Origin of the sequence: Streptomyces sp. T028 (assembly GCF_048159505.1) — a bacterium.
In the GTDB taxonomy this organism is placed as follows: Bacteria; Actinomycetota; Actinomycetes; order Streptomycetales; family Streptomycetaceae; genus Streptomyces.
In genome coordinates, this window is record NZ_JBLRVZ010000047.1 from 1 (window position 1) to 56,806 (window position 56,806).

At 71.6% G+C, this 56,806-nt stretch carries 48 protein-coding genes, 1 tRNA gene and 1 pseudogene (1 of these 50 cut by a window edge); 27 read left to right on the forward strand and 23 right to left on the reverse strand.

Features of this window, described 5'->3' with window-relative positions:
• Nucleotides 1–74 precede the first annotated feature (74 nt).
• On the reverse strand, nt 75–977 hold the full coding sequence (locus tag ACLZN2_RS38100) for a tRNA (adenine-N1)-methyltransferase (RefSeq protein WP_416984170.1): 903 nt from the start codon (nt 975–977) through the stop codon (nt 75–77).
• Nucleotides 978–1,140: 163 nt separating this feature from the next.
• On the reverse strand, nt 1,141–2,676 hold the full coding sequence (locus tag ACLZN2_RS38105) for a site-2 protease family protein (protein ID WP_416984171.1): 1,536 nt from the start codon (nt 2,674–2,676) through the stop codon (nt 1,141–1,143).
• Between the two features lie 175 nt (nt 2,677–2,851).
• Between ACLZN2_RS38105 and ACLZN2_RS38110 the strand changes: the two genes are divergently transcribed.
• Both ACLZN2_RS38110 and ACLZN2_RS38115 read left to right on the forward strand, forming a co-directional pair.
• Complete coding sequence (locus ACLZN2_RS38110) at nt 2,852–3,901, forward strand: PD-(D/E)XK nuclease family protein (RefSeq protein WP_416984172.1); 1,050 nt, start codon at nt 2,852–2,854, stop codon at nt 3,899–3,901.
• A 14-nt stretch (nt 3,902–3,915) separates the two neighbouring features.
• A complete protein-coding gene (locus tag ACLZN2_RS38115; RefSeq protein ID WP_416984173.1) occupies nt 3,916–4,590 on the forward strand; it encodes a response regulator in 675 nt (224 codons plus the stop codon).
• 83 nt (nt 4,591–4,673) lie between these two features.
• Here the strand turns inward: ACLZN2_RS38115 and ACLZN2_RS38120 are convergent, their stop codons facing one another.
• The 4 genes from ACLZN2_RS38120 to metH form a co-directional block, all read right to left on the reverse strand.
• Entirely contained in the window at nt 4,674–6,257 is a 1,584-nt protein-coding gene (locus tag ACLZN2_RS38120) for an ABC transporter substrate-binding protein (RefSeq protein ID WP_416984174.1), read from the reverse strand.
• Between the two features lie 91 nt (nt 6,258–6,348).
• Entirely contained in the window at nt 6,349–7,956 is a 1,608-nt protein-coding gene (locus tag ACLZN2_RS38125; protein WP_416984175.1) for an ABC transporter substrate-binding protein, read from the reverse strand.
• A 505-nt stretch (nt 7,957–8,461) separates the two neighbouring features.
• Nucleotides 8,462–9,157 (reverse strand): HAD family hydrolase, encoded by a 696-nt coding sequence (locus tag ACLZN2_RS38130; protein ID WP_416984176.1) that lies wholly within the window; start codon nt 9,155–9,157, stop codon nt 8,462–8,464.
• Between the two features lie 116 nt (nt 9,158–9,273).
• On the reverse strand, nt 9,274–12,801 hold the full coding sequence (gene metH / locus ACLZN2_RS38135) for a methionine synthase (RefSeq protein WP_416984177.1): 3,528 nt from the start codon (nt 12,799–12,801) through the stop codon (nt 9,274–9,276).
• Nucleotides 12,802–13,144: 343 nt separating this feature from the next.
• On the opposite strand from metH, the gene ACLZN2_RS38140 reads away from it, so the two are divergent.
• From ACLZN2_RS38140 to ACLZN2_RS38175, 8 genes and pseudogenes are all read left to right on the forward strand, one after another.
• A complete protein-coding gene (locus ACLZN2_RS38140; RefSeq protein WP_416984178.1) occupies nt 13,145–13,909 on the forward strand; it encodes an IclR family transcriptional regulator in 765 nt (254 codons plus the stop codon).
• 309 nt (nt 13,910–14,218) lie between these two features.
• On the forward strand, nt 14,219–15,013 hold the full coding sequence (locus ACLZN2_RS38145) for an MIP/aquaporin family protein (protein ID WP_416984179.1): 795 nt from the start codon (nt 14,219–14,221) through the stop codon (nt 15,011–15,013).
• Between the two features lie 111 nt (nt 15,014–15,124).
• Nucleotides 15,125–16,684, forward strand: a complete 1,560-nt coding sequence (gene glpK / locus ACLZN2_RS38150; protein WP_416984180.1) for a glycerol kinase GlpK — start codon at nt 15,125–15,127, stop codon at nt 16,682–16,684.
• Nucleotides 16,685–16,735: 51 nt separating this feature from the next.
• Nucleotides 16,736–18,352, forward strand: coding sequence for an FAD-dependent oxidoreductase (locus ACLZN2_RS38155; RefSeq protein WP_416984181.1), 1,617 nt, complete (start codon nt 16,736–16,738; stop codon nt 18,350–18,352).
• A gap of 50 nt (nt 18,353–18,402) precedes the next feature.
• Nucleotides 18,403–18,689, forward strand: a pseudogene (locus tag ACLZN2_RS38160) (SMI1/KNR4 family protein); the annotation flags it as partial.
• Nucleotides 18,690–18,911: 222 nt separating this feature from the next.
• Nucleotides 18,912–19,664 (forward strand): nucleoside phosphorylase, encoded by a 753-nt coding sequence (locus ACLZN2_RS38165; protein WP_416984182.1) that lies wholly within the window; start codon nt 18,912–18,914, stop codon nt 19,662–19,664.
• A 175-nt stretch (nt 19,665–19,839) separates the two neighbouring features.
• Nucleotides 19,840–20,511 (forward strand): FadR/GntR family transcriptional regulator, encoded by a 672-nt coding sequence (locus ACLZN2_RS38170; RefSeq protein ID WP_416984183.1) that lies wholly within the window; start codon nt 19,840–19,842, stop codon nt 20,509–20,511.
• Nucleotides 20,512–20,645: 134 nt separating this feature from the next.
• A complete protein-coding gene (locus tag ACLZN2_RS38175; protein ID WP_416984184.1) occupies nt 20,646–21,632 on the forward strand; it encodes a PAC2 family protein in 987 nt (328 codons plus the stop codon).
• A 54-nt stretch (nt 21,633–21,686) separates the two neighbouring features.
• Here the strand turns inward: ACLZN2_RS38175 and ACLZN2_RS38180 are convergent, their stop codons facing one another.
• The 5 genes from ACLZN2_RS38180 to ACLZN2_RS38200 all read right to left on the reverse strand — a co-directional run bounded on the left by ACLZN2_RS38180 (nt 21,687) and on the right by ACLZN2_RS38200 (nt 26,332).
• Nucleotides 21,687–22,649: an SMP-30/gluconolactonase/LRE family protein gene (locus ACLZN2_RS38180; protein ID WP_416984185.1), complete on the reverse strand. Its 963-nt coding sequence runs from the start codon at nt 22,647–22,649 to the stop codon at nt 21,687–21,689.
• Between the two features lie 176 nt (nt 22,650–22,825).
• The gene (mshC, locus tag ACLZN2_RS38185) at nt 22,826–24,055 is read right to left on the reverse strand and encodes a cysteine--1-D-myo-inosityl 2-amino-2-deoxy-alpha-D-glucopyranoside ligase (RefSeq protein ID WP_416984186.1); all 1,230 of its coding nucleotides are present in this window, start codon (nt 24,053–24,055) and stop codon (nt 22,826–22,828) included.
• 114 nt (nt 24,056–24,169) lie between these two features.
• Nucleotides 24,170–25,003 (reverse strand): SCO1664 family protein, encoded by an 834-nt coding sequence (locus ACLZN2_RS38190; RefSeq protein WP_416984187.1) that lies wholly within the window; start codon nt 25,001–25,003, stop codon nt 24,170–24,172.
• A complete protein-coding gene (locus ACLZN2_RS38195) occupies nt 24,967–25,557 on the reverse strand; it encodes a DUF3090 domain-containing protein (RefSeq protein ID WP_416984188.1) in 591 nt (196 codons plus the stop codon). The genes ACLZN2_RS38190 and ACLZN2_RS38195 overlap by 37 nt, the downstream gene beginning before the upstream one ends.
• Before the next feature lie 88 nt (nt 25,558–25,645).
• Nucleotides 25,646–26,332 carry a histidine phosphatase family protein gene (locus tag ACLZN2_RS38200; RefSeq protein ID WP_416984189.1) on the reverse strand — a complete coding sequence of 229 codons (687 nt, stop codon included), beginning with the start codon at nt 26,330–26,332 and terminating at the stop codon, nt 25,646–25,648.
• Between the two features lie 62 nt (nt 26,333–26,394).
• On the opposite strand from ACLZN2_RS38200, the gene corA reads away from it, so the two are divergent.
• Nucleotides 26,395–27,390, forward strand: a complete 996-nt coding sequence (gene corA, locus ACLZN2_RS38205) for a magnesium/cobalt transporter CorA (protein ID WP_416984190.1) — start codon at nt 26,395–26,397, stop codon at nt 27,388–27,390.
• A 34-nt stretch (nt 27,391–27,424) separates the two neighbouring features.
• Here the strand turns inward: corA and ACLZN2_RS38210 are convergent, their stop codons facing one another.
• Both ACLZN2_RS38210 and ACLZN2_RS38215 read right to left on the reverse strand, forming a co-directional pair.
• Entirely contained in the window at nt 27,425–28,213 is a 789-nt protein-coding gene (locus tag ACLZN2_RS38210) for a ferritin-like domain-containing protein (protein WP_416984191.1), read from the reverse strand.
• A 197-nt stretch (nt 28,214–28,410) separates the two neighbouring features.
• On the reverse strand, nt 28,411–29,466 hold the full coding sequence (locus ACLZN2_RS38215; RefSeq protein ID WP_416984192.1) for an LLM class F420-dependent oxidoreductase: 1,056 nt from the start codon (nt 29,464–29,466) through the stop codon (nt 28,411–28,413).
• A gap of 162 nt (nt 29,467–29,628) precedes the next feature.
• Here ACLZN2_RS38215 and ACLZN2_RS38220 point away from each other — a divergent pair, with 162 nt between their 5' ends.
• Both ACLZN2_RS38220 and ACLZN2_RS38225 read left to right on the forward strand, forming a co-directional pair.
• Entirely contained in the window at nt 29,629–30,615 is a 987-nt protein-coding gene (locus tag ACLZN2_RS38220; protein WP_416984193.1) for an aldo/keto reductase, read from the forward strand.
• Nucleotides 30,612–32,843, forward strand: a complete 2,232-nt coding sequence (locus ACLZN2_RS38225) for a helix-hairpin-helix domain-containing protein (protein WP_416984194.1) — start codon at nt 30,612–30,614, stop codon at nt 32,841–32,843. Before ACLZN2_RS38220 ends, ACLZN2_RS38225 begins: the two co-directional genes overlap by 4 nt.
• Nucleotides 32,844–32,975: 132 nt before the next feature.
• Here ACLZN2_RS38225 and ACLZN2_RS38230 read toward each other — a convergent pair whose 3' ends face one another.
• Entirely contained in the window at nt 32,976–33,683 is a 708-nt protein-coding gene (locus tag ACLZN2_RS38230; RefSeq protein ID WP_416984195.1) for a hypothetical protein, read from the reverse strand.
• Between the two features lie 47 nt (nt 33,684–33,730).
• Between ACLZN2_RS38230 and ACLZN2_RS38235 the strand changes: the two genes are divergently transcribed.
• On the forward strand, nt 33,731–33,919 hold the full coding sequence (locus ACLZN2_RS38235; protein ID WP_416984196.1) for a DUF5703 family protein: 189 nt from the start codon (nt 33,731–33,733) through the stop codon (nt 33,917–33,919).
• A gap of 99 nt (nt 33,920–34,018) precedes the next feature.
• Here ACLZN2_RS38235 and ACLZN2_RS38240 read toward each other — a convergent pair whose 3' ends face one another.
• The 3 genes from ACLZN2_RS38240 to ACLZN2_RS38250 form a co-directional block, all read right to left on the reverse strand.
• On the reverse strand, nt 34,019–34,951 hold the full coding sequence (locus tag ACLZN2_RS38240; protein WP_416984197.1) for a chaplin family protein: 933 nt from the start codon (nt 34,949–34,951) through the stop codon (nt 34,019–34,021).
• A gap of 190 nt (nt 34,952–35,141) precedes the next feature.
• Nucleotides 35,142–35,375, reverse strand: coding sequence for a chaplin ChpH (chpH, locus tag ACLZN2_RS38245; RefSeq protein WP_340381935.1), 234 nt, complete (start codon nt 35,373–35,375; stop codon nt 35,142–35,144).
• 154 nt (nt 35,376–35,529) lie between these two features.
• Nucleotides 35,530–36,849, reverse strand: coding sequence for a M20/M25/M40 family metallo-hydrolase (locus ACLZN2_RS38250; RefSeq protein ID WP_416984198.1), 1,320 nt, complete (start codon nt 36,847–36,849; stop codon nt 35,530–35,532).
• A 202-nt stretch (nt 36,850–37,051) separates the two neighbouring features.
• On the opposite strand from ACLZN2_RS38250, the gene ACLZN2_RS38255 reads away from it, so the two are divergent.
• The 4 genes from ACLZN2_RS38255 to ACLZN2_RS38270 all read left to right on the forward strand — a co-directional run bounded on the left by ACLZN2_RS38255 (nt 37,052) and on the right by ACLZN2_RS38270 (nt 43,126).
• Nucleotides 37,052–37,136: transfer RNA gene (locus tag ACLZN2_RS38255), tRNA-Leu, on the forward strand.
• 270 nt (nt 37,137–37,406) lie between these two features.
• Nucleotides 37,407–41,285, forward strand: coding sequence for a Pls/PosA family non-ribosomal peptide synthetase (locus ACLZN2_RS38260; RefSeq protein WP_416984199.1), 3,879 nt, complete (start codon nt 37,407–37,409; stop codon nt 41,283–41,285).
• A gap of 73 nt (nt 41,286–41,358) precedes the next feature.
• Nucleotides 41,359–42,702 (forward strand): M1 family metallopeptidase, encoded by a 1,344-nt coding sequence (locus ACLZN2_RS38265; protein ID WP_416984200.1) that lies wholly within the window; start codon nt 41,359–41,361, stop codon nt 42,700–42,702.
• 13 nt (nt 42,703–42,715) lie between these two features.
• The gene (locus ACLZN2_RS38270) at nt 42,716–43,126 is read left to right on the forward strand and encodes a YchJ family protein (protein ID WP_416984201.1); all 411 of its coding nucleotides are present in this window, start codon (nt 42,716–42,718) and stop codon (nt 43,124–43,126) included.
• A 9-nt stretch (nt 43,127–43,135) separates the two neighbouring features.
• Here the strand turns inward: ACLZN2_RS38270 and ACLZN2_RS38275 are convergent, their stop codons facing one another.
• On the reverse strand, nt 43,136–43,837 hold the full coding sequence (locus ACLZN2_RS38275; protein ID WP_416984202.1) for a FadR/GntR family transcriptional regulator: 702 nt from the start codon (nt 43,835–43,837) through the stop codon (nt 43,136–43,138).
• Between the two features lie 143 nt (nt 43,838–43,980).
• On the opposite strand from ACLZN2_RS38275, the gene ACLZN2_RS38280 reads away from it, so the two are divergent.
• The 3 genes from ACLZN2_RS38280 to ACLZN2_RS38290 all read left to right on the forward strand — a co-directional run bounded on the left by ACLZN2_RS38280 (nt 43,981) and on the right by ACLZN2_RS38290 (nt 47,375).
• A complete protein-coding gene (locus ACLZN2_RS38280) occupies nt 43,981–44,502 on the forward strand; it encodes a gluconokinase (protein ID WP_416984203.1) in 522 nt (173 codons plus the stop codon).
• 101 nt (nt 44,503–44,603) lie between these two features.
• On the forward strand, nt 44,604–46,001 hold the full coding sequence (locus ACLZN2_RS38285; RefSeq protein WP_416984204.1) for a GntP family permease: 1,398 nt from the start codon (nt 44,604–44,606) through the stop codon (nt 45,999–46,001).
• A gap of 69 nt (nt 46,002–46,070) precedes the next feature.
• Nucleotides 46,071–47,375 carry a hypothetical protein gene (locus ACLZN2_RS38290; protein WP_416984205.1) on the forward strand — a complete coding sequence of 435 codons (1,305 nt, stop codon included), beginning with the start codon at nt 46,071–46,073 and terminating at the stop codon, nt 47,373–47,375.
• Nucleotides 47,376–47,667: 292 nt separating this feature from the next.
• Here ACLZN2_RS38290 and ACLZN2_RS38295 read toward each other — a convergent pair whose 3' ends face one another.
• The 3 genes from ACLZN2_RS38295 to ACLZN2_RS38305 all read right to left on the reverse strand — a co-directional run bounded on the left by ACLZN2_RS38295 (nt 47,668) and on the right by ACLZN2_RS38305 (nt 50,021).
• Entirely contained in the window at nt 47,668–48,288 is a 621-nt protein-coding gene (locus ACLZN2_RS38295; RefSeq protein WP_416984206.1) for a cytochrome b/b6 domain-containing protein, read from the reverse strand.
• Complete coding sequence (locus ACLZN2_RS38300; RefSeq protein WP_416984207.1) at nt 48,272–48,997, reverse strand: molybdopterin-dependent oxidoreductase; 726 nt, start codon at nt 48,995–48,997, stop codon at nt 48,272–48,274. Before ACLZN2_RS38300 ends, ACLZN2_RS38295 begins: the two co-directional genes overlap by 17 nt.
• 73 nt (nt 48,998–49,070) lie before the next feature.
• On the reverse strand, nt 49,071–50,021 hold the full coding sequence (locus tag ACLZN2_RS38305; protein ID WP_416984208.1) for a hypothetical protein: 951 nt from the start codon (nt 50,019–50,021) through the stop codon (nt 49,071–49,073).
• Between the two features lie 450 nt (nt 50,022–50,471).
• Between ACLZN2_RS38305 and ACLZN2_RS38310 the strand changes: the two genes are divergently transcribed.
• Nucleotides 50,472–51,365, forward strand: a complete 894-nt coding sequence (locus tag ACLZN2_RS38310) for a DMT family transporter (protein WP_416984209.1) — start codon at nt 50,472–50,474, stop codon at nt 51,363–51,365.
• 45 nt (nt 51,366–51,410) lie between these two features.
• Entirely contained in the window at nt 51,411–51,926 is a 516-nt protein-coding gene (locus ACLZN2_RS38315; protein WP_416984210.1) for an NUDIX domain-containing protein, read from the forward strand.
• On the opposite strand, the gene ACLZN2_RS38320 is transcribed toward ACLZN2_RS38315, so the two are convergent.
• Entirely contained in the window at nt 51,901–52,596 is a 696-nt protein-coding gene (locus tag ACLZN2_RS38320; RefSeq protein ID WP_416984211.1) for a hypothetical protein, read from the reverse strand. The two genes, ACLZN2_RS38315 and ACLZN2_RS38320, sit on opposite strands and share 26 nt — an antisense overlap.
• 65 nt (nt 52,597–52,661) lie before the next feature.
• Between ACLZN2_RS38320 and ACLZN2_RS38325 the strand changes: the two genes are divergently transcribed.
• Nucleotides 52,662–53,054, forward strand: coding sequence for a YidH family protein (locus ACLZN2_RS38325; RefSeq protein ID WP_416984212.1), 393 nt, complete (start codon nt 52,662–52,664; stop codon nt 53,052–53,054).
• Nucleotides 53,051–53,398 carry a DUF202 domain-containing protein gene (locus ACLZN2_RS38330; protein WP_416984213.1) on the forward strand — a complete coding sequence of 116 codons (348 nt, stop codon included), beginning with the start codon at nt 53,051–53,053 and terminating at the stop codon, nt 53,396–53,398. Before ACLZN2_RS38325 ends, ACLZN2_RS38330 begins: the two co-directional genes overlap by 4 nt.
• Nucleotides 53,399–53,405: 7 nt before the next feature.
• On the opposite strand, the gene ACLZN2_RS38335 is transcribed toward ACLZN2_RS38330, so the two are convergent.
• Nucleotides 53,406–54,383 (reverse strand): NADP-dependent oxidoreductase, encoded by a 978-nt coding sequence (locus ACLZN2_RS38335; RefSeq protein WP_416984214.1) that lies wholly within the window; start codon nt 54,381–54,383, stop codon nt 53,406–53,408.
• Nucleotides 54,384–54,618: 235 nt separating this feature from the next.
• On the opposite strand from ACLZN2_RS38335, the gene ACLZN2_RS38340 reads away from it, so the two are divergent.
• Together ACLZN2_RS38340 and ACLZN2_RS38345 are read left to right on the forward strand one after the other, a co-directional pair.
• Nucleotides 54,619–55,647: a phosphotransferase family protein gene (locus ACLZN2_RS38340; RefSeq protein WP_416984215.1), complete on the forward strand. Its 1,029-nt coding sequence runs from the start codon at nt 54,619–54,621 to the stop codon at nt 55,645–55,647.
• Nucleotides 55,648–55,652: 5 nt separating this feature from the next.
• On the forward strand, nt 55,653–56,806 hold the 5' portion of the coding sequence (locus ACLZN2_RS38345) for an acyl-CoA dehydrogenase family protein (RefSeq protein ID WP_416984216.1). The gene runs 61 nt beyond the window's last position; only the first 1,154 of its 1,215 coding nucleotides appear in the window; the start codon lies at nt 55,653–55,655; its stop codon lies beyond the right edge, outside the window.

The window sequence follows — 56,806 nt, forward strand, 5'->3', positions numbered from 1 at the left end:
CGTGGCCGAGTTCCGGATTGGTTGTGGGAACTCGGCCACGGCGCCCTGTCGTTGTCCGTGGTGTGGGGGCCGGGTCAGCGGCCGTTGCCTCCGTCGGCGTTGGGGCCGGCGTAGTCCTCGCCGTAGGCGCCCTTGGCGGGGCGGCGGCGGCGCATGGGCGGTTCGACGCCGTCGGCGAGGCGGCGGGCGGTGAGGAGGAAGCCGGTGTGGCCGATCATGCGGTGGTCGGGGCGGACGGCGAGGCCTTCGATGTGCCAGTTGCGGATCATCGTCTCCCAGGCGGTCGGTTCGTTGAAGGAGCCGATCTCGCGGATGGATTCGACGGTGCGGGCGAGCTGGGTGGTGGTGGCGACGTAGCAGCAGAGGATGCCGCCGGGGACGAGGGCCTTGGAGACGGCTTCGAGGCATTCCCAGGGGGCGAGCATGTCGAGGATGACGCGGTCGACGTCGGTGTCGCTGAGGTTGTCCTGGAGGTCGCCGACGGTGAGCTGCCAGGCGGGGTGGGGGCCGCCGAAGTAGCGTTCGACGTTCTGCCGGGCGATGTCGGCGAAGTCCTCGCGGCGCTCGTAGGAGTGCAGCATGCCCTGGTCGCCGATGGCGCGGAGCAGGAAGCTGCTGAGTGAGCCGGAGCCGACGCCGGCTTCGACGACGCGTGCGCCGGGGAAGATGTCGGCGAAGGCGAGGATCTGGCCGGCGTCCTTGGGGTAGACGACGGCTGCGCCGCGGGGCATGGACAGGACGTAGTCGGGGAGCAGGGGGCGCAGCGCGAGGTAGGCGACGTTCCCGGTGGTGCGGACAACGCTGCCCTCGGGTGCGCCGATCAGTTCGTCGTGGGGGAAGGAACCCTTGTGGGTGTGGAAGTTCTTCCCGTCCTCGAGCGTGAACGTGTAGTGGCGGCCCTTGGGGTCGGTCAGCTGAACCTGGTCCCCGACCTTGAAGGGCCCGCGCCTGCGGGCGGCACCGGTCGGTTCGGACATGTGAACAGCCTACCGGTTCCCTGCCGGGGGCTGGACCGACCAGGGGGCCTACGGTGCGTGTGAACAGTCCGGGCTGTCTGTGGTTGCTCGCGCCCACGCGGCGGTAGCCGCACATCGATACAGCCCCGCGCCCCTTTGGGGCGCGCTTGGCCTCGGGGCGTTGTCAGGCGGGCCTTGCCATTGCCTTGACGAAGGCTCGTTCGACGTCTGCTGCTGACAGGACGCCGTAGATCTCGCCTGTCTCCTCCACCACCAGGTATTCCGTTGCCGGGGTGGCCCGGAGTACGTCCAGGAGGTCTTCTCCCGCCAGTTCTGCCGAGACGCGCATGCCGTCGGTGAGGTCCTGGGCTAGGCCGCTGACGGCGACCCAGGGGCGGCGGTGTTCGGGTACGCCGACGATGGCGGCCTCGCGGACGAGGGAGAGGGGTTCGCCGTGGGCGTCGACGACGACGAGGGCGCGGGCGCCGGCGGCGTTGGCGCGGCGGAGGGCTTCGGAGAGGGGGGTGTCGCTTTCGACGGGTACGGCGCGGCGGGTGAGGGTGCGGGCGCGTAGTTCGGGCAGGTGTTCGCGCAGGCGGGCCATGCGGAGGCTGTTGCCTGCGCCGGTCCAGATGATCGCGGCGAGGATGGCGGCGAGGAGGGCGTCGGTGACGGTGTCCATGCCGACGCTGTCCTCGGCGCTGGACCCGAGGGCGCCGGACTGGGTGAGCAGGGGGAGGCCGATGAGGACGGAGACGGCGAGGGCGCGGCCGACCCAGGCGGCGGCGATGGTACCGGTCATGGGTTTGCCGGTGAGCTTCCAGACGACGGCGCGGAGCATGCGGCCGCCGTCGAGGGGGAGGCCGGGGAGGAGGTTGAAGATGGCGACGATGAGGTTGGAGATCATCAGGCCGGCGAGGAGGACGCCGGGGACGGTGCCGGGTTCGACGGGTTGCATGGCGGCGTAGAAGACGCCGGCGAGGAGGAGGGAGAGCAGGGGGCCGACGAAGGCGAGCCAGAATTCGCGGCCGGGGGTCTCGGCTTCTTTCTCGATTTCGGAGACGCCGCCGAAGAACTGGAGCTGGATGCGGCGTACGGGGAGTTTGAAGCGGAGGGCGGCGAGGGTGTGGGCGAGTTCGTGGATGAGGACGGAGGCGTAGAAGGCGACGGCGAAGAAGAGGGAGACGAGGTAGCGGGCGGCGCCGAGTTCGGGCAGGACGCGGTCGAGTTGTCCGCCGAACACCCAGGTGATCAGCGCGGCGACGAGGAACCAGCTGGGCGCGACGTAGACGGGTACGCCGAAGGGGCGTCCCATGAGCAGTCCGCCGCGGGGCTGCTCGGGGGGCCGCTGGGGCGGGGGGCCCTTGATGCCGGTGGGGGTGGTGTCGTGGGTGGCGCCGGGTTCGTGGTGGTCCGAGTGTGCGCGGGCGCGGTCGCCGCTCGGGGCGGCGTCGGGGGTGGGGGGTGTGGTCTCGTCGCCGGGGTCCGTGTCTTCCGGTCGCTCGCTGGAGGGCTTGGCTCCTTGTGTCTGCCCGTGGGAGGACTCCGCTCCCGGGGTCTGCCCTTCGGACGGGGCCCGGTCCGGCTCTGTGGTGGGCGTGGACGGGGTCGGGTCCTCGGGCTCCGCGGGGGCGGTGGCCTGGGGAGCTGGTGTGGCGGGGTGCTCGGCCGACTCTTCGTTGTCCGGCCGCGGCCGCCCGCTCCCGCCGCTTTCCACCACGATGTCCCCTCGTTCGAAGCGTCTCCCGCTCCTGCCGGGCGGAAGGGTCTGTGACCGATGGTATGCGGCCGTCGGGATGCGTTCCGCCCCGGCACCCCCGTGTTTCCCGGCTCGTCGTCGGACGGGCCGGGCAGGGGGTGGGTGACTGTCAGTGGCGGGCCGTATGGTCTGGGGTATGGAGAGCAGCAGCGAGGGCGTCGGCGGGGCGGCGGGCGTCGAGGGTGGGGACGTGGAGGAGTCGGCGCGGGTGGAGGTGGCCGGGTCGGAGGCGGTGGCAGCGGTGGGGGCGGGGGCGATCCTGCCCGAGGGGGCGGAGGGCGTCGTCCTGCCCGGGCCGGTGGGGGCCGTTGTGGCCGGGGCTGCCGGGTCTGTGGCTGTGGCGCCGTCCTCGTTGTCGCCGTCGCGGGCCGGGGATTTCATGCAGTGTCCGTTGTTGTACCGGTTCCGGGTGATCGACCGGTTGCCGGAGAAGCCGAGTGCTGCGGCGACCAGGGGGACTCTGGTGCACGCGGTGCTGGAGCGGTTGTTCGACGCGCCGGCGGTGGAGCGGACGGCGCCGAGGGCGAAGGCGTTGATTCCGGGGCAGTGGGACCGGTTGCGTCGGACGCGGCCGGAGGTGGTGGAGCTGTTCGCCGACGATCCGGACGGTGTGCGGATGGCGGGCTGGCTGGCGGAGGCGGAGGCGCTGGTGGAGCGCTGGTTCACGCTGGAGGATCCGACGCGTCTGGAGCCGGCTGAGCGGGAGCTGTTCGTGGAGGCGGAGCTGGAGTCGGGGCTCAGGCTGCGGGGGATCATCGACCGGGTCGATGTGGCGCCCACCGGTGAGGTGCGGATCGTGGACTACAAGACGGGCAAGGCGCCTCGCGCGGAGTACGCCGACGGGGCGTTGTTCCAGATGAAGTTCTACGCGCTGGTGGTGTGGCGGCTGAAGAACGTGGTGCCGCGGCGGCTGCAGCTGGTGTATCTCGGCAGTGGGGATGTGCTGACGTACGACCCGGTGCTCGCCGATCTGGAGCGGGTGGAGCGCAAGCTGCTGGCGCTGTGGGAGGCGATCCGGCTGGCGACGGAGACGGGTGAGTGGCGGCCGCGGCCGACGAAGCTGTGCGGCTGGTGCGATCACCAGGCGCACTGTCCGGAGTTCGGTGGTACTCCCCCGCCGTATCCGTTGCCGGTGAGGGCGGCGGCGTCCGGTGACGTCGAGCAGGGCAGAATGGGGCCGGACTAGCGAAGGAGACTCACGTGGCCATCCGCGTCCTACTGGTCGACGACCAGCCGCTGCTGCGTACCGGCTTCCGGATGATTCTGGAGGCGGAGCAGGACATCGCGGTCGTCGGTGAGGCCGGAGACGGTCTTCAGGCCCTGGACCAGGTGCGGGCGCTGCAGCCCGATGTGGTGCTGATGGACATCCGTATGCCGCGGATGGACGGGGTGGAGGCGACCCGGCAGATCACCGGGCCGGGGCGGGACGGTCCGGCGAAGGTGTTGGTGCTGACGACGTTCGATCTCGACGAGTATGTGGTGGAGGCGTTGCGGGCGGGGGCGAGTGGGTTTCTGTTGAAGGACGCGCCCGCGCATGAGCTGGTGCAGGCGATCCGGGTGGTGGCGGCGGGTGAGGCGATGCTGGCGCCGAGCATCACGCGTCGGTTGCTGGACAAGTACGCGACGCATCTGCCGTCGGGTGACGAGCCGGTGCCGGACACGCTGCATACGCTGACGGACCGTGAGGTGGAGGTGTTGAAGCTGGTGGCGCGGGGGTTGTCGAACGCGGAGATCGCGGCGGATCTGTTCGTGAGTGAGACGACGGTGAAGACGCATGTGGGGCATGTGCTGACGAAGCTGGGGCTGCGTGACCGGGTGCAGGCCGCGGTGTACGCGTACGAGAGTGGTCTGGTGCGGCCGGGCGCGCAGCCGTAGGGCGTTCGGGTACGACGTGAAGGGCGCCCCTGTTGTGCGGGGGCGCCCTTTGTCGTGTCTGCCTTGGTCGTGTCTGCCGGTGGTCAGTCCTTGCTGAGTTCCCAGAAGCGGAACACGGTGGAGGCGTCGAGGCAGTTCTCGAGGCCGTAGACGTTCTCGCCGACGACGGCGTACTGCTTGGCCTGCCAGACGGGGAGGACGGGGAGTTCCTCGGCGACGATGTCCTGGAGGGTGGCGTAGTCGGCGTCGGTGGCGGTGCGGTCGCTCTGGGCGGCGGTGCGTGGGATGAGTGTGCCGGTGATGGTCTTGTTGGTGTAGTTGTTGGCGAGGACGTTGCCGTCGCCGAAGAAGGGGGCGGTGAAGTTGTCGGCGTCGGGGTAGTCGGGGACCCAGCCCTTGACGTAGACGCCGTACTTGCCGTCGGCGATGTCCTTCTCGTACTGGTCGAAGGGGACGGACTTGACGTCGGCGTCGAACAGGCCGCTGGCGTTGAGCTGTGCGGCGACGGTCTTGAGTTCCTGGTCGGTGGCGGGGCCGTAGCGGGAGGGGGTGGACCAGAGGGTGAGTTTCACCTTGCCGGTGAGGCCTTCGTCCTGGAGCGCGGCGGCGGCCTTGGCCTGGTCGGGGCGGGCGCCGTAGCGGTCGAAGAAGGCGGTGTTGTGGCCCGCTATGCCGGCCGGGATGATCGAGTACAGCGGGTCGGCGGTGCCTTCGTAGACGTCGCTGATGAGGGCTTCGCGGTCGATGAGGTAGGCGATGGCCCGGCGGACGCCGAGTTTTCCGGTGACGGGGTCGTCGGTGTTGAAGACCAGGTGCTGGACCTCGGCGCTGCTGCCTTCGACGACTTCGGCGCCTTCGTTGTCGGCGTCGGCGTCGATGTCGGCGATGTCGGTGGCGGTGAGGCCGCGGTAGGCGATGTCGATGTCGCCGTCGAGGAGTGCCTTTTTGAGGGCCTTCTGGTCGCCGCCGAAGAACTTGAGGGTGACGCCCTGGTTCTGGGTGTCGCCGGCGGTGCCCTGGTAGTTGTCGTTGACGGTGAAGACGGCCCGGTCGTCGTCGAAGGAGTCGAGTTTGTAGGGGCCGGAGCCGACGGCGCCGCCGTCCTCGCGCAGGCTGTCGGCGTCGTACTCCTGGTGGTCGACGATGGAGCCTGCGCCGGAGGCGAGTTTGCTGGGGAAGGTGGCGTCGGGGACCTTCAGGGTGAAGACGACGGTCTTGGCGTCCGGTGTCGCGATCTTGTCGAGCATGGGGAACATGACCGCGGGGCCGTTGTCGTCGTTGATCTTCAGCATGCGGTCGAAGGAGAACTTGACGTCCTCGGAGGTGAGGTCGTCACCGTTGGAGAACTTCAGGCCGTCCTTGAGGGTGCAGCGGTAGATCTTGGTCTGCCGGTCCGTGAAGGAGCATTCCTTCGCCGCGTCGGGCTCGGGTTCGGTGCCGCCCTTGGGGAAGCTGAGCAGCGACTGGAAGACGTTGTTGAACAACATCCAGGATCCGGGGTCGTAGCCGGAGGCCGGATCCGTGGCGAGGACGTCGTCTGACATCCCGAGCACCACGGTGGAGCTGTCGCCGTCCGAGCCCCCGGTCTGGGTGCCGCAGCCGGTCAACAAGCCGGAGGCCAGTCCCGCCACGATAGGCAGGACCGGCCACTGGTTGCGCATGTTCACGAAGTACCTTGTCGTCGGGTCCCGTCACACCGGGGCCACCATCCCCCGGGCCCCGGCCGCGAAAAACGTATCACCCGACGGATGGAGCCTCTCAGTTGCTCACCCCGCGGCCGAGTTCCCACAGCTGGAGGGTGGCGGAGGAGTTGAGAACGTACGCGGTGCCGGTGATGTCGGTGCCGGCGGCGATGTACTGCTTGCCCTGCCACAGCGGGAGGATCGGGACGTCGTCGGCGACGATGTCCTGGATCTCGGTGAGGCTCTTGTCGGCGCTGATGCGGTCGGCTTCGCGGCGGGACTGCGGGATCAGGGTGTTGATGATGTCGCTGTTGCTGTACGGGGAGTTGAGGGTGTTGTCCTTGTCGAGGAACGGCGCGAGGAAGTTGTCGGCGTCGGGGAAGTCGGGGAACCAGCCCATGCCGTAGACGGCGTAGCGGCCCTTGCGTTCGGCGGGGATGAAGGTGTCCCAGACGGCGCCCTTGATGGTGACGTCGAACAGGCCGCTGTCGTTGAGCTGCTTCTTCAGCAGCTCGAACTCCTTCTTGGTGGCCGGGCCGTAGTGGTCGGTCGTGTAGTTCAGCGTGAGCTCGACCGGGGTGGTGATGTCCGCCTGGGCCAGCAGGGCCTTGGCCTTGGTGACGCTCGGGTCGCTGTACTTGTTGAAGAAGGCGTTGGAGTGGCCGGTGACGGAGGCCGGGACGAGCGAGTAGAGGGCTTCGGCCTGGGAGCCGTAGACCTGGGAGACCAGCTCGGCCCGGTTGATGACCTGGGCCATCGCCTGGCGCACGGCCTTGGTCTTGACGGCGGGGGCGTCGGTGTTGAAGGCCAGGTAGCGGATCTCGAGGCCGGCGAGTTCGACGAGGTCGATGTCGCTGTCGGCGGAGGCCTCGGAGAGTTTCTTGATCTGCTCCGGGGACATGGTGCGGGTCATCACGTCGATGTCGCCCTTTTCGAGGGCGGTGCCCATGGCGTCGGCATCGTCGTAGGACACCATGTCGACCTCGTCGTTGTTCACCTTCAGTGTCCCCTTGTAGTTGGGGTTCTTGGTGAACACGGCCTTGGTGACGGCGTCGCCGTCGGTCTCGGCCTTGAGGGTGTAGGGGCCGGAGCCGTCGACCTCGAAGCCGTCGCGGAGCTTGTCCTTCTCGTAGTCGTCGGGGTTGACGATGCCGGCGACCGGGGTCGACAGCTTGTACGGGAAGGTGGCGTCGGCGGTCTTGAGGTGGAAGATGACTTCGTTGTCACCCTGCGTCTCGACGGTGTCGACGGTGGACAGCAGGGCGAAGACGCCGGAGTCGGCCTTGAGGGCGCGGGCGCGGTCGATGGAGAACTTGACGTCCTCGGCGGTGACGGCGTCGCCGTTCGCGAACTTCAGGCCGTCACGGAGCTTGCAGGCGTAGCGTTCGTTGCCGCTATCGGTGAATTCGCAGGACTCCGCCGCCTCGGGGACGGGGTCGCCGTCGCCCTTGGGCACGATCATCAGGGTCTGCACGGTCTGGCGCAGGATGTTCCAGGTGCCGACGTCGTAGGCGTAGGCGGGGTCGAGCGGTGCGGGGGCGGCCTTCGTGGCGGTGAACCGGTCGGTGGTGCCCACGACGATGGCGTCGCCGCTGCCGCTGCCGCTGTCGGCCCCGCCGCAGGCGGCGAGTACGGGCGCGAGCAGACCGGCCACGGCCGGCAGCACCAAAGTCTTGCGGTTCATGCTCGAGTTTCTCCACAGCTGTCGGTCCGTGTACCCGGCATGCAAGGTTGTCGCGGCGGATCACGGGGATTGGGGTGATGTTCCGCGACGAGATTAGTCCGGACCGGCAGGAGGGTTCGCCGCGACCGGAGTTGAAAGCCCATCACGGAGCGAAACCGCATGTGAACGCATTGAAGAATTATCGGTGGAACGATCCGTGCAGCTGTCCATCAATCAGGACACAAGGGCACGGTCGAACGCCCAAAACGCGGCGTGTGCGCACCCGGTCGCCCCCCTGTCGACCCCGTCTGACGTGTGGAACGTCACACCGTCAACAGTCTGCGCCCGTCCGTAATTCAACCGTTATTGAAGATTGGAATTTCCCCGTGCGCACACCCGCCGAATTACGTTGCTATCGGTGGTGCACGCTCGGTGAACGCCCGCGGTGAATTCCGTCATCGGGCGGATCACCAATGATCGGAGTGGTGATCATAGGAGCGGACTCGGGTGCGGACTCGTCGTGGAGTCACAGGGGCATCAGACCGCGCAGAAAAGGGAGGTCGACCTGTTCCAGCGAGGGCACCACGGTGCGCCGGGCGGCGGCGGCGATAGGGGCCACGGAGGGCACCGCGACGACATGGCAGCCCGCCGCCTCCGCCGAGGCGACGCCGGTCGCGGTGTCCTCGACGACGGCGCACCGGGCCGGGTCCACGCCGAGGCCGGCGGCCGCGAGGAGGTAGGGGTCGGGGTGCGGCTTGGTGCGCGCGACCTCGTCGCCGGCGACGGTCAGGTGGAAGTGCTGGGGGCCGAGCGAGGTCAGGACGCGGTCGATGATGCGCCGGTGGGAGGCGGAGACGAGGGCGGTGGGGACCTCGTGCTCGGCGAGCTCGGCGAGCAGCCGGGCGGCTCCCGGCATCAGGGGCAGGGCGCGGGTGATGCGGTCCTCGAACCCCTCGTTGAGCAGGACGGACAGTTCGGCGAGGGTGATGCCGGCCCCGGTGGCCTCGATCAGGAACCCGGCGCTGCGGCTCATCGGGCCGCCGACGACGACATGGCGCCAGGAGTCGTCGAGGGTGTGGCCGAGACCGGCGAAGACCTCCACCTCGACGTCCCACCAGAAGCCCTCGGTGTCCACCAGGGTGCCGTCCATGTCGAGGAGCACCGCCTGGAGGGCGGAGCCTTCGGCCGTTCGGGTCAGGGGCGCGGGAACCGTGCTGGTCATCCACGTACCTCCTTTGAGGGACGAGCAGGCCGGTTCCCGCTGGGGAACCGGCCTGCAGTGGACCGACCAGTGTACGACTTATCGGATCAGTGTGCTCAGTGACACGGGAGGGGGTGTCACCGTGCGTTGAAGTACTTCGCCTCGGGGTGGTGGATCACGATGGCGTCGGTGGACTGCTCGGGGTGGAGCTGGAACTCCTCGGAGAGGTGGACGCCGATCCGCTCGGGCTGGAGGAGGTCGGCGATCTTGGCGCGGTCCTCCAGGTCGGGGCAGGCGCCGTAGCCGAGGGAGAAGCGGGCGCCGCGGTACTTCAGGGAGAACATGTCCTCGATGTCGGCGGGGTCCTCTCCGGCGAAGCCGAGTTCGGAGCGCACGCGCGCGTGCCAGTACTCGGCGAGGGCCTCGGCGAGCTGGACGGACAGGCCGTGCAGTTCGAGGTAGTCGCGGTAGGAGTTGGACTCGAACAGCTTGGCGGTCTCCTCGCCGATGCGGGAGCCGACGGTGACGACCTGGAGGCCGACGACGTCGGTCTCGCCCGACTCCTGGGGGCGGAAGAAGTCCGCGAGGCACAGTCGGCGGCCGCGGCGCTGGCGCGGGAAGGTGAAGCGGGTGCGTTCGTTGCCGTGCTCGTCCAGGATGATCAGGTCGTCGTCCTTGGACACGCAGGGGAAGTAGCCGTACACGACGGCGGCTTCGAGGAGGTTCTCCGTCTGGAGCCGGTCGAGGAGGCCGCGCAGACGCGGGCGGCCCTCGGTCTCGACGAGTTCCTCGTAGGTCGGTCCGTCGCCGGTGCGGGCCTGCTTGAGGCCCCACTGGCCCTTGTAGAGGGCGCCCTCGTCCAGCCAGGTGGCGTACTCCTTGAGCTGGATGCCCTTGATGACGCGGGTGCCCCAGAACGGCGGTTCGGGGACGCGGTTGTCGGTGGCGACGTCGGAGCGGACGTTGCCCTCTTCCGGGCGCTCCTCGACGGCCACGGCGGCGCCGGCGCGCACGCGGCGCTGCTTGAGCTCGGGGAGTTTGGCGCCGGGCAGGCCGCGCTTGACGCCGACGAGGGCGTCCATCAGGTGCAGGCCCTCGAAGGCGTCGCGGGCGTAGCGGACCTCGCCCTGGTAGATCTCGTGCAGGTCCTGCTCGACGTAGGCGCGGGTGAGGGCGGCGCCGCCGAGGATGACCGGGTAGGTGGCCGAGAGGCCCCGGCTGTTGAGCTCCTCCAGGTTCTCCTTCATGATCACCGTGGACTTGACCAGGAGGCCGGACATGCCGATGACGTCGGCGCGGTGCTCCTCGGCGGCGTCGAGGATCGCGGAGACGGGCTGCTTGATGCCGAGGTTGACGACGTTGTAGCCGTTGTTGGACAGGATGATGTCGACGAGGTTCTTGCCGATGTCGTGGACGTCTCCGCGTACGGTCGCCAGCACGATGGTGCCCTTGCCCGCCCCTCCTTCGCCGTCGGCGGTTTTCTCCATGTGCGGTTCGAGGTGGGCGACGGCGGCCTTCATGACCTCGGCGGACTGCAGGACGAACGGCAGCTGCATCTGGCCGGAGCCGAACAGCTCGCCGACGACCTTCATGCCGTCCAGGAGGGTCTCGTTGACGATGTCCAGGGCCGGGCGGTCCTGGAGGGCCTCGTCCAGGTCGGCTTCGAGGCCGTTGCGCTCGCCGTCGATGATGCGGCGCTTGAGGCGTTCCTCCAGCGGCAGGGCGGCCAGTTCCTCGGCCTTGCCGGCCTTGAGGGACTTCGCGGTGGCGCCCTCGAAGAGCTGCATGAGCTTCTGGAGGGGGTCGTAGCCCTCTGCGCGGCGGTCGTGGATCAGGTCGAGGGCGGTCTGCACCTCTTCCTCGCTGAAGCGGGCGATGGGGAGGATCTTGGAGGCGTGGACGATGGCGGAGTCCAGGCCCGCCTTGACGCACTCGTCGAGGAAGACGGAGTTCAGCAGGATGCGGGCGGCCGGGTTGAGGCCGAAGGAGATGTTGGACAGGCCGAGGGTGGTCTGGACGTCGGGGTGGCGGCGCTTGAGCTCGCGGATCGCCTCGATGGTGGCGATGCCGTCCCCCCGGGACTCCTCCTGACCGGTGCAGATGGTGAAGGTCAGGGTGTCGATGAGGATGTCCGACTCCTGGATGCCCCAGTTCCCGGTGAGGTCGTCGATGAGCCGTTCGGCGATCTCGACCTTCTTCTCGGGGGTGCGGGCCTGGCCCTCCTCGTCGATGGTGAGGGCGATCAGGGCGGCGCCGTGCTCCTGGGCCAGCCGGGTGACCTTGGCGAAGCGGGACCCGGGTCCGTCGCCGTCCTCGTAGTTCACGGAGTTGATCACCGCGCGGCCGCCGAGCTTCTCCAGGCCGGCCTGGATGACGTCGACCTCGGTGGAGTCCAGGACGATCGGCAGGGTGGAGGCGGTGGCGAAGCGGCCGGCGAGTTCCTCCATGTCGGCGACGCCGTCGCGGCCCACGTAGTCCACGCACAGGTCGAGCATGTGCGCGCCCTCGCGGATCTGCTCGCGTGCCATCTCGACGCAGTCGTCCCAGCGGGCCTCCAGCATGGCCTCGCGGAACTTCTTCGAACCGTTGGCGTTGGTGCGCTCACCGATCGCCAGGTACGAGGTGTCCTGGCGGAAGGGGACCGTCTGGTAGAGGGAGGCGGCGCCCGGCTCGGGGCGGGGGGCGCGTTCGACGGGGGTGGCGCCCTGGACGCGCTCCACGAGCTGCCTGAGGTGCTCGGGGGTGGTGCCGCAGCAGCCGCCGATGAGGTTGAGGCCGTAGTCGCGGACGAAGCGCTCCTGGGCGTCGGCGAGGCCCTCGGGGTCGAGCGGGAAGTGGGCGCCGTCCTTGGTGAGGATCGGCAGGCCGGCGTTCGGCATGCACAGCAGCGGGGTGCGCGAGTGCCGGGCGAGGTAGCGCAGGTGTTCGCTCATCTCGGCGGGGCCGGTGGAACAGTTCAGGCCGATCATGTCGATGCCGAGGGGTTCCAGCGCGGTGAGCGCGGCGCCGATCTCGGAGCCGAGCAGCATGGTGCCGGTGGTCTCGAAGGCCATGGAGACCAGCAGGGGGACGTCGGCTCCGGTGGCCTCCATGGCGCGCTTGGCGCCGAGGACGGAGGACTTGGTCTGCAGGAGGTCCTGGGTGGTCTCGACGATCAGGGCGTCGGCGCCGCCGGCGAGGAGGCCCTCGGCGTTGGCCTGGAAACCGTCGCGCAGGGTGCCGTAGCCGATGTGGCCGAGGGTGGGCAGCTTGGTGCCGGGGCCGATGGAGCCGAGGACCCAGCGCTGCCGTCCGTCGCGGGCGCCGAAGGCGTCGGCGGTCTCGCGGGCGATGCGGGCGCCCGCCTCGGACAGCTCGTACACGCGGCCGGCGATGTCGTACTCGGCCATGGCGGAGTGGTTTGCGCCGAACGTGTTGGTCTCGACGCAGTCGACGCCCGCGTCGAAGTAGGCCTCATGGACCGAACGGACGATGTCGGGCCGGGTGAGGTTGAGGATCTCGTTGCAGCCCTCGAGGTTCTCGAAGTCCTCGAGGGTGGGCTCCTGGGCCTGGAGCATGGTGCCCATGGCCCCGTCGGCCACCACCACGCGGGTGGCCAGGGCCTGGCGGAGCTCGGACACACGGGTCCGGCTGTCGGCGGAAGGGGTCGGCGGCACAGAGGCCATGGAAGGGCTCCCTCGGATGCGACGGCTGTCGGCTTTGCGTGACCTCAGGATGCGTGCGGTACGGCTTCCCGAGGAGTGCGCACGCCGTCAGGGTAGCCGGGACCGGGGCCGTATGGTCAGGGCGTCCACGGGGCGGACGGGCAGGACGGTCGTGCCGGTGCTCGCGTGCGGGGCCGGTCACCGCCACACTGCCGCCACGTCACCGCGGGGGGTCGAGTGGCGTAACAGGTGTTGACCGACCATTAGCGGGAGGTCGACATGGACCGGTAGTGTTCGACATTGCCGAACGACGGTACTTGCGTACCGCTCGTGGACGGCGATGGGGACGGAGGCAGGAGGGCGGATGGCACGGAACATCCAGTCGGTCGAACGGGCGGCCGCGATGCTGCGGCTGCTCGCGGGCGGGGAGCGGCGGCTGGGCCTGTCGGACATCGCCTCGTCGCTGGGCCTGGCCAAGGGCACCGCCCACGGCATCCTGCGCACGCTGCAGCAGGAGGGGTTCGTCGAACAGGACGACGGTTCCGGGCGCTATCAGCTGGGGGCGGAGCTGCTGCGGCTGGGCACCACCTATCTGGACGTGCACGAGCTGCGCGCGCGGGCGCTGGTATGGACGGACGACCTGGCGCGGTCCAGCGGCGAGAGTGTGCACCTGGGCGTGCTGCACCAGCAGGGCGTGCTGATCGTGCACCATGTCTTCCGGCCGGACGACAGCCGGCAGGTGCTGGAGATCGGGGCGATGCAGCCGCTGCACTCCACGGCGCTGGGCAAGGTGCTGTCGGCGTACGACCCGGTGGCGCACAGCGAGGCCCTGGAGGCCGACCGCAAGCCCTTCACGGACCGCACGGTGTGCGAGCCGGACGCCTTCGAGCACATCCTCGACGTCACACGCGCGCGTGGGTACGCGGCCGATGTGGAGGAGACCTGGGAGGGTGTGGCCTCCATCGCCGCACCCATCCACGACCGGCGTCGCATGCCCGTCGGGGCGGTCGGCATCACGGGGGCCGTGGAGCGGCTGTGCCGGGACGGTGAGCTGCGGCCGGAGCTGATCGCGGCGGTACGGGACTGCGCCCGCGCGGTGTCGCGGGACCTGGGCGCCGGGCGCTTCTGAGCAGCGGGTTCGGGCCGGGACGCCATGGGGCGTCCCGGCCTTCGTCATGCCCTCGGGCGCCCCTCGGACCACCCGGTGGGCCTCAGGGATCAGTAACGATCGCGTTTTCGATAACCGAACTCTTGACGCACACGTGACGCCGGAGCAAGACTCCCGTCCATCGGTCGGCATTGTCGAACACCTACCGGCAATACACGTTAGAGTGTGACAACGCCAAGGACCGGCATCGCTCTCACCCCCGAGGGCGCCAGACCCCCGGAGGGACCCGGGGAGAACGGCTTCCCTGGACGAAGGACAAAGGAGTCGCGGGTGTCCAGCTCCGACATCTTCATCGGCGAGACCATCGGTACCGCCATACTCATCCTGCTCGGCGGCGGCGTCTGCGCCGCCGTGACGCTGAAGGCCTCCAAGGCACGCAACGCCGGCTGGCTCGCCATCACCTTCGGGTGGGGCTTCGCCGTGCTCACCGCGGTCTACACCTCGGCGCCGCTGTCCGGCGCCCACCTGAACCCGGCCGTGACGCTCGCGCTCGCGATCAAGGACGGCGACTGGAGCGACGTCCCGGTCTACTGGGCGGGCCAGCTGCTCGGTGCCGCGATCGGCGCGGCCCTGGTGTGGGTCGCCTACTACGGCCAGTTCCACGCGCACCTCACCGACCGGGAGATCGTCGGCGGTCCGGGTGCGCAGGCCACCGCGGCCAAGGCGGTCGAGGCCCAGGAGAAGGGGGCGGGTCCGGTCCTCGGCATCTTCTCCACCGGCCCGGAGATCCGGGTCCCCTGGCAGAACCTCGCCACGGAGATCGTCGGCACGATCGTGCTGGTCCTCGCCGTCCTCACCCAGGGTCTGAACGACCAGGGCAACGGCCTCGGCACCATCGGTGCCCTCGTCACCTCGCTGGTGGTCGTCTCCATCGGTCTGTCCCTCGGCGGCCCGACCGGCTACGCGATCAACCCGGCCCGTGACCTCGGTCCGCGCATCGTGCACGCCCTCCTGCCCCTGCCCAACAAGGGCGGCTCCGACTGGGGCTACGCCTGGATCCCGGTGGTCGGTCCGCTGATCGGCGCCGCCATCGCTGCAGGCATCTACAACGTCGCCTTTGCTTAAGAGCACGAAGAGCACGAAGAGCACGCTGAGCTTCACCTCGGCCTTCATCGCACTTAAACAGCACCGCGCCGTACAGACAGCCCCTTACCCACGGAACCCCAGGAGCACTCAGTGACCGACGCCCACACCGCCGGCATCGCCTCCCACGGCCAAGGGCCGTTCATTGCCGCGATCGACCAGGGCACCACGTCCAGCCGCTGCATCGTCTTCGACAAGGACGGCCGTATCGTCTCGGTCGACCAGAAGGAGCACGAGCAGATCTTCCCCAAGCCGGGCTGGGTCGAGCACGACGCCAACGAGATCTGGACCAACGTCCAGGAGGTCGTCGCCGGAGCCATCCAGAAGGCCGGCATCACCCGTGACGACATCAAGGCCATCGGTATCACCAACCAGCGCGAGACCACCGTGCTGTGGGACAAGAACACCGGTGAGCCCGTCCACAACGCCATCGTCTGGCAGGACACCCGCACCGACGCCCTGTGCAAGGAACTCGGCCGCAACGTCGGCCAGGACCGCTTCCGCCGTGAGACCGGCCTGCCGCTGGCCTCGTACTTCGCCGGCCCCAAGGCCCGCTGGCTGCTCGACAACGTCGAGGGTCTGCGCGAGCGCGCCGAGGCGGGCGACATCCTCTTCGGCACCATGGACACCTGGGTCATCTGGAACCTGACGGGCGGTGTCGACGGAGGCAAGCACTACACCGACGTCACCAACGCCTCCCGCACCATGCTGATGAACCTCCACACCCTGGAGTGGGACGACAAGATCGCCGAGTCCATCGGCGTACCGCTGGCGATGCTGCCCGAGATCCGCTCCTCCGCCGAGGTCTACGGCGAGGTCACCGGCGGCAAGCTCGGCGACCTGCTCGGCGGCATCCCGGTCGCCTCCGCGCTCGGCGACCAGCAGGCGGCCCTGTTCGGCCAGACCTGCTTCTCCGAGGGCGAGGCCAAGTCGACGTACGGCACCGGCACGTTCATGCTGATGAACACCGGCGAGAAGATCATCAACTCGTACTCGGGTCTGCTGACCACCGTCGGCTACCGCATCGGCGACGAGGCGCCGGTCTACGCCCTGGAGGGCTCGATCGCCGTCACCGGCTCGCTGGTGCAGTGGATGCGCGACCAGATGGGCCTGATCTCCACCGCCGCCGAGATCGAGACGCTCGCGCTCTCCGTCGAGGACAACGGCGGCGCCTACTTCGTGCCGGCCTTCTCCGGTCTGTTCGCCCCGCACTGGCGCTCCGACGCCCGCGGTGTGATCGCAGGCCTCACCCGGTACGTCACCAAGGCGCACCTCGCGCGCGCCGTCCTGGAGGCCACCGCCTGGCAGACGCGTGAGATCACGGACGCCATGACCAAGGACTCGGGCGTCGAGCTCGCGGCCCTCAAGGTCGACGGCGGCATGACCTCCAACAACCTGCTGATGCAGACGCTCTCGGACTTCCTGGACGCCCCCGTGGTGCGCCCGATGGTCGCCGAGACCACCTGCCTCGGTGCCGCCTACGCCGCCGGCCTCGCCGTCGGCTTCTGGACCAGCACCGACGACCTGCGCGCCAACTGGCGGCGGGCCGCCGAGTGGACCCCCCGCATGGACGCGGAGACCCGCGACCGTGAGTACAAGACCTGGCTCAAGGCCGTCGAGCGGACCATGGGCTGGCTCGAAGACGAAAGCTGACGAGAGCTGACGCCCCACGCGCACAGCTCTGATGAGGAGTAAGAACCCGACATGACCAGTCAGTCCACCCTGAGTTCCGTGCCTGCCCTGGGGACGCACCCGGCCTCCGGCTCCAACCCGAGCCGCGCCGAGACCCGGGAGCAGCTCTCCAAGGCGTCGTACGACCTTCTCGTGATCGGCGGCGGCATCCTGGGCATCTCCACCGCCTGGCACGCCGCGCAGTCCGGCCTCAGGGTGGCCCTGGTCGACGCCGGCGACTTCGCCGGCGCCACCTCCTCCGCCTCCTCCAAGCTCCTCCACGGCGGTCTGCGCTACCTGCAGACCGGCGCGGTGAAGCTGGTGGCGGAGAACCACTTCGAGCGCCGTGCGGTCTCCCGCCAGGTGGCCCCCCACCTGGCGAACCCGCTCACGTTCTACCTCCCCGTGTACAAGGGCGGGCCGCACGGCGCGGCGAAGCTCGGGGCGGGCGTGTTCGCCTACTCCGCCCTGTCGGCCTTCGGTGACGGGGTCGGGCATCTGCTCTCGCCGGCCAAGGCCGCGCAGGACGTGCCCGAGCTGCGCACCGAGAACCTCAAGGCCGTGGCCGTGTACGGCGACGACCAGATGAACGACGCGCGCATGGCGCTGATGACGGTCCGCGCGGCCGTCGAGGCGGGCGCGGCCGTCCTCAACCACGCCGAGGTCACGGGCCTGCGCTTCACCCGGGGCCGGGTCACGGGCGCGGACCTGAGGGACCGGGTCTCCGGTGACGAGTTCGGCGTCAACGCCCGGCTGGTGCTCAACGCGACCGGCCCGTGGGTCGACCACCTGCGGAAGATGGAGGACCCGAACGCGGCCCCCTCCATCCGGCTGTCCAAGGGCGCGCATCTCGTCCTGAAGCGGACCTCCCCGTGGAAGGCCGCGCTCGCGACCCCCATCGACAAGTACCGCATCACCTTCGCCCTCCCCTGGGAGGACATGCTCCTGCTGGGCACCACCGACGAGGAGTTCGAGGGCGACCCGGCGGACGTCGCGGTCAACGACAAGGACGTCGCCCAGATCCTCGACGAGGCCGCGTTCTCCGTCCGCGACCAGCAGCTCTCCCGTGACAACATCACGTACGCCTTCGCGGGTCTGCGGGTGCTGCCGGGCGGTCCCGGCGACACCGCCAAGGCCAAGCGCGAGACCGTGGTGACCGAGGGCAGGGGCGGGATGCTGTCCGTCGCGGGCGGCAAGTGGACCACCTTCCGCCACATCGGCCGTACGGTGATGCAGAAGCTGGAGGCGCTGCCGGGCCACCCGCTCGGCGACGACTTCGAGCCGGTCTCCTCCCTGCCGAAGAAGCTGCCGCTGCCCGGCGTCGCCAACCCGCGCGCGGTCGCCCACCGGCTCCTGGTGGACAACCCGGCGCCCGGCCCGCGCATGGCCGCCGACACCGCCAGGCACCTGGCCACCCATTACGGCTCGCTGGCCTTCGACATCGCCCGCCTGGCGAACGACAACCCCGAGCTGCGCGAGCGCGTCCACCCCGACGCCCCCGAGATCTGGGCGCAGGTCGTCTACGCCCGTGACCACGAGTGGGCCGAGACCGCGGACGACGTGCTGCGCCGCCGCACCACGCTGACGATCCGCGGCCTGGCCACGGACGAGGTGCGCGGCAAGGTGCAGGACCTGCTCGACAAGAAGTAGGGGGTACGACGGGAAAGGGGCGGCACGTCACGAAGGTGCCGCCCCTCTCCCCGCTCACCGAGATGTGGGCGTGGGAGGACGACGACGGGCCGTACGAGGACCCGGAGGCCGCCATCGACCAGGTGCACAACCACGGCTCGATCGTCCTCGGGACGGACGGGTGCGCCGTGAACTGGCACCTCGTCGTCACCGGGCCCCATCGCGGCAGATCTGGCTCATGACCGACGTGGGCGCCCTGCCCTTCGGCGCGGAGTTCGGTGGGACCACCTCCGCGCCGGGTTTCGCCGGCTGGGTCGCGCACTGGGCGGCCGGGAAGGAGTGGTTCGACACGGAGTGAGCCGCGCTCAGTCGAGCGGTCCAGGCGACAGCGCAGTTCCTGGGACATGCAGTTCCTGGGACATATCGGGGCGCTCCTGATGATCCGGTGGCCTCCGGCATCGTGCATGACCTGGGAGAACCGTAGTTCGAGTGGTTGGATCGCTGTCGCCTCGGCCTGCCGCGGCACGCGACCGACGCCGCGCCGTATGTCGTCACTCCCCCGTCCCTCTGGAGCATGTTCATGACGCAGGACCTCCTGCCCATCACCCGCATACCCCGCACCGGTCTGCCCGCGCACGCGGTGGTCGTCGGCGACCCGGCGCGCGCGGCCGCCGTCGCCGAATTCCTCGACGGCGCGGAGGAGGTGTCGTACCACCGCGAGTACCGGGTGTTCAGCGGCAGTTGGAAGGGCGTGCCAGTGGTCGTCGCCTCGCATGGGGTGGGCGCGCCGGGCGCGATCCTGTTGTTCCAGGAGCTGGCGGACGCGGGAGTGCGGGTCTTCCTGCGGTTCGGTACGGCGGGCGCGATGAGGCCGGGCATCGGTGACGGCGACCTGGTCATCGCGGAGGCGGCCGTCCGCGACGACGGCGTCACCCACCAGCTGCTGCCGCCGGAGTACCCGGCGGTCTCCAGCCCCGAGGCGGTGTTCGCACTCCAGCGGGCCGCCCACGAGAACGGCGCCCCGCACCACCGGGGCGTCGTCTGGACCCGGGCGGCCTTCCAGCCGGGGCTCCTTCCCCTCTTCTCCTACGACGGTGCCGGGCTCGCGGCGATCGAGATGGAGCTGTCGGCGCTGCTGGTCACGGCCTCGTTGCGCGGACTGGTGGCCGGTGGGGTGCTGGTCGTGGACGGGGCGAACGCCGACGAGCTGGTCGACGCGGAAGCCACCGGTGGCTACAACCCGCACCGCGAGGTCGTCGCGGCGGGTGTCGAACGGGGTGCGGTGGTGTCGCTGGAGGCACTGCGGCTGCTGGCGGAGGGTGAGCCGACGTGAGTATCGACAAGCGCCACGAGGTCCTGCCGGCCTGATCAGGTGCTGGAGGTTCTCGTCCGATCACTCCCCAGCGACGCGATCCCGGGCTCATAATGGCCCGAGACATCCGATGTCTGGGCAGATGATGGGCGGATGGGTGGAAACCGGTGGTCGGGGAGTGAGAGGGAGGCCGGTCATGGCAGTCACCGACGAGGCGATCGAGAAGATCAAGGGCATGATCGTCTCGGGTGCGCTGCGCCCCGGCGACCGGCTCCCCAAGGAGAGCGAGCTGGCCGCAGAACTGGGTCTGTCCCGCAACTCCCTGCGGGAGGCGGTGCGGGCCCTGTCGCTGATCCGGATCCTGGACGTGCGCCAGGGCGACGGCACCTATGTGACCAGCCTCGATCCCCAACTGCTCCTGGAAGCGCTCTCGTTCGTCGTCGACTTCCACCGCGACGACACGGTCCTGGAGTTCCTGGCGGTGCGCCGCATCCTGGAGCCGGCGGCGACCGCGATGGCCGCCCTGCGGATCAGCGAGCAGCAACTGGACGCGCTGGACGCCCAGTTGGACAAGCTGGGCGACGCGCCGTCGGTGGAGGAACTCGTCCGCTGCGACCTGGAGTTCCACCGGGGCATCGTGCAGAGCGCGGGGAACTCGGTGCTGTGCTCGCTGCTCGACGGGCTGTCGGGGCCGACCACCCGGGCGCGGATCTGGCGGGGGCTGACCCAGGAGGACGCGGTCGCCGGGACCCTGCGTGAGCACCGGGCGATCCTGGCGGCGCTGCGCGACCGGGACACGGAGGCGGCGCGGTCCTGGGCGACGGTGCACATCGCGAGCGTGGAGCAGTGGCTGCGGTCGACCCTGTGAGGCGGGAGGGTGTTCGAGGGGGGCGAACGGGGCAGTGATCCGTTCACTCCCCCGTGCAAGGGGGCTGCGGGCGCCCCCGCGGAACGCCGTAAGGTTGGGTGGTCAGGCGAGGGCACGTCGGAAGGAGGCGCTGGGTGATCGAGCTCGAGGGGGTTCCCGAGCTGATCGACCCGGTCATGGTGGCCGCGTTCGAGGGCTGGAACGATGCCGGCGACGCCGCCTCCACCGCGGTCGCGCATCTGGAGCGGGAGTGGAAGGGCGAGGTGTTCGCGGCGCTGGACGCCGAGGACTACTACGACTTCCAGGTGAACCGCCCCACGGTGTTCATGGACGGCGGCGTGCGCAAGATCACGTGGCCCACGACAAGGTTGTCGGTGGTGCGGGTCGGCGGCGAGAAGCCGCGGGACCTGGTGCTCGTCCGGGGTATCGAACCGTCCATGCGCTGGCGCTCGTTCTGCAACGAGCTGCTCGGCTTCGCGCACGAGCTGGGCGTGGAGCTGGTGGTCATCCTGGGCGCCCTGCTCGGGGACACGCCGCACACGCGTCCGGTGCCGATCAGCGGGACGACGTCCGACGCCGATCTGGCGCGGCGGATGGACCTGGAGGAGACCAAGTACGAGGGTCCGACGGGGATCGTCGGCGTGCTGCAGGAGGCGTGCACGCACGCGGGTGTGCCGGCGGTGTCGCTGTGGGCGGCGGTTCCGCACTATGTGTCGCAGCCGCCGAACCCGAAGGCGACGCTGTCGCTGCTGAACCGGCTCGAGGACCTGATCGACGTACGCATTCCCCTGGGCGAGCTGCCCGAGGACGCGCGGGCGTGGCAGGTGGGCGTGGACCAGCTGGCGGCGGAGGACAGCGAGGTCGCGGAGTACGTGCAGACGCTGGAGGAGGCCCGCGACACGGCGGAGCTGCCGGAGGCGTCGGGCGAGGCGATCGCCCGTGAGTTCGAGCGCTATCTGCGGCGCCGGGACGGCGGCGGCCCGCCGGACCCCGGGGAGCGGACCCGGCCGCCGAGGCCGCCGAAGCCGAGCGGCGAGACCGGAGAGGCCGGGGAGGCCGGGGAGCCCGGAGCCGGGGACAGTGGGGATTCGTCAGGCGGCGAGGATTCGTCGGAGGACTGATCGGGACGGCACTGATCGGGGCGGCGCGTTTCCTGGAACGCGCCGCCCCTTTCGTCATGCCGTGACGGCGACGACGGAGTACGTCGTCGTGGGCGTCGGCGTGGTCGTGAAGCGGGCGTTGGGCAGATAGAGCCGGTTCCCGAAGGCGGCGACCGTGGTCGGCACGTCGAAGCCGGATTCGGTGATCCGGCGCTGGAAGACACCGCTGCGGCCGTCGGCGGCCAGGGTGAACACGTCGATCGCGTTCTGCCGGTTCTGTACGACGTACAGCGTGCGCCCGGTGCGCAGCAGTCCGTCGCCGTTCGTGAGGGGGGCCGCGTCACCGAGGTCGACCAGGGTGGTGACGCCGGTGCGCGGGTCGACGCGGTGCAGTCCGCCGGCGCCGCTCTGGACGACCAGCAGTGCCGAGCCGTCGGGGGTGCGGGTGATGCCGTTGGCGTTCACGGTCCCGTCGGCGCCCTGGGTCCAGTCGCCGCTCAGCGGCAGGCGTACGACGTCGGCGGCGTCCGGGAGTTCACCGCGCCGGCCGAGCGGCAGGGCGTACAGCACCGGCTGGTAGGAGTCGGTGAACCAGGCCGCGCGCGGGGTGAGGTACACGTCGTTGGTGAAGGTCGGGGTGGTGGTGGCGAGCGGGTAGGAGGCGAGGATCTCACCGCTGCGCACGTCCACGACCCGGGCGCCGTAGTCGCGTCCGGCGACGAACAGCCGTCCCCGTTCGTCGAGTTTGAGGCCGACCGAGGGGGTGCCGGGGCCCGTCGAGATGACGGCGCCCTCGCCGGTGCGCAGGTCGGCGCGGTAGAGGGAGCCGTCGCCGAGGGAGCCGAAGTAGGCGTAGGGGGTGTGGCCTATGGCGATGCCCTCGGGGCGGAAGCCGTCGGGCAGCGCGATCACGTCCGGCCAGGAGGCGGTGGCGTGGGCGGACGTGCCGAGGGAGGCGGCGCCCAATGTCCCGGCGCCGATCGCGAGCAGTCGGCGGCGGGAGAGGGGATGTGCGAAGGAACCGTGTGTGGGTGCCACGGGGCGTCCTTCCGCGAAGGGGACCGGCAGTTGGCCGGTCCAGCGGTCAACTACCGCCCCACCTCACCACATGGACCCCGTCGGCCACAGCTTCTCGTGGCCGGTCCACAGCATTTCGACAGTATGCGAGGGAAGTGAGGGGCCCTTCGGCGAGCGGAGGGCCCGTCACACGTGTTCTACAGCGCTACGCCGAGCAACGCGTCGACGGCTCGGGAGACCACGCCGGGCGCGCTGATGTCCGTGCCGCCCCGCTCCTCCTGGAGCGCGGCCCAGCGATCGACGGCGGCGAGCGCGGCCGGGGCGTCGAGGTCGTGGGAGAGGGCCTCGCGGATCTCCTCGACCAGGGCTTCGGCGGGCGGTCCGTCGGGGCGGGAGACGGCGGCGCGCCAGCGGCCGACGCGGGCGACGGCGTCCGCGAGGACCTGGTCGGTCCACTCCCAGTCGGCGCGGTAGTGGTGGGCGAGCAGGGAGAGGCGGATCGCGGCGGGGTCGACGTCGTCCCGGCGGAGCTGGGAGACGAAGACGAGGTTGCCCTTGGACTTGGACATCTTCTCGCCGTGCAGGGCGACCATGCCGGCGTGGACGTAGGCCTTGGCCATGGGGAACTCGCCGGTGAGCACCTGGGCGTGCGAGGCGCCCATCTCGTGGTGCGGGAAGGCGAGGTCGGAGCCGCCGCCCTGGATGTCGAAGGTCATGCCGAGGTGGTCCAGGGCGATGGCGACGCACTCGATGTGCCAGCCGGGGCGGCCCCGGCCGAGGGAGCCGCCGTCCCAGCTGGGCTCGCCCTCGCGGGCGGCCATCCACAGCATCGGGTCGAGGGGGTTCTTCTTGCCCGGGCGGTCCGGGTCGCCGCCGCGCTCGGCGGACAGCAGCCGCATGGCGGCGGCGTCGAGGTTCGAGACCTGGCCGAAGTTCGGGTCGGACTCGACGGAGAAGTAGATGTCGCCGTCCAGGTCGTAGGCGGCGCCCGCGTCCCGGAGCCGTTCGACGAGCGGGACGATGCCGGGTATCGCCTCGACGGCGCCTATGTAGTGATGCGGGGGGAGCATCCGCAGGGCGGTCATGTCCTCGCGGAAGAGGGCGGTCTCCTTCTCGGCGAGGGCGACCCAGTCGACGCCGTCGCGCTCGGCGCGCTCCAGGAGCGGGTCGTCGACGTCGGTGACGTTCTGGACGTACTGAACCTGCCGCTTGGTGTCGAGCCACACGCGCTGCACGAGGTCGAACGCGTTGTAGGTCGCCGCGTGTCCCATGTGGGTCGCGTCGTACGGCGTGATGCCGCAGACGTAGAGACGGGCGACGGGACCGGGGTCGAGGGTGACCAAGCCACCGGTCGCGGTGTCGTGGATCCTCAGGTCGCGGCCCTGACCAGGCAGGGCGGGGACCTCGGAAGCGGGCCAGGCATGCATGTCATGAGCGTAACCCGGACGGATGTTGTGTATACGAGCCGGAGCGGGCCGGATGACCGGGAAGGCGTTCTTGCGTGTTTCCGCCCCGTGTGCATCCCCCGTGCATACCGCCCGTTACACCGGTGGCCAGGGGATGGCGGGCCACTCTCCGCTGGGCTCGGGGTGTTTCCCGCTCTGAAGGAGCGCGTCGACACGCGTGCGCGTGGCGTCCAGTTCGGCAGGCGTGACCAGGGCGGCCAGGGTGCCGCTGAGCGTCCCGGAGGGCTCCAGCGCGCCCTTGAGGCCCTTGAGGACGTCGACGGCCTCTGCGGTCAGGGGCTCCCCGGCCCAGCCCCAAAGGAGGGTGCGCAGCTTGTTCTCGGTGTTGAACGTCACTCCGTGGTCGATGGCGTAGAGCCGGCCGTCGGCGGTGGGCAGGAGATGGCCGCCCTTGCGGTCGGCGTTGTTGATCACCGCGTCGAGGACGGCGAGCCGCCGCAGCCGCTCGTCGTCGGCGTGCACGAGGAGCGCGGTCCGGCCCTCGCCGACCTCGGCGAACCCGATGGCCTTCCAGCCGGGCTCCGGTTCCTCGCCGTCGACGAGGGCGAGCAGCTCGGCCTCGGGGGCCGTCTCGATCCACAGCTGGCACATGCCCTCGCCGTAGGGCCCGTCGCGCAGCACGGTGGGCGGTACGAGGCCCCAGCCGGTCGCCTCGGAGACCTCGTAGGCCGCGACCTCGCGCCGGGCGAGGTTGCCGTCGGGGAAGTCCCACAGGGGTCTCTCGCCGGCGACGGGCTTGTAGACGCAGGTCGCCTCACGCCCCTCATGGACGACGGTGCAGTACAGGGCCGCGTTGGAGGCGTCGCGGATACGGCCCCGTACGGTCAGCTCGCCCCGGGCGAGGAGGTCGGCAAAGGCCGCGTCGGTGGTCGTCACGCCCCGCGGCGGTATCCGTTCTGGCGCGGACATACGTGTCCTTCCGGGTCGAGCGGCAGGCTGCACAGCGGGCACGGCGGCCGGCCCGCGTTGACGACGTCGAGGGCGCGCTTGGCGAAGGCTCTCGCCTGGGCACCGGTGAGCCGGACCCGCAGCATCGGGGGCCCGTTCTCCTCGTCCTGGAGGAGCCGTTCCTCGGCCTCGGCGAGATCCTCCTCGGAGTCCGCCTCCAACTCCACGAGGGCCTGGGCCTCGACGATCATGCGCTGTTCCTCGCCGTCCCAGGCGAGGGCCATGGTGCCGACCCGGAACTCCTCCTCGACGGGTGCGTCGAGGGGGCCGGTGTCGGCGTTCTCGGCGGGCGCCACGGCGGGCACGGCCGCGCTGCCGCCGCTACGGCGCACGACCTCGTCCAGCAGTTCGTCCATGCGCTCGGCGAGCGCGGCGACCTGGGTCTTCTCCAGGGCCACACTGGTCACTCGGGAGCCGGCGGTGGCCTGGAGGAAGAAGGTACGGCGCCCGGGCAGTCCGACCGTACCGGCCACGAAGCGGTCCGGTGGGTCGTAGAGGAACACCTGACGGGACACGTCCTGTCTCCATGGGGAGTCGTGGGTTCGGGAACGTCCATGCGTGTACGCGAGTGTCTGGACCGCTTCACCCTACTGCGGCCGACGATCACGGTGCGCCCGCGCCGCCACCGACCGTCGCCTCACCGCTCGGGGGTTCCTCGCGCGGCGCCAGCGAGGCGAAGTCGCCGGTGTCGCCGAGGCGCACGAGAAAGGGCCGCAGGCGGGTGTAACGGATCGCGGTCACGGAACACGGTTCGACGGAGATCCGCTGGAACAGGTCGAGATGGAGTCCGAGGGCGTCCGCCACGAGCGACTTGATGATGTCGCCGTGCGAGCACATCAGATAGACGGCGTCGGGGCCGTGGTCGCGCTCCACGCGCGCGTTCCACTCGCGTACGGCCTCGGCGGCGCGGGTCTGCATGGCCCGCATGGACTCCCCGCCGGGGAAGGCGGCCGCCGACGGGTGTGCCTGGACGACCTCCATCAGGGGTTCGTCCTTCAGTTCGGCGAGTTTGCGGCCGGACCAGTCGCCGTAGTGGGCCTCCCCGATCCGCTCTTCGGTGTGGACGGGCAGGCCGGGGCGGGCGTCGAGGAGCGGCCGGATCGTCTCCTGGCAGCGCTGCAGGGGGCTCGCGACGACCTCGGCGATCGGCAGTCCCTCCAGCCTGCCGGGCAGGGCGGCGGCCTGCGCGAGGCCGCGCTCGTCGAGGGCGACGCCGGGCGTCCAGCCGGCGAGCACTCCGGAGGTGTTGGCGGTCGAACGTCCGTGCCGGACGAGGATCAGCGTGGGCATGCGGCCCAGCGTAGGCACACGCGCGCGTGCGCCGGGGGCACGGCGAGGGGAGAATACGCTCCGTGATCGTCGACTGCGGGATCTACCGCGACGGGCACCGCGCGGAGGGCCCGGAGGACCTCTCCGACGCCCTCGCCGAGGCGCGCGCGTCGGGCGGTTTCGTGTGGATCGGGCTGTACGAGCCCACCGAGCAGGAGTTCGACCACGTCACCGAGGAGTTCGGGCTGCATCCTCTCGCCGTGGAGGACGCCCTCAACGCCCATCAGCGGCCCAAGCTGGACGTCTACCACGACTCGCTGTTCGCGGTGTTCAAGCCGGTCGTCTACGAGACCGACAGCGACGCCGTCTCCTCCGGCGAGATCATGGTGTTCCTCGGCGACGCCTTCGTGGTCACCGTCCGCCATGGCGAGGGTTCCCCGCTGGGCGCCGTACGACGGCGGCTGGAGGACGAGCCGGAGATGCTCGCCAAGGGGCCCACGGCGGTGCTGTACGCGATCGCCGACGCGATCGTCGACCACTACCTGGAGGTGGTGACCGAGCTCGCGACCGATCTGGAGGAGCTGGAGGCGGAGGTGTTCTCCCCGACGGGCGGCGGCTCGCGCAACACCGCGTCGCGGATCTACGGCTTCAAGCGGCAGCTGCTGGAGTTCCGCCGCGCCTGCGTCCCCCTGGTGCCGCCGATGACGCGGCTGGCGGACGTCGGCGGGCTCGGTTCGGAGCTGCCCTTCGTGAGCGACAAGGCGCGGCCGTTCTTCCGGGACGTCAGCGACCATCTCACGCGCGTGAACGAGTCCGTGGAGGGCCTGGACCGGCTGGTCTCCGACATCCTCAGCGCGCATCTGGCGCAGATGAGCGTCCGGCAGAACGACGACGTGCGGAAGATCTCCGCGTGGGCGGCGATGGCGGCCGTACCCACGATGATCGCCGGGATCTACGGCATGAACTTCGACCACATGCCGGAACTGCACTGGCTGTGGTCGTACCCGGCGGTGATCGCGCTGCTGGCCGCCCTGGAGGTGCTGCTGTACCGGCTGTTCAAGCGGCGGGGCTGGTTGTAGGGCGGCCCGGGGCGAGCTGTCGTACGGGGGCCGCTCAGGCGTACTCCGGGGCGGGGGTCGCGGGGCCGCCGAGGGCGTCGCGGCGCTCGGGCATCTCCAGGGACACCATCCGGCGCCAGCCCGCGAACCGCTCCCAGGCGTACACGGCGTGGATGCCGGCCGCGAGGACCGCGGACTTGGCCTTCGGCCAGCCGAGGATGCCGCCCATGTGGGCCATGACGGCGAGGCTGACGTCGCGGTAGATCCGGATCTCGGCGAGCGCGCACGCGCGCAGGGTGTGCTGGATGGCGCGGCCGTGCCCGGCGTACGCGAAGCGCAGCAGTTCCTCGTGGCAGTAGGCGAGGTGGTTGTCCTCGTCGTCGGAGATCATCCTCACCGCGCGGCCGATGTCGGGGTGGTCGGCGAAGTGCCGGCGCAGCAGGTCCATCTGCTCGGAGGCGCGCTGCTCGGTGACCCGGCTGTGGGCGAGGTAGGTGACGATGTCCTGGACGGTCAGCGGCCGGTCGGCCCGGAGCCTGTCGTGGGCGAGGCCGATGCCGCCCCGCTCCAGCAACATCGTGTAGTCCGTCTCCGGCGGCACCGGGACGGGCTGGACGCCGCGCTTCTTCATCAGGGCGTTGAAGATGCGGCCGTGCTTGTCCTCGTCTGCTCCGTGCCGGGTGATCTTGGGGGCGAGGTCGCGCTGGTCCGGGGGGACGAGCGCGGCGATACGGGCGTTCTCCCAGCCGCCCTGCGACTCCCCGCCGGCGGCGATGGAGCAGAACAGCGCGAACGACTCGTCGTTGTCGAGGATCTCCTGGAACAAACTCTTGGCCGAAAGCATGCAAATCAGTCAAATGCGGGGTGGTGATTGGCGCAACAGGTGTGTCCGGGGACTCGGCCGAAAGGATGAGGGCGGCGGTGCCGGCATGGGGCGTAACCGGGCCCGCTCCGGCGCGTTGTTCTCCGTGACGGCCGTGGCGGGGAAGACCCCCGAGCCCCCACCACGGCCGCTGAAAATCTCCTGCTGCTGAACTGTTCTTACGCGAGGCCGGCGAGCTCCAGGGCCTGTGAGCCCGCGCGGAGCGAGGCGAGGCGCTCGTCCAGGGTGAAGCCCGCGGGGGCGAGGGTGAGGGTGGTGACGCCGGCGGCCGCGTAGGCCTTCATCCGGTCGGCGATCCGCTCCACCGAGCCCAGCAGCGTGGTGCTGTCGATGAGGTCGTGCGGGACCGCGGCGGCGGCGCCCTGCTTGTCGCCGGCCAGGTACTTGTCCTGGACCTCGGCGGCGGCCTCCTCGTAGCCCATGCGCCGGGCGAGCTGGTTGTAGAAGTTCTGCTTGCGGCTGCCCATGCCGCCGACGTACAGCGCGGTGTACGGGCGGAAGGTGTCGGCGAGCTTCTCGACGTCCTTGTCGTCGCCGACGGCGAGCGGCACCGTCGGGCAGACGTCGAAGCCCTCCAGCGTCTTCCCGGCCTTCTCCCGGCCGGCCCGCAGGTGCTTGATCGCGGTGTCCTCGAGGTGGTCGGCGGAGGGGAAGATCAGCAGTGCGCCGTCGGCGATCTCACCGGTCTGTTCGAGGTTCTTCGGGCCGATGGCGGCGATGTACAGGGGGATGTGCTCGCGCTCGGGGTGCACGGTCAGCTTGATCGGCTTGCCGGGGCCGCCGGGCAGGGGCAGCGTCCAGTGCTCGCCCTCGTACGACAGCCGCTCGCGCGTCATCGCCCTGCGTACGATCTCGACGTACTCGCGGGTTCGGGACAGCGGCTTGTCGAACTTGACGCCGTACCAGCCCTCGGAGACCTGCGGTCCGGAGACGCCGAGGCCGAGGCGGAAACGGCCGCCGGAGAGGGAGTCGAGGGTGGCGGCGGTCATCGCGGTCATCGCGGGCTGACGCGCCGGGATCTGGAAGATGGCCGAGCCGACGTCGATCCGCTCGGTCTTGGCGGCGACCCAGCTGAGCACGGTGGCGGCGTCCGAGCCGTAGGCCTCGGCGGCCCAGCAGACGGCGTATCCCAGGCGGTCGGCCTCCTGGGCGACGGCCAGGTTGTCCCCGTCCATTCCGGCACCCCAGTAGCCGAGGTTGATCCCGAGCTGCATGGCCGATTCCCCTTACTGATCAGTAACGACGCTGTTGCCCCGACCTTAGCGCGCGGGGGGACGAGAGCGGGGAGGTCGGTGTGGCGGGCGTTGGTGACGCGCGGAGATTCCGTTGTCCACAGGCAACCCACTGCCCAGTTCTGGCCAGTAATCTCGGCGTTCATGGAGCAGAGGCATCTCGGCCGCACCGGCCTGCGCGTGTCCCGCATCGGGCTCGGCACCCTGACCTGGGGGCGTGACACCGACGAGCACGACGCCGCGGACCTCTTGAAGACGTTCTGGGAGGCGGGCGGCACCCTCGTCGACACGGCGGACGTGTACGGCGACGGGGAGGCCGAGTACCTGCTGGGACGGCTCATGGACGGGCTGGTCCCGCGCCGGGACCTCATCATCTCCACCAAGGCCGGCAGCGTCCCCGATCCCGACCGCCGCTTCGACGGCTCCCGGGGGCATCTGCTGGCCGCCCTCGACGCCTCCCTCGCCCGGCTCGGCACCGACCACGTCGACGTGTGGCACGTGCACGCGTTCGACCCGGACACCCCGTTGGAAGAAACACTCCAGGCCCTCGACATCGCTGTCGCGAGCGGCCGCGCCCGCTACGCCGGCGTCTCCAACTTCTGCGGCTGGCAGCTCGCCAAGGCCGCCACCTGGCAGCTCGCCGCGCCGGGCACGCGCACCCGGCTGGCCAGTACGCAGATGGAGTACTCGCTGCTGCAGCGGGGCGTGGAGCGCGAGGTGCTGCCGGCCGCCCTGGACCTGGGCATCGGCCTGCTGCCGTCCTCTCCGCTCGGCCGGGGTGTCCTCACCGGCAAGTACCGGGGCGACGCCCTGCCGCCCGACTCACGCGGCGCCTCCGACCACTTCGCGCCGTTCGTCGAGCCGTACCTCGACGACACCGCGAGCCGCATCGTCGACGCCGTGACGACCGCGGCGGACGGACTCGCGGTGACGCCGCTCCAGGTCGCCCTCGCCTGGGTCCGCGACCGGCCCGGCGTGGCCGCCCCGGTGGTCGGCGCGCGCACCGCGCAGCAGCTCACGGCGGCGTTGTCAGTGGAGGCCCTTACTCTTCCTGACGAGATCTGCCGGGCTCTCGACGACGTGTCGGCGCCCGTGCACCGCTATCCCGATCACGACTGGAGCACGCTGTGAGCACGGAACCGGATTCCTCGGACGCGACCGAGAACACCGGGCCGGGGACACCGGACGGTGACGACAGCGCCCCGGACACGGTCGGGGGCGAAACCGAGGAGACCCCGTCGGCACCGGCCGGGGGCGAGAGCGCCGGGGGCGAGGCCGCCGCTCAGGTCTCCGAGGCCCAGGCCGAGCTCGCCGCGCAGAAGGTGGAGCGGGAGCGGATCGAGCGGCGCAAGGCCGAGAGAGCGGCGCCCATCGACAGCGGGGCCAAGCTGAGCGGCAAGGCCGCCGACCTGCTCGCGGCGGTCCGGGCCGTGGAGGGCGGGGCCAAGCCCGCGGCCACCGTCTTCAGCGAACCGGAACCCCCGCGCCGCCCGGCCGCCCCGGAACCCGTACGACGCCCGCAGTCGGCGGACGCCGAGACCGTGACCGCTCCCGCGGCGCCCGCCCAGGAGACCGTGGCGGCCGTACGGCGCGTGCTGGCCGACGGCGGTGCCCCCGAGGCGCTCGCCCCGCAGGCCGCCGGGGCCCTCGGCGAGGGGGCCGAGGACCTGCTGCGCGAGGACCCCTGGCAGCTGCTGCGCGTCGGCGGCGTACGGCCCGAGCAGGCCGACGGCTTCGCGCGGGCGCTGCTCGGACCGGAGTGCGCCCCCGACGACGAACGCCGGGGCCGCGCCCTGACGGTCTGGCTCCTGGAACAGGCGGCCCTGGCCGGTCACACCGCCCTGGAGCTGCCGACGCTCACCGCGGCCCTCACCCAGCGGTCCGTGCCGGACGCCGACGGCGCCGTGCAGAGCGCGCTGGCCGAGGGCGAGGCGCTTGCCTTCCAGGACGCTCTGGAGGAGCCCGGAGCACCGGCCCGCGCGTCGGCCCCCCAAGCCGCCCAAGCCCCCGAAGACTTCGAAGCCTTCGAGGGCTCCGAAGGCTCGGAGAGCTCCGAAGAGGCGGCGGACGAGCGTCCGGTCCGTGTCCTGGTCGGTCTGGAGCGGTACGCGCTCGCGGAGGAGAGCCTCGCCGACGGCCTGGCCCGGATCGTGAACTCCCTGTCCAAGGAGGCCGCCTCGGAGCCGGGGTGGGAGTCGGCCGCCGCCTCGGCGTCCGGCAGCGCGGCCGAGCTGATCCGGGCCGCCGCCGGACACGGCCTGGTGCTGCACACCGGCGGCGAGGCGGCCCGCGCCGAACCGGCCGCGCTGCTCACCGCCGCCCGCTCCCTGGGCCTGCGCGCGGTCGCGGCCTGCCACACCCCGGACGGCCGGCACCGCCTCGCGGCACTGGCGGGCGAGGACGACGCCGCCGTCACCGTCCACGGGCTGCTCGCGGGCACCGAGGGCCCCGGCCGGGAAGCCGACGGGGCGCTCGCCCTGGACCTGCTGATCGTGCTCGACGCGCCGCGACTCGACGTGGAGAGCGCCGCGATGCTGGTGGAGTCGCTGCCGGACGGCGCCCGGCTGGTGCTGAGCGGTGACCCGGCCCAGCTGTGGTCGGCCGGGCCCGGCCGGGTCTTCGCCGATCTGCTCGGGGCCCGGGTGTGCCCGCAGATCGCCTCGCGCACGCCCGACCCCGGCCCGCTCGGCGAGTTGCTCTCCGGGATCGGCATCGGCGAGCTCAACCAGGTCGAGGCGCCCGGCAAGGAGCTGGTGATCGTGCCGGTGCGGGACGCGGCCGAGGCCGTGCACCGGACCCTGCAGCTCGTTCTGGACTCGGTGCCGCGGGCCTTCGGCGTCGAGCCCGGCCGGACGGTGGTGATCACCCCGGGCCACGGCGGCGCGGCCGGCACCCGCGCGCTCAACGCCGCGCTGAAGGAGCGCCTCAATCCCGGGCCCGGCCGCTTCGGCGGCTTCGACCCCGGTGATCTGGTCGCCCACTCCCCCGCGCCGGGACGGACCCAGCTGGGCCGGGTGGAGAAGGCCGACGCGGACGGACTGCACCTGTCCTGCTCGGGCGCCTCCGTCGTCGTACCGAAGGAGCGGGTGGAGCAGTCCGTGCGGCACGGCTGGGCGCTGACCGCGCACCAGGCGGTGGGGTTCCGGTGGCCCGCGGCGGTCGTGGTGCTTCCCGGCGACGCCGCGCAGGCCCTGTCCCGGCCGTGGGTGTACACGGCGTTCGGGCGGGCGGAGCGGCATCTGTCCGTGGTGCACGGTGTGGAGCAGGCGCTGGCGAGAGCCGTCGCCGAGGTCCCGCCGAAGCCGCGCACGACCCGCCTGCCGGCCCTGCTGCGCACGCAGGTCCCGCAGGCCGGCTGAACCGCCGCACGACGAGAACACGAACGGTGGCGGTCGCGCCGGCGGTTCGGCAGCGCCCCAAAGGGGCGCGGGGAACTGCGCGACCAGCCACAACGGACCCGCAGGCGACGAACTGGACTTCCAGCGGAGCGCTCAGCGCCGATCGACGTCCAGCGGCTCCAGGTCCCCGTCCAGGTCGTCCTCGAGGTCGTCGAGCTCGTCCAGGTCGGTCGCGAGAACCTCGTCGCCGTCGTCCTCGTCGTCGAGCTCGTCGAACACCGCGCTCACGTCGAACCGGCAGACCACCCGCTGCGGATCGGCCTGGTCGAACGGCGCCTCCAGCCACTCGCCCGGTTCGGCCGGTTCGTCGGCCGCCAGCACCCACAGCGTGGAGTCGGCCTCCTCCAGGCCGAACTCCTTGTGCCGGGAGGCGATCTCGTCCGGTTCGAACTCGCCGAACAGGATGCCCAGGGCCCCGTGCACGGTGCCCGCGCCGTCCGTGCCCTCGTCGTCCGCCGCCTCGATCCGCTGGGCCTGGGCGAGCAGTCGCTGCGGCTCCGCGACGGCGTAGTCCCGGCGGATCAGCACGCTCACCGCGTTCGGCTCCTCGGGGCCCGTGTACGGCGGCAGGGAGTCGTCCGCGCCGGGGATCTCGAAGGGCGTGACCTCGTCGTAGCGGTCGTAGAGCAGTTCGTCGTACGCCTCGGCGGCCGCGGCCAGCTCGTTGAACGCCTCGTAGACGGCCGGGTCGTCCTCCCCCGTCCTGCGTTCGACCGCGGCCAGATGGCGGTCGAGCGCGGTCTTGACCGCCTCGGCGGCGGCGCGTACCTCGGCAGCGGTGGGCTGCGCAGCATCAGACATAGTGCAGACGCTATCCGTACGAGGCCCCAGCCCGCACAATAGATGCGATGCCGGAATACGAATTTGTCGACGTGTACGTACCGCGCGGGGTCTCCCGCAAGGACGCGACGCGTCTGCTGACCGACCATGCCGAGTACGGACACTGGGAGTTGCACCGCCTCAGCCTGATGCGTGACGGCAGCCGCAGGGTGCGGTTGCGCCGGCGGATCATCCGCCAGGTGCGTGCCACGTGGTGAAGTGAGCGACACAGACGGAACCGACAGAGACGGAACCGACACAGACGGAGCGGGCCCCGCCGAGGCGGGGCCCGCTCCGTTCTCCGGCCTCCCGGGGCGTCACATGGAGGCGCGTGCCTTGCGGTAGATCAGCGCGCCGGCGAGCAGCGCGCCCGCGCCGGCCGGCAGGGCGAGGCCGAGCGGGAGCTCGCTTCCGGTCTCGGCGAGCTGGGCGCCGCTGGCGACCGTACCGGTGCTGCCGGTGGGCTGGTGGGCGGTCACGGAGTGGGCCGGGGTCCCGCGGCCCGGGGTGGACGGAACGGCCTCGGGTCCGGAAGGGGTGGACCCGTGGCCGACCGGCTTGCCGGGGTTCTGGTGGCCCGGCCTGCCCGGCGTCTCGTGGCCCCGGGTCGGCGGCGTGACGTGGTCGTACCCGCCGCCGTTGGCGCAGTCGTTGCCGTAGGACGGGTTGAGGATCCCGACGGCGTCGAGGCTGTTGCCGCACACGTTCACCGGCACGTCGATCGGGGCCTGGACGTGGTTGCCGGAACCGATGCCGGGCGAACCGCCGGTGTGTCCGCCCGCCTGCGCGCCCCCGTAGCCCGGGTAGGCACCGGAGTCGCCGTCGTCGCCGTGGCCTCCCCAGTGACCGCCGCCCTGGTTGCCGCTGTGACCACCCTGGTGGCCTCCGCCGCCGCTGCTGTCGCCCCGGTGACCGCCGCTCTGGCCTCCTCCGTGCTTACCGCCGCCGGACGCGCGGTCGCCGTAGCCGTGGTCGCCGTAGCCGTTGCCGCCGGAGCCGTTGCCGCCGCCCGTGTTGGCACAGGAGTTGCCGAACGCCGGGTTGAGGATCCCGACGATGTCGATGGTGTTGCCGCACACGTTGACCGGGACGTGCACCGGCGCCTGCACCGTGTTGCCGGACGCGATGCCGGGCGAGTCGGTGGCGAAGCCGTTGGCGCCCGAGTCGGCGTGTGCGTAGCCGCCGGCGGCGGCGATCACCCCCGTGGCCGCCGCCACAGTCATGAGGCTTTTACGGGTGACCTGTCGCATTGCTGTTTCCTGCTTTCGATCTCGTCCTCGACCAGAATTCCCGCATCATTCCAGTTCCTGGGAAGTTCTCGGGGGAGATTCGGGCCGTTCGAATTCTTCGGCCATTCCTTCGGAAAAGACCGGTCGGCCCCGGAGCGCATGGCGCGCGCTCCGGGGCCGATGGCGTGGACGACCCCTCAGCGGGTCGACGTCACTTGTTGATGCAGACGTTGCCGAAGGCGGGGTTGAGCAGCCCGATCGCCGAGATCGTGTTGCCGCAGACGTTCACCGGGACGTGCACCGGAACCTGGATCACGTTGCCGGACGCGACACCCGGGGAGTGCACCGCGGCACCCTGGGCACCGGCGTCGGCGACGGCCAGGCCCGCGCCCGCGAGAACCAGCCCACCAGTGGCAGCCGCAGCAGCGACGACCTTCTTGATCATTATTCCTCCTTGTTGGCAAAAAGCGATCCCCATCAGCGGATCACATCACCAGTAACGAGGGGGAATTAATGAGGCTACGCGCTTATCGGCGCATTCACTCTTCTCAGTCACTTCCGCACGGGCGCGCGATTTTCCAGGTTCCCCGGTTCGCGTCTCAGGACGCGTCGATGAACCGGTCGAGGACCCGCACGCCGAACTTCAGCCCATCGACCGGCACCCGCTCGTCGACGCCGTGGAACATGCCGGCGAAGTCCAGCTCCGGGGGCAGCTTCAGCGGGGCGAAGCCGAAGCCGCGGATGCCGAGGTCGTCGAAGGACTTGGCGTCGGTGCCGCCGGAGAGCATGTAGGGGACGGCCTTCGCGGTCGGGTCCTCGGCGAGCAGCGCCGACTGCATGGCCTCGACGAGCGCGCCGTCGAAGGAGGTCTCCAGGGCCTTGTCGGAGTGCACGTCCTCGCGCCGTACGTTCGGGCCGAGGAGCCGGTCGAGGTCGGCGAGGAACTCGTCCTCGTGCCCCGGCAGGAAGCGGCCGTCGACGTGCGCGGTCGCCTCGCCCGGGATCACGTTGACCTTGTAGCCGGCGCCGAGCTGGGTGGGGTTGGCGGTGTTGCTGAGGGTCGCGCCGATCAGCTTGGCGATGCCGCCGAGCCTGGCGAGCGTGGACTGCATGTCCTCGGGGTCCAGCTCGGTGCCGAGGGCGTCGCCGAGCTCGTCGAGGAAGGCGCGGGTGGTCTTGGTGACCCGGACCGGGAAGGTGTGGCGGCCGAGCCGGGCGACCGCCTCGGACAGCTCGGTGATCGCGTTGTCCTTGTGGATCATCGAACCGTGCCCGGCGGTGCCGGCGACGGTCAGCTTCATCCAGTGCATGCCCTTCTCGGCCGTCTGGATCAGATAGAGCCGCCGCTCCTCGCTCACGGTGAACGAGAAGCCGCCGACCTCGCTGATGGCCTCGGTGACGCCGTCGAAGAGCTCGCGGTGGTGGTCGACGAGGTGGCGGGCGCCGTACAGGCCCCCGGCCTCCTCGTCGGCGAGGAAGGCGAGGACGATGTCCCGTGGCGGCTTGCGCCCGGAGCGCATCCGGTCGCGCACGACCGCCAGGGTCATCGCGTCCATGTCCTTCATGTCGACCGCGCCCCGGCCCCACACGCACCCGTCCGCGACCTCCCCGGAGAAGGGGTGGTGGGTCCAGTCGACCGCGTTGGCCGGTACGACGTCGGTGTGACCGTGGATGAGCAGCGCGGGCCGGGAGGGGTCCTCGCCCTCGATGCGGGCCACGGTGGAGGCGCGCCCCGGGTGCGACTCGAAGATCTGCGGTTCGAGCCCGACCTCGGCGAGCTTCTCGGCGACCCATTCGGCCGCCCTGCGCTCACCCGGGCCCGAGTGGTCGCCGTAGTTGCTGGTGTCGATCCGGATGAGGTCGCGGCAGAGGTCCACGACCTCGTCCTCGCCGGTCACGTTCCTGGCCGTGTCACTCACGCTGCTTCCTCCCGCTGCACTGCTGGTGGGTCCCCCTCATCCTCCCCCTCCGTACAGCCCCCGCCCAAGACCGGTCCCGGCCCGTCACACGCCGTTCACGCGGGGCGTGCCACCCGGCCGACCTGGTGTGATCGGGCACCCTCGAAAGCCTGGTAGTGTTTACGACGTCGCCGCGGGGGAAACCCGCCGCGACAGACACCTTGTCCGGGTGGCGGAATGGCAGACGCGCTAGCTTGAGGTGCTAGTGCCCTTTATCGGGCGTGGGGGTTCAAGTCCCCCCTCGGACACTTGAAAAGAGCGAGGGCCGTGACCGTGGGTCACGGCCCTCGCTCGTTGTGTGGCCGATCTCTCCCCGGTCGAAGATCACGCAGGTCACCGCCTCCGGACAGCCACCCGAGCACCCCCCGGACGGCCCTTCCCGGTGGCCGACAGAAGAGGACGACCCTAGCGTCGTACTAAAATTTCCGGCTTGTTACGGAGCCGGTCCGGACAACCCCAGGCAGACCTGCGGGCCCGCCGGCGCCCCGGAGGCTTCCGGGATCGAGACGCGAGGACCGATGGCAGCCATTCACGAGAGCAGCGCTCTCGGCCTGCTCGACGAAGAAATCCGCGTACAACTCGGTGACAGGGCACGCTTCTCGGGCGGGCCCGCCGCCTCCCCCCGCACGCTCGTGGACGTGTTCGAGGCGTCCGTGCGGTCGTACCCGGACGAGCTCGCCCTGGACGATGGCACCGCCCCCCTGACCTACCGCGCGCTCGCCGTGGCGGTGGAGCGGCTGCGGCGCGGGCTCGCCGCCGCCGGGGTCGGGCTCGGGGACCGGGTGGGGGTGCGGGTGCCGTCCGGCACCAATGACCTCTACGTGGCGATCCTGGCCGTGCTCGCGGCCGGTGCCGCCTATGTCCCCGTCGACGCCGAGGACCCCGACGAGCGGGCCGAGCTGGTGTTCGGGGAGGCGGACGTACGGGCCGTGATCGGCGCCGGGCACGAGATCACCGCTCACGAGATCACCGCTCACGGGGCCTCCGGCACGCGGGCCGCCCGACCGTCCGTCGAGCACGACGCGTGGATCATCTTCACGTCCGGTTCCACCGGCAAGCCCAAGGGCGTCGCCGTCAGTCACCGTAGCGCCGCCGCCTTCGTGGACGCCGAGGCCGCGCTGTTCCTCACCGAGGAGCCCATCGGGCCCGGTGACCGCGTGATGGCGGGCCTGTCGGTGGCCTTCGACGCCTCCTGCGAGGAGATGTGGCTGGCCTGGCGGTACGGCGCCTGTCTGGTGCCGGTGCCGCGCTCGCAGGTCAGGAGCGGTGCCGATCTCGGGCCCTGGCTGGTCGAGCAGGAGATCACCGTGGTCTCCACGGTGCCGACACTGGCCGCGCTGTGGGAGTCCGAGACCCTCACCGACGTACGGCTGCTGATCTTCGGCGGTGAGGCCTGCCCGCCCGAGCTGGTGCAGCGGCTGGTGACCGAGGGGCGGGAGGTCTGGAACACGTACGGGCCGACCGAGGCGACCGTCGTCGCCTGCGCCTCGCTGATGTCGGGCGAGGAGCCGGTCCGGATCGGGCTGCCGCTGCGGGGCTGGGAGCTGGCCGTCGTGGACGAGGCCGGCGAGCCCGTCCCGATGGGCGAGAGCGGGCAGCTGGTGATCGGCGGGGTCGGCCTCGCGCGCTACCTCGACGCAGAGAAGGACGCGGAGAAGTACGCGCCGCTGGAGTCGCTGGGCTGGGAGCGGGCGTACCGCAGCGGTGACCTGGTCAAGGCCGAGCCGGAGGGGCTGGTCTTCCTCGGGCGGGCCGACGAGCAGATCAAGCTCGGCGGGCGGCGTATCGAGCTGGGCGAGGTGGACGCGGCGCTGCAGGCGCTGCCGGGCGTCGCGGGCGCGGCGGCGGCGGTGCGGACCGCGCGCGGCGGCAACCAGCTGCTCGTCGGGTACGTCGTCACCCAGGAGGGCTGGGACCGGGCGGAGGCGGTGGAGCGGCTGCGGGCCGCGCTGCCGGCGGCGCTGGTGCCGCTGCTCGCGCCGGTCGAGGACCTGCCGACCCGCACGTCCGGCAAGGTCGACCGCAACGCGCTGCCGTGGCCGCTCGACAGTGTCGACGTGCCCGCGGGCGCGGACCTGTACGGCACCGAGGCGTGGCTGGCCGAGCAGTGGGCCGAGGTTCTCGGCATGCCGGTGACGAGCGCCTCCGACGACTTCTTCGCGGTCGGCGGCGGCAGTCTGGCCGCCGCCCAGCTCACCACCCGGCTGCGCACCCGCTACCCGAGTGCGGCCGTCCTGGACATCTACCAGCAGCCGGTGCTGCGCAAGCTGGCCCGTCGGCTGGAGGAGTCGGCGCACGACGACGGCGGCAGCCGTACGGTCGCGCCGGTTCCGAGGAGGACGCAGGTCGTCCAGCTCCTGCTGCTCCTTCCCCTGTTCACCCTGCTCGGGCTGCGCTGGACGGTCGTGCTGGCCGCGCTGGGCAATCTGCTGCCCGGGTACGGCTGGCTGCCGACCGCGTCCTGGTGGCTGGTGGCCGCCGGAGCACTGCTCTTCTTCAGCCCGCCGGGGCGGATCGCCCTCGCGGCGGGCGGGGCGCGGCTGCTGCTGCGGGGCGTGACGCCCGGCCGGTATCCGCGCGGCGGGTCGGTGCATGTACGGCTGTGGGCGGCGGAGCGGCTGGCCGAGTTCACCGGGGCGACCACGCTGACCGGGTCCTGGCTGGAGCGGTACGCGCGGGCGCTGGGCGCCAGGATCGGTCCGGACGTCGATCTGCACTCGTTGCCGCCGGTGACCGGTCTGCTCAAGCTCGGGCGCGGCGCGGCCGTGGAGTCGGAGGTGGATCTGTCCGGGCACTGGCTGGACGGCGACCGGCTGGAGATCGGCACGGTCAAGGTGGGTGCGCACGCCGTCGTCGGGACGCGCAGCATGCTCTTCCCGGGGGCCCGGGTCGGCAAGCGCGCCGAGGTGGCGCCGGGTTCGGCGGTCACCGGGCAGGTCCCGACCGGTCAGCGCTGGGCCGGTGCGCCCGCGGTCAAGCTCGGCAAGGCCAAGCGGAACTGGCCCAAGGAGCGTCCGCAGCGCGGCAGGTACTGGCGGGTGATGTACGGCGTGACGGGCCTCGCGCTGAATCTGCTGCCGGTGGCGGCGGCGGGGGCCGCGCTCGCCGTGGCCCGGGTGTTCCTGGTGCCCGGCGCCGGGCTGGGCGAGGCGCTGCGTGGGGCGGTGATCGCCCTGGTTCCGGCGACGCTCGCCTACGGGCTGGCGTACGCGCTGCTGCTCCTGGTCGCCGTACGGCTGCTGAGCCTGGGGCTGCGCGAGGGCACGCATCCGACGCACGGCCGGGTGGGCTGGCAGGCCTGGACGGTGACCCAGCTGATGGACCGCTCCCGCGAGACGCTGTTCCCGCTGTACGCCGGGCTGGTCACGCCGCTGTGGCTGCGGCTGCTCGGGATGCGGATCGGGCGGGGCGCGGAGGTGTCGACGGTGCTGGCGCTGCCGAGCCTGACGACGGTCGGTGAGGGCGCGTTCCTGGCCGACGACACGCTGACCGCGCCGTACGAGCTGGGCGGCGGCTGGGTGCGGATCGGGCGCGCGGAGATCGGGCGGCGGGCGTTCCTCGGGAACTCGGGGATGACCGCGCCGGGCCGCAGTGTGCCGGACGGCGGTCTGGTCGGGGTGCTGTCGGCGACGCCGAAGAAGGCGAAGAAGGGCAGCTCCTATCTGGGGCTGCCGCCGGTGAAGCTGCCGCGCAGCGCGGCCGACGGCGACCAGAGCCGTACGTACGACCCGCCGGCGCGGCTGCTGTGGGCGCGCGGGCTGGTGGAGCTGTGCCGGATCGTGCCGGTGTTCTGCTCGGCGGCGCTGGCCGTGCTGACGGTGGCCGCGCTGTGCGCCCTCGGGGTGTGGGCGCCGCTGCTGGGTGGGCTGGTGCTGCTCTGCGCGGGTGCGGCGGCCTGTCTGCTGTCGGTGGTCGCGAAGTGGCTGCTGGTGGGGCGGCACCGCGCCGGGGAGCATCCGCTGTGGAGTTCCTTCGTGTGGCGCAACGAGCTGGCGGACACGTTCGTCGAGGTGGCGGCCGTGCCGTGGCTGGCGGGCGCGGTGCCCGGTACACCGGTGATGACGGCGTGGCTGCGCGGGCTCGGGGCGCGGATCGGCCGGGGTGTGTGGGTGGAGAGCTACTGGCTGCCCGAGGCGGACCTGGTCACACTGGAGGAAGGGACCACGGTGGGCCGCGGGTGCGTGCTCCAGACTCACCTCTTCCACGACCGGATCTTGCGGACGGATACTGTGGTCCTCCGTGAGGGCGCCACGCTGGGCCCTGGCGGGATCGTGCTGCCCGGCAGCACGGTCGGGGCCCGAACGACCCTGGGTCCCGCGTCGCTCGTCATGGCCGCGGAGTCCGTCCCGGACGACACCCGCTGGCTCGGCAACCCGATCGAGGCATGGCGTCCCTGAGCGCGGGGAGGGGGTGTCTGCGGGCGGTGCACCGAAGATCGGTTCGAGTACGGCGCAGGGAGCGGACGCGGAAGTGGCAGTGCAGCAGTCAGTGGGTTCGGACCCGTATTTCCCGGGCAGCGGTGATCCCCGCTACCGGGTCCATCGCTACGAACTCACGCTGGACTACCGTCCCGGCCCGAACCGGCTGTCGGGGACGGCCCGGATCAACGCGATCGCGGGCCGTGCGCCGCTGGCCGAATTCCAGCTGAACCTGGCCGACTTCAGGATCGGGCGGGTGCGGGTGGACGGCCGGCAGCCGCACTACACGCACCGGGGCGGCAAGCTCCGTATCCGCCCCGCCAAGTCGCTGCGCGCGGGGGCCGCCTTCACCGTCGAGGTGCACTGGTCGGGCAATCCCAAGCCGGTGTCGAGCCCCTGGGGCGGGATCGGCTGGGAGGAGCTGACGGACGGCGCGCTGGTGGCGAGCCAGCCGGTGGGGGCGCCCTCGTGGTACCCGTGCAACGACCGCCCCGCCGACAAGGCGTCGTATCTGATCTCGGTCACGACGCCGTCGGCGTACTCGGTGGTGGCGGGCGGCCGGCTGCTGACCCGGACCACGAAGGCGTCCACGACGACGTGGGTGTACGAGCAGTCGGCGCCGACGTCGAGCTATCTGGTCGGGCTGGCGATCGGCAAGTACCAGACGGTGCTGCTGGGCGACCCCGGCCTGGGCGGTGTGCCGATGCACGGGCACATACCGGCGCATCTGCTGCCGCAGTTCTCACGGGACTTCGCGCGCCAGCCAGGGATGATGGATCTGTTCCAACGGCTGTTCGGGCCCTACCCGTTCGACGAGTACGCGGTGGTCGTGGCCGACGAGGAGCTCGATGTCCCCGTCGAGGCCCAGGGGTTGTCGCTGTTCGGCGTCAACCACGTGGACGGGGCGCGGGGTTCGGAGCGCCTGGTCGCGCACGAACTCGCCCACCAGTGGTTCGGCAACAGTGTGTCGATCGCCGACTGGCGGCACATCTGGCTCAACGAGGGCTTCGCGAAGTACGCGGAGTGGCTGTGGTCGGAGCGGTCGGGCGGCCGCAGCGCACAGCAACTCGCCGCCGCCGCACACCGGTTGCTGTCCTCGCGCCCACAGGACCTGAAGCTCGCCGACCCCGGCCGCAAGACGATGTTCGACGACCGGCTGTACGAACGCGGCGGGCTCACCGTGCACGCCCTCAGGTGCGCCCTCGGCGATGACGCGTTCTTCCGGATGCTGCGCGGCTGGCTCGGTCTGCACCGGGGCGGCGCGGTGACGACGTCCCTGTTCACGGCCCACGCGGCCCGGTTCACCCCGGAGCCGCTGGACGAGCTGTTCGAGGCATGGCTGTACCGACCGGCGCTGCCGCCGTTGCCCCTGACCGAGAGCCGCGCGACGGCCTAGCACAATGGCGGCCATGACCACGCGTTCCTGCCCGTGCGGGCTGCCTCAGTCGTACGACGCCTGCTGCGGCCGTTTCCTCCCCCAGTCTCGAACCGGCTCGACCGGGGGGACCCCCATCGGTGCTGCCGCCCCCACCGCCGAGGCGCTGATGCGGTCGCGGTACTGCGCCTTCGTGAAGGGTGACGTGGCGTATCTGACGCGGACCTGGCACCCGCGGACCCGGCCGGCGCGGCTCGACCTCGATCCGGGGACGCGGTGGACGGGGCTGGAGATCCTCGCGACGAAGGACGGGTCCGCGTTCCACACGAGGGGGACGGTGGAGTTCCGGGCGTCCTTCCGGGGCTGCTCACTGCATGAGGTGAGCCGGTTCGAGCGGGTGGACGGGGCGTGGGTGTACGTCGACGGGGAGTTCCCGGAGGGGTAGGGCCCTGGGTCAGGGCGCGAGGACGTCGAGTTCCTGGAGGGCACCCGCCATGATCTCGCGGGTGAGCCGCTCGGCGCGGGGCGCGTCGCCCTCACGGATCGCCTCGGCCAGCTGGACGTGGAGGGTGACCGCGGCCGGGTCGGGGTCCTCGAACATGACCTGGTGATGGGTACGGCCCGTGAGGACCTCGGCCACGACGTCGCCGAGGCGGGCGAACATCTCGTTGCCGGACGCGGTGAGGATCACGCGGTGGAAGGCGATGTCGTGCAGGAGATAGCCCTCCAGCTTGTGGCCGCGTGAGTGGGCCACCATGCCGAGCGCGCACTCGGTGAGCTCGGCGCACTGCTCGGCCGTGGCGTTGCGCGCCGCCAGACCCGCCGCGACCGGTTCGATCGCCGAGCGCAGGACGGTGAGCGAGCGCAGCTGGTGCGGGCGGTCGGCGCCGGCCAGCCGCCAGCGGATGACCTGTGGGTCGTAGACGTTCCACGCGGCCTTGGGGCGCACCGTCACGCCCACGCGGCGGCGGGACTCGACCAGGTGCATGGACTCCAGGACACGGACCGCCTCGCGCATCACGGAGCGTGAGACGTCGAAGCGCTGGGCCAGTTCGTCGGTGCGCAGCACACTGCCCGGCGGGTACTCGCCCGCCGTGATGGCGGGGCCGAGGGTGTCCAGTACATGGCCGTGCAGACCCCGGCCCGGAGTGGTCATGCACTCAGCGTACGGGGTGGATCACAGACCCAAAAAGTCAGACTTATTTGTCACAGACTCTTGAATTCGTCGTACCTAATCGGTTCAGTGTCGTCGACATCAGGTGTCGTCGGAAGACGGCTTCGGAAGGCAGCGAGGCAGAGATGCGTACCCCCCACGTCGTCGCGGTGATGGGCGTCGCCGGCACGGGCAAGACCACGATCGGTCCCCTGCTCGCCGCCCGGCTGGGCGTCCCGTACGCCGAGGGCGACGACTTCCACCCGCAGGCCAACATCGCCAAGATGTCGGCCGGTGTCCCGCTCGAGGACGCGGACCGGTGGCCGTGGCTGGACGCCATAGGCGCCTGGGCGCACGGGCGGGCCGGAGCGGGCGGAGTGGTCAGCTGCTCGGCGCTGAAGCGGTCCTACCGGGACCGGCTTCGGGCCACGGCTCCGGGGCTGGTGTTCGTGCATCTCGCGGGCGACCGTGCGCTGATCGAGGACCGGATGACGCACCGGCAGGGCCACTTCATGCCGACCGCGCTGCTGGACTCCCAGTTCGCCACGCTGCAGCCGCTCCAGCCGGACGAGGCGGGGGTCGTCGTCGACGTCTCCGGCACGCCCGAGGAGATCACCGAGCGGGCCGCGCGGGCGCTCGCCGGGCTGTCCGACGACGGCGCTCCGTAGAACCACCTCCCCGTAAAACCCCTCCCCTCCCCTCCCCTCCCCTCCCCTCTCCTCTCCTCTCCTCTCCTCTCCTCTCCTCTCCACAACTGCAAGGGACACCCGTGACCAGACTCAGCGCCGAGATGCTGGCAGCGGACACCGCCGAGCCCATCACCTCGGCCGGGCACGCTCAGCTGGGCATCGCCGTGCTGGCGGGCATCGCCGTCATCGTGCTGCTCATCACCCGGTTCAAACTCCACGCCTTCCTGGCGCTGACCATCGGCTCGCTCGCGCTCGGCGCGTTCGCCGGGGCGCCGCTGGACAAGGTCATCACCAGCTTCACCACCGGGCTCGGGGCCACGGTCGCGAGTGTGGGCGTGCTGATCGCCCTCGGCGCGATCCTGGGCCGGATGCTCGCGGACTCCGGCGGCGCCGACCAGATCGTCGACACGATCCTCGCCAAGGCGGGCGGGCGTTCCATGCCGTGGGCGATGGTGCTGATCGCCTCGGTGATCGGTCTCCCGCTGTTCTTCGAGGTCGGGGTGGTGCTGCTGATCCCCGTCGTGCTGATGGTCGCGAAGCGGGGCAACTACTCGCTCATGCGGATCGGCATCCCGGCGCTGGCCGGTCTGTCCGTGATGCACGGGCTGGTGCCGCCGCACCCCGGGCCGCTGGTCGTGATCGACGCGGTGGACGCCAACCTGGGCGTCACGCTGGCCCTCGGCGTCCTCGTCGCGATACCGACCGTCGTCATAGCCGGGCCGGTGTTCTCCCGGTTCGCCGCCCGCTGGGTGGACGTCCCGGCTCCCGAACGCATGATCCCCCAGCGGCCGTCGGAGGAGCTGGAGCGGCGGCCCGGCTTCGGTGCCACCCTCGCCACCATCCTGCTGCCCGTCGTCCTCATGCTGTCCAAGGCGCTGGTCGACATCGTCGTGGACGACCCCACGCACACCGTGCAGCGCGTCTTCGACGTCGTCGGCTCCCCGCTGATCGCGCTGCTCGCGGCCGTCCTCGTCGGCTTCTTCACGCTGACCCGGCCCGCCGGGTTCTCCAAGGAGCGGATATCGGGCCTGGTCGAGAAGGGGCTCGCACCCATCGCGGGCATCCTGCTGATCGTCGGCGCGGGCGGCGGCTTCAAGCAGACGCTGATCGACTGCGGTATGGGCCGGATGGTCCTGGAGATCTCCAAGGACTGGTCGATCCCGGCGCTGCTGCTGGCCTGGCTGATCGCGGTGGCGATCCGGCTGGCGACCGGCTCGGCGACGGTGGCCACGGTCTCGGCGGCCGGTCTGGTCGCCCCGCTCGCCGCCGACATGTCGACGACCCACACGGCCCTGCTCGTCCTGGCGATCGGCGCCGGCTCGCTGTTCTTCAGCCATGTCAACGACGCCGGATTCTGGCTGGTCAAGGAGTACTTCGGGGTCGGTGTCGGCCAGAACCTCAAGACCTGGTCGGTCATGGAGACCCTGATCTCGGTGGTCGCGGGCGGGCTGGTGCTGCTGCTCTCACTCGTGTTGTAGCTGTAGGGGGTTCCGCCGAGCGGTACGGGCGGCCCATGATGATCCGGGGGCGACGACTGGGGGGACGTCATGGCCGTATCGCTGGGGACGCGTGTGTCGGCGCTGCTCTTCGTGGGGGCGATCGCCGTGGCGACGGCCGCCGTGACGGAAGCGGGCGGTTCCGCGGGGCGGGGCAGCGGGGGCACGAACGTGTCGGGCGGGACGGCCCAGGACTCCGGCAAGGGCTCGGGCGCGGGCTCGGGCGGGGCGCTGTCCGGCGGTCCCGTCGCGGAGACTCCGTCCGCGGCGCCCTCGCCGGGGCCCAGTGCGCTGGGGTCCGGGGGCGCGAAGGCGGGCGGCGGCGCCCCGCGCGCCCCCAGGGTCTCCCGTACGCCGTCACCGAGTACGAGTACGACGGCGGCGCCCGCCGTTCCCGCCTGGTTGCCGCCCGGCCCTGCCTCTCCCGACGCCGACCACCGGCCCGACCCGGACAGCGTGTACGACCTGCTCCGCTCGCCGGACAGGTGCCGGGACGCGCTCGGGCTCGTCCCCCGCGCCTCCGTCGGCGACGAATGGACGGTGCTGCGGGGGCTCGCCCACGCCTGCCTCGCCGTCCAGGGACGCGAGGGCGGGAGCTGGGCGGCGGCGGAACGGGACCACGCGGCACTCACGGGGCGGCTGAACACCTGCAAGGGGCGGGCGGCCCAGCGGGTGCTGGCCGGCCTCCTCGCCTTCCACCGGTCCCGGCCCTCGGTCACCGCCCGGCTCACCGATCCGCCGGCCACCGCCACGCCCGCCTGCGCCTACGCGATCGCCTCGGTCGACGTGGGCGGAGACGGCGAGGCACGGCCCGGCGATCCGCTCCACATCGAACTGCGCGGCACCTACTTCGACCACGCGGAGCTGCTGCGGGAGGGGACGGTGCTCGTGGGGGATGTGCAGGTGGCCGGTCCTCTCCACGCCGTCGCGCGGTCCGGGGACGGGGACGGGGACGGGCTGGTGCTGGCGACCGTGGTCCCGGACCTCGGCCCGGGGGCCGCACGGGGGCCCGCCGGAGTGACCGTGAGCGTGCGGTACGCGGCGACCGAGGCGGTGAGGGCGGACGCGTTCCGGGTGCCGGGGCCGGAGGTGAGCGGACCGACACAGAAGCCCGGAGCCTCCGGCTCACCGGGCCTGCCGGACGCAGCCGACTCCGGCTCCACCGGCCTGCTCGGCTCACCCGGTCCACGGGCCACGCTCACCGACCCCCTTGGAGACCTCGGCTCACCGACCGCACTCACCATCCCCCGCGAAGCCCTCGCCGCGCTGACCCCACCCACCGGCCCCCGCACCGACCTCAACCCACCAGCCGCACTCACCATCCCCCACCAAGCCCCGACCCACCAGCCGCACTAACCGTCCCCCGCCAAGCCCCCGACCCACCAACCCCACCCACCGGCCCCCGCACAGACCTCGCCCCGCCGGCCCCACCCACCCGCTCCCGCTCCCGCTCCCGCGAACACCTCGACCCACCAACACCACCCACCCACTCCCACGAGGCCCTCAACCCACCAGCCGTCGTCGTCAGCCCGCGCCACGGGTTCCGCGTGCCCGACGCCGACGGGGTGCCCCCGTCCCGCTCCCCCGTCCCGCTCCCCCGGCCCGCGCCCCTGAGTGGGCGGCTCCCGCCCCGTGCCCCCGGCCCGGCTCAGTCCCGCCAGAGTGGATGCTCGCGTTCCGCCCAGTCACGGCTCACCGAGCCGGTGCGCATGCCGTGGCGGGCCTCGGGGTCGGCGAGGGCCATGCCGACGTGGCCGGCGAGGACGACACCGATGGTGAGGGCGAGCCAGTCGTGGACGAAGGTCGCGCTGGTGCGCCACATGATCGGGGTGAGGTGGGTGAACCACATCATCAGCCCGGTGCCGAGCATCACGAGCGTCGCCCCGGCGATCCAGGCCGCGTAGATCTTCTGCCCGGCGTTGAACTTGGCCGCCGGACGCGACTCCCGCCGCTTGTCCCGGCGCAGGGCGGCGCGCAGCCAGCGGCGGTCGTGCGGGCCGAAGCGGTTGAGGTGACCGAGGTCGGCGCGGAACGCCCGGGAGGCGAGGCCCGCGAGGACGGGCACCGGCAGCAGGACGCCGGCGATCTCGTGGACGCGGACCACCAGTTCGCGGCGGCCGACGAGCTGCGCGAGCTCGGGGACGTAGAGGAAGGCGGCCGTCAGCACGCAGACGCCCATGAGGAGGGCGGTGGTGCGGTGGACCCACCGTTCGGCGCGGGTGAAGCGGGGGATCCTGGTCACGGGCGGTGCCTCAGCTCGTAGGCTCATCGTCCCGCCCGTTCGAACGGCCGACCCAGGCGTCGACGTCGTAGCCCCGGTCCTCCCAGTAGCCGGGCTTCACGTCCTCGGTGACGGTGATGCCGGAGAGCCACTTCGCGGACTTGTAGAAGTACATGGGGGCCACATAGAGGCGGACCGGGCCGCCGTGGTCGTGGCCGAGGTCCCTGTCCTGCATGCGCAGGGCGACGAGGACGTCGGCGCGGCGGGCCTGGGCGAGGGTGAGGCTCTCGGTGTAGGTGCCGTCGAAGCAGGTGAAGCGGATCGCGCCGGCCTTGGCCTGTACTCCGGCCGCGTCCAGCAGTGCGGAGAGCCGTACGCCTTCGAAGGGGGTGTCGGGCACCCGCCAGCCGGTGACGCACTGGACGTCCTTGACCATGCGGGTCTGCGGCATGGCCCTGAGCTGGTCCAGGGTGTAGGTGGCGGGGCGGTCGACGAGGCCGTCGACGGTGAGGCGGTAGGTCGTGGCGTTCCTGTGCGGGACCGAGGAGGCCACGGAGTAGTAGCGGAAGCCGCCGCCGTTGGGGAGGAGTCCGGTCAGGCCGGTCGGGTCCTTGTCGGCGGCGCTGCCGAGGAAGGCCTCCAGCCCGCGCTGGAGCGGGGGCGCGGCGACGACCCCCAGGGCGCCGAGGGCGAGGGTGCCGAGGAAGACACGGCGGCCGACGGGTGTGCCGCGCTCCTCGGACGGTTCGGGGTTCACGTATCCATTCGAACACTCGGGGGCGCGGCGGGGCCAGGTTTCCCCGGAGCCGTCAGACTTCCGTCATCACTTCTCAACTCGCGCTCAGCCCGAGGGCGGCCGCGCGCGCCGTGCGGAAGGCCGGGCCGGGGGCGCGGTCCGGGTACGACCAGGGTTCGGGGGTGAGGTGGTCGCCGATGTGCTGGAAGAGGGCGGCCGCCTCGGCGCCCCGGCCCTCGCAGACCTTGGCGTGGGCGAGGAAGTTCAGGTCGATCAGCCGGCGGGGGTGGCCGTCGTGCTCCCACTCCAGCCACCAGTCGAAGGCGGCCTTCATGACGTCCCGGGCGCGGGCGTCGCGCCAGTGTCCGGAGGCGGCCGGGTCTGCGGGCGCGAAGCCGTGTCCGGCGAGGACGCGGTAGCGCTCGGCGTGCGCGACGACCGGGAGGATGGCGAGCGGGGAGTCCGCGGGTGCCTGTTCGGCGGCCCAGGCGGCGAAGTCGTAGACCTCGTGCAGCGGGTCGGGGCCGCGGTCGGCGCGGCGCTCGGCGAACCGGGCGACCATCAGATGGTGGGCGTGGTGGTGGTCGCGGTGGCGGGCGCGGATCTCCTCGAAGATCCGTACGGCCTCCGCGCCGCCGTCGCGTTCCAGCAGGAGCAGGCCCAGCCAGGGCGTGGGGTCGGCGGGCGCGGAGTCGGCGGCGGCCCGGCAGGCCGCGCGGGCGACGGCCGGGTCCTGTCGGCCGCGCAGGGCGCGGTGGACCTGGGCGAGGGCGTGCAGGACGCGTGCGTCGGGGCAGCCGGGTTCGGCGAGGAGCCAGTCGTGGGCCCGGGCGGCGGCGTACGGTTCCCGGGCGAGGACGGTGACGCGGTGGGCGCGGCGGTCCCAGTCGTCGCCGGTGTGGGCGAGCAGGGAGCGGGCGGCCTGACGGCGGCCCTGGGACAACGCGGCTCGGGCGGCACCCAGTTCGGTGTCGTCGAGGGCCGGGTCGGGGGTCCGGGCGGCGGCGCGTCGGCGGCCGCGACGGGAGTGTGGGGGTAGGGGCACCGCGGGGCTTCCTCATCCTCCTCGGTGACGGATCTGGCATCGGCCCGCGATCGGCCGATCACGCACAGCAAACCCCCAGGCACCGCCAAGCGTCAAGGGCCGGACGTCCGTGACAGGTGTCAACTGCCGTGACGGGAAAGGAACTTGAGAACGTGCTTGCGCTGGTGGGGCGTACGGTGCGGGTGCCGTGACCGGGCGGATGTGGCGTACGCCATGGCGCGGCCCGGCGGGAGCGCACACCATGGCCTTACGGTCTCCCGCGCCCCTCGGCCTCGCCGCCCGGCGCCGCGAACCGAGTCAGGCGCCCGGTTCCGGGTGGCCCCGACCGCGTCGGGGTTCTCCCGGAGGCAGCTTTCCGGGCACTCCCAGGGGCAGGCAGAGCGCTGGGAGGCTACAGTCGGCCACTACGCACCCCGTCCGTGGTCCGACCGGATGATCGAGGTACGCAGCGTGTCGGTTCTGGTTCTTGTTCTCGCCGTGAGTGCCGCCTGTTGCCTGGGCTTCGGGTTCGTGCTCCAGCAGAACGCCGCCCAGAAGGCACCGCTCGGCGACTTCCTGTCGCCCCGGCTGCTGCTCGATCTGATCAAGGTGCCGCGCTGGCTGGGCGGTATCGGTCTGATGGTGGCCGGCATGGTGCTGGGCGCGATCGCCCTCGGGCAGGGCGAGGTCTCCCTGGTCGAACCGCTGCTCGCCACGAACCTTCTCTTCGCGCTCGCCCTGTCCCGCCGTCAGACCCGGCAGCCGCTGGGCCGCCAGGGCTGGGCGGGCCTCGTGCTGCTCGCGGGCGGTGTGACCGCGTTCATCGTGGCGGGCGAGCCGCGCGGCGGGACCGCGGTCGACGATCCGCTGCGGCACTGGCTGATCATCGGCGTGATGGTGGGCCTCGCCCTGCTGCTCACCACGTACGCCAAACGCTCCCGGCTCAGCTCGGGCCCGGTCCTCCTCTCCCTCGCGGCCGGTCTGCTCTACGGCGTCCAGGACGCCCTCACCCGGGTCAGCGGCCAGCGTTTCTCCGCGGGCGGTCTCGGCGAGCTGATGACCGGCTGGCAGCCGTACGCGGTGCTCGCGCTCGGGGTGACCGGTCTGGTGCTGGTGCAGAGCGCCTTCGAGACGGCACCGCTGCGGATGTCGCTGCCCGCGCTGACGGCGGCCCAGCCGCTCGCCGGCATCGTCTGCGGGGTGGGCTTCCTCGGTGACCAACTGCGCACCGACACCGGCGCGCTGGCCTGGGAGGCGGCGGGGCTCGCGGCAGTGGTCGCGGGCATCGTCCTGCTCGGCATGCACCCGGCGATGCCCTCGGGCGTCGCGCCGCGCGAGCGCGTCACGAGCCTCCAGCCGCAGTAGTCCCCGGAGCGGACGCCGGCGCCGGCCGCCTGCTTGGATGGGCGCATGAGCGCTGCTGACGAAATCCTCGACATCGTCGACGAGAACGACCAGGTCGTCGGGCAGTTCCCGCGCGGGCGGGCGTATGCCGAGGGGATGCGGCACCGCTGTGTGTTCATCCAGGCCAGAGACGCCGAGGGCCGCGTCTTCGTGCACCGCCGCACCCCGACCAAGCTGGTCTTCCCCTCCCTGTACGACATGTTCGTCGGCGGGGTGGTCGGCGCGGGCGAGGCCTACGACGAGGCGGCCCTGCGCGAGGCCGAGGAGGAACTCGGCGTGAGCGGGCTGCCCCGCCCGGAGTTCCTCTTCAAGTTCCTCTACAACAACGGCGCCGGCCAGAGCTGGTGGTCGGCGGTGTACGAGGTCCGCTGCGCGCTGCCGGTCAGCCCCCAGGTCGAGGAGGTCGCCTGGCATGCCTTCCTGTCCGAGGAGGAGGTCGAACAGCGCCTTTCCGAGTGGGAGTGGGTGCCGGACGGGCTGGCGGCCTACGAGCGGCTCAAGGAGCACCGGGCGAGGAGCTGAGCAGGGCCTGGCGTATCGGTGGGTGCGCGCCGCTGCCGCCGCTGAGCGGGCTGTCGCCCGGCCCCGACCAGTACGGGCCCTCCCAGAAGGGGTGGTCGAGGAACCGCTCCGCCGCGGCGGGCGCCTCGTGCGGATCCACGCCGACGGCGACCAGTGCGGCCGATATCCGCTCCAGCGCCTCCTCGACGGGGGTGTCCGCGTCGCCGTAGGCGGGGAGCAGCAGGAGCAGCCGCCGGTGCGGATCGCGGACGCCCTCGCCGTCCGCCGGTGGCGAGTCGGCCGCGGCGACCAGGTCCGGCCAGGACAGGCCCGGGCCCCTGAAGTGTCCGTCGATGACGGCCAGCTCCCGCTCGCGGGGCAGGCCGGGGCCCGTGAGCAGGTAGTCCGTGCCGGAGTCGTCCGGGAAGTTGCGGTGCACCACCCATACCGTCCACCCCCGCGCGAGGGGTATCCGGTACGCCGGCCACACGTCCGCCCCGGCGTACAGCGCCTCGGCCGCCGCGTCCACGTCCGCGTGGTCCGCGCCGAAGAGCTCCGGGTCGTCGGCGAAGGCATCCCAGGTCGGTCCGTAGTACGCGGGCCAGAAGCCGGGCAGGCCGAGGAGGTGCTCGGCGGGAGCGATGCCGTGCCCGGGCGTCGCGTACCCGGCCAGTGCCGTGGGGTGGTCCATGCCCGAAACCGTAGCGGGCGGCACTGACAACGGGCCCGCGACAGCCGCCGGGTAGGGTCCTAAGCGTGATCGAGATCGTACGGAACGTCCGGTTGTGGTTCGCGCCCGAGCAGGTGCGGGAGGAGGGCAGCACGCCGGACTACCGGTTCTCGCTGGCCAACGAGCGCACGTTCCTGGCCTGGCTGCGGACCGCGCTCGCGCTGATCGGCGGGGGCTTCGCGGTCGACCAGTTCCTGCCGGACCTGCGCTGGGGCTGGCGGGTCGGTCTCGCGCTGGCGCTGCTCGCGGCGGGCGTGCTGTGCTCGCTGCGCGCGGTGAACCACTGGATGCGCTGCGAACGGGCGATGCGCCGCGGCGAGGACCTGCCGGCGTCCCGTTTCCCGGCGCTGCTGAGCGTGGTGGTCGCGCTGGTGGCGTTGGCGATGGTGGTCGTGGTGCTGGCGGGGTGGGCCGGATGAGCGACGCGCCCCTGCACGGCGCGACCGGCCGAGGGGAGCCCGACCGGGACCCGGGGCTGCAGCCCGAGCGGACACGGCTGGCCTGGCGGCGTACGACCCTGTCGAGCACGGTCGCCACCGTGCTCGCCGTGAAGACCGCGCTGCAGGGCGGCGCCACGGCGGCGGGGATCGTCGCCGGCTCCTTGTGCTGTGCGCTGTGGCTGGCCTTTCTGCTGCTCGCCCACCGCCGGATCCACACGCTGGCCGCGGCACCGGAGCCGTTCGCAATGTCCCCTCGGCAGGCCGCCTGCGCGGTCCTGTGCGCGGTGGCAACGGCGGTGTGCGCGGCGGCGCTGGTGGTCTAGGGCTGGTCTAGGACCTGCCCGAGCTGTTCGACCGGCTGTCCGGCTCCTCGTCCTCCTCCCATTCCACCGTCACCACGATCTTGCCGCGGGCGTGCCCCTCCTGGCTCAGCCGGTGCGCGTCCGCCGCGCGCTCCAGCGGGAACGTCTCCGAGACGTGCACGGAGACCACGCCCTGTTCGGCCAGTTCCGCCAGCCGGGTGAGGTCCTCGGCGTCGGGCCGTACGAAGTAGTACTGGCCGCCGTAGCCGACGACGTCGGCTACGGCGATCGACGCCAGGCGGCCCTCCGGGGACAGCAGCTGGGCGGAGACCTTCAGCGTGTCGCCGCCGATGGTGTCGAACACCGCGTCGACGCCCTCGGGGGCCAGCCCGCGCACCCGTTCGGCGAGCCCTTCGCCGTAGGTCACCGGCTCGCCGCCCAGCGAGCGCACGAAGTCGTGGCCGGCCTCGCTCGCCGTGCCGATCACCCGTGCGCCGACATGGCGCGCGAGCTGCACGGCGAGCGAGCCGACGCCGCCGGCGCCCGCGTGGACGAGGACCGTCTCGCCGCGCCTGACCTTCAGCACCCTGGTCAGCACCTGGTAGGCGGTGAGGCCGGTCAGGGGCAGTCCGGCCGCCTCCTCCCAGGTGAGGTTGCGGGGCTTGCGGGCGAGGGCGCGTACGGGGGCGGCGACGTACTCGGCGAAGGTGCCGCGGGAGAGGAAGTCCTCCCGGACGTACCCGATCACCTCGTCGCCGACCGCGAACTCGGAGACGGCGACCCCCGGCCGGACGACCACGCCTGAGACGTCCCAGCCGGGCACCACCGGGAAGACGGGGTCGAGCACGGGGTCCACATAGCCCTCGCGGCACTTCCAGTCGACGGGGTTGACGGCCGCAGCCCGGACCTTGACCAGGACCGCGTCGGGGCCGACCTTGGGGTCGCGCACCTCGCCGTACTCGAGGACCTCGGGACCGCCGTAACGGCTGTAGCTGATGCCCTTCATGTCACCGACCCTCCGGGGTGACCGAACGCCACGCAACCCGGACGCCCCGTCGACAGCGACAGGGATGCGCCAGGAAAGGCGACCGGAAATCGTCCGCCACGGCCGGTCCCGCTACTGCGCGGGCGGCCGTCGGCCTAGGGTGGGGTCGATCACGTCGCGTGCCACCACTGGACTACATACCGACCGGTCGGCATGATAAGGCGGGTACCGTTCACCCGTCCGTAGGAGCGATGTCATGAGCGACCATCCGCCAGGTCTCGACCTCGACCGGTTGCGCGCCCTGCTGGAGCGCGAGCGCCCCGGTCTGGTCTCCGGCCCCCTCACGGGCCGGCTGATCGAGGGCGGACGGTCGAACCTCACGTACGAGGTCGCGGACGGCACGGGCAAGTGGGTCGTACGGCGGCCCCCGCTCGGCCACGTACTGGCCACCGCGCACGACATGAGGCGCGAGCACCGGGTGATCAGCGCCCTGCACCCGACGAGCGTGCCGGTGCCGCGCCCGGTGCTGCTGTGCGAGAACCCCGAGAACGAGGCGGTGCTCGGCTCGCCCTTCTACGTCATGGAGTTCGTCGAGGGCACCCCGTACCGCACGGCCGCCGATCTGGCGCCGCTCGGCGCGCAGCGCACGCGGGACGCGGTGCTGTCGCTGGTGGACACCCTGGTGGAGCTGCACGCGGTGGACCCCGCCGAGGTGGGCCTGGCCGACTTCGGGCGCCCCGAGGGCTTCCTGGACCGCCAGCTGCGCCGCTGGGGCAAGCAGCTGGACGCCTCCCGCAGCCGTGACCTCGCCGGGATCGACGAGCTGCACGCGGCGCTCGGCCGCGCCCTGCCCTCCTCCCCCGCCCCGGCCGTCGTGCACGGCGACTACCGCCTCGACAACGTCCTGATCGGCGCCGACGACCAGATCAAGGCGATCCTCGACTGGGAGATGTCCACGCTCGGCGACCCGCTGACCGACCTGGGCCTGCTCGTGATGTACAGCGTGCCGCTCCAGGTGCCGGACTCGCCGGTCTCCACGACCGCCGCGGCCCCGGGGCACCCGTCCCCCGCCGAACTCGTCGAGCGGTACGCCGCCCGCTCCGGCCGCGACGTCTCGGCCGTCTCCTGGTACACGGCGTTCGCCTGGTTCAAGCTCGCCGTGATCCTGGAGGGCATCCACTACCGGTACACGCTGGGCCAGACGGTCGGGCGCGGCTTCGACCGGATCGGGGAGCTCGTCCCCGTCTTCATCGAGCACGGCACGACCACTCTCCAGGAAGGCTGACCGCCATGGACTTCGCGTTCGACGCGCGCACCGAGGAACTGCGCGGCAGGCTGCTCGCCTTCATGGACGAGTACGTCTACCCGGCCGAGACGGTCGCGGAGGAGCAGCGGGCCGCGCTGGCCTCCCCCTGGGACACGCCCGCCGTGGTCGAGGAGCTGAAGGCGCAGGCGCGCAGGCAGGGCCTGTGGAACCTCTTCCTTCCCGACGCCGAGTACGGCGCGGGGCTCACCAACCTCCAGTACGCGCCGCTGGCCGAGATCACCGGCCGCTCCCCGCACCTGGCGCCCACCGCCCTGAACTGCGCCGCGCCCGACACCGGGAACATGGAGGTGCTCGCACAGTTCGGCGACGAGCAGCAGAAGAAGCAGTGGCTCGAGCCGCTGCTGGCGGGCGAGATCCGCTCGGCGTTCGCGATGACCGAGCCGGACGTGGCCTCCTCCGACGCCACCAACATCACCACGCACATCCGGCGGGAGGGCGACGAGTACGTCGTCACGGGCCGCAAGTGGTACATCTCCGGGGCGATGAACCCGGACTGCAGGATCTTCATCGTGATGGGCAAGACGGACCCCGAGGGCACCGACATCCGCCGCCAGCAGTCCATGGTGCTCGTCCCCCGCGACACCCCGGGTGTCACCGTGAAGCGGGCCATGCAGGTGTTCGGCTACGAGGACCACTCCCACGGCGGCCACGCCGAGGTGATCTTCGACGACGCGCGCGTGCCGGTGACGAACCTGATCGGCGAGGAGGGCGGCGGCTTCGCCATCGCCCAGGCCCGCCTCGGCCCCGGCCGGATCCACCACTGCATGCGGCTGATCGGCATGGCCGAGCGGGCGATCGAGCTGATGTGCCGACGGGCGGTGTCCCGGACGGCCTTCGGCAAGGCCCTCGGCCGGCAGGGCGTGGTGCACAACTGGATCGCCGACGCGCGCGTGACGGTCGAGCAGTTGCGGCTGCTGGTGCTCAAGACCGCCTGGATGATGGACACCGTCGGCAACCGGGGCGCCCACACGGAGATCCAGGCCATCAAGATCGCCACGCCCCGCGCGGTCGTCGACATCATCGACCGCGCGATCCAGTTGCACGGCGCGGGCGGGGTCAGCCAGGACTTCCCGCTGGCCGAGCTGTACGCGAGCGCGCGCACGCTGATGATCGCGGA

Excerpts from the sequence above, each read along its gene's own strand:
- ACLZN2_RS38100 (WP_416984170.1), bottom strand. The coding sequence starts at position 977 with ATGTCCGAACCGACCGGTGCCGCCCGCAGGCGCGGGCCCTTCAAGGTC.
- ACLZN2_RS38110 (WP_416984172.1), top strand. The coding sequence starts at position 2,852 with ATGGAGAGCAGCAGCGAGGGCGTCGGCGGGGCGGCGGGCGTCGAGGGT.
- ACLZN2_RS38125 (WP_416984175.1), bottom strand. The coding sequence starts at position 7,956 with ATGAACCGCAAGACTTTGGTGCTGCCGGCCGTGGCCGGTCTGCTCGCG.
- ACLZN2_RS38130 (WP_416984176.1), bottom strand. The coding sequence starts at position 9,157 with ATGACCAGCACGGTTCCCGCGCCCCTGACCCGAACGGCCGAAGGCTCC.
- metH (WP_416984177.1), bottom strand. The coding sequence starts at position 12,801 with ATGGCCTCTGTGCCGCCGACCCCTTCCGCCGACAGCCGGACCCGTGTG.
- ACLZN2_RS38140 (WP_416984178.1), top strand. The coding sequence starts at position 13,145 with ATGGCACGGAACATCCAGTCGGTCGAACGGGCGGCCGCGATGCTGCGG.
- ACLZN2_RS38155 (WP_416984181.1), top strand. The coding sequence starts at position 16,736 with ATGACCAGTCAGTCCACCCTGAGTTCCGTGCCTGCCCTGGGGACGCAC.
- ACLZN2_RS38165 (WP_416984182.1), top strand. The coding sequence starts at position 18,912 with ATGACGCAGGACCTCCTGCCCATCACCCGCATACCCCGCACCGGTCTG.
- ACLZN2_RS38170 (WP_416984183.1), top strand. The coding sequence starts at position 19,840 with ATGGCAGTCACCGACGAGGCGATCGAGAAGATCAAGGGCATGATCGTC.
- mshC (WP_416984186.1), bottom strand. The coding sequence starts at position 24,055 with ATGCATGCCTGGCCCGCTTCCGAGGTCCCCGCCCTGCCTGGTCAGGGC.
- ACLZN2_RS38190 (WP_416984187.1), bottom strand. The coding sequence starts at position 25,003 with ATGTCCGCGCCAGAACGGATACCGCCGCGGGGCGTGACGACCACCGAC.
- ACLZN2_RS38200 (WP_416984189.1), bottom strand. The coding sequence starts at position 26,332 with ATGCCCACGCTGATCCTCGTCCGGCACGGACGTTCGACCGCCAACACC.
- ACLZN2_RS38210 (WP_416984191.1), bottom strand. The coding sequence starts at position 28,213 with ATGCTTTCGGCCAAGAGTTTGTTCCAGGAGATCCTCGACAACGACGAG.
- ACLZN2_RS38215 (WP_416984192.1), bottom strand. The coding sequence starts at position 29,466 with ATGCAGCTCGGGATCAACCTCGGCTACTGGGGTGCCGGAATGGACGGG.
- ACLZN2_RS38220 (WP_416984193.1), top strand. The coding sequence starts at position 29,629 with ATGGAGCAGAGGCATCTCGGCCGCACCGGCCTGCGCGTGTCCCGCATC.
- ACLZN2_RS38230 (WP_416984195.1), bottom strand. The coding sequence starts at position 33,683 with ATGTCTGATGCTGCGCAGCCCACCGCTGCCGAGGTACGCGCCGCCGCC.
- ACLZN2_RS38235 (WP_416984196.1), top strand. The coding sequence starts at position 33,731 with ATGCCGGAATACGAATTTGTCGACGTGTACGTACCGCGCGGGGTCTCC.
- ACLZN2_RS38240 (WP_416984197.1), bottom strand. The coding sequence starts at position 34,951 with ATGCGACAGGTCACCCGTAAAAGCCTCATGACTGTGGCGGCGGCCACG.
- chpH (WP_340381935.1), bottom strand. The coding sequence starts at position 35,375 with ATGATCAAGAAGGTCGTCGCTGCTGCGGCTGCCACTGGTGGGCTGGTT.
- ACLZN2_RS38260 (WP_416984199.1), top strand. The coding sequence starts at position 37,407 with ATGGCAGCCATTCACGAGAGCAGCGCTCTCGGCCTGCTCGACGAAGAA.
- ACLZN2_RS38270 (WP_416984201.1), top strand. The coding sequence starts at position 42,716 with ATGACCACGCGTTCCTGCCCGTGCGGGCTGCCTCAGTCGTACGACGCC.
- ACLZN2_RS38275 (WP_416984202.1), bottom strand. The coding sequence starts at position 43,837 with ATGACCACTCCGGGCCGGGGTCTGCACGGCCATGTACTGGACACCCTC.
- ACLZN2_RS38280 (WP_416984203.1), top strand. The coding sequence starts at position 43,981 with ATGCGTACCCCCCACGTCGTCGCGGTGATGGGCGTCGCCGGCACGGGC.
- ACLZN2_RS38290 (WP_416984205.1), top strand. The coding sequence starts at position 46,071 with ATGGCCGTATCGCTGGGGACGCGTGTGTCGGCGCTGCTCTTCGTGGGG.
- ACLZN2_RS38295 (WP_416984206.1), bottom strand. The coding sequence starts at position 48,288 with ATGAGCCTACGAGCTGAGGCACCGCCCGTGACCAGGATCCCCCGCTTC.
- ACLZN2_RS38315 (WP_416984210.1), top strand. The coding sequence starts at position 51,411 with ATGAGCGCTGCTGACGAAATCCTCGACATCGTCGACGAGAACGACCAG.
- ACLZN2_RS38320 (WP_416984211.1), bottom strand. The coding sequence starts at position 52,596 with ATGGACCACCCCACGGCACTGGCCGGGTACGCGACGCCCGGGCACGGC.
- ACLZN2_RS38330 (WP_416984213.1), top strand. The coding sequence starts at position 53,051 with ATGAGCGACGCGCCCCTGCACGGCGCGACCGGCCGAGGGGAGCCCGAC.
- ACLZN2_RS38335 (WP_416984214.1), bottom strand. The coding sequence starts at position 54,383 with ATGAAGGGCATCAGCTACAGCCGTTACGGCGGTCCCGAGGTCCTCGAG.
- ACLZN2_RS38340 (WP_416984215.1), top strand. The coding sequence starts at position 54,619 with ATGAGCGACCATCCGCCAGGTCTCGACCTCGACCGGTTGCGCGCCCTG.